The sequence below is a fragment of the Halogeometricum limi genome (assembly GCF_900115785.1).
Lineage (GTDB): Archaea > Halobacteriota > Halobacteria > Halobacteriales > Haloferacaceae > Halogeometricum > Halogeometricum limi.
Window position 1 is genome coordinate 383,385 of sequence record NZ_FOYS01000001.1, and the last position, 41,374, is coordinate 424,758.

47 protein-coding genes and 2 tRNA genes (1 of these 49 running past the window's edge) are annotated in these 41,374 nt (G+C 62.0%); 21 read left to right on the plus strand and 28 right to left on the minus strand.

Annotated elements, in window-relative coordinates; all coding sequences use genetic code 11:
• The 9 genes from BM282_RS18815 to BM282_RS02055 all read right to left on the minus strand — a co-directional run.
• Positions 1–40 carry the 5' end (the start) of an Ig-like domain repeat protein gene (locus BM282_RS18815; protein ID WP_245758268.1) on the minus strand. Its footprint begins 2,672 nt before the window's first position, so only the first 40 of its 2,712 coding nucleotides appear in the window; its start codon is at positions 38–40; its stop codon lies off the left edge, out of view.
• Positions 37–318 carry a hypothetical protein gene (locus tag BM282_RS02020; protein WP_089876300.1) on the minus strand — a complete coding sequence of 94 codons (282 nt, stop codon included), beginning with the start codon at positions 316–318 and terminating at the stop codon, positions 37–39. Before BM282_RS02020 ends, BM282_RS18815 begins: the two co-directional genes overlap by 4 nt.
• Positions 315–569 carry a hypothetical protein gene (locus BM282_RS02025; protein WP_089876302.1) on the minus strand — a complete coding sequence of 85 codons (255 nt, stop codon included), beginning with the start codon at positions 567–569 and terminating at the stop codon, positions 315–317. The genes BM282_RS02020 and BM282_RS02025 overlap by 4 nt, the downstream gene beginning before the upstream one ends.
• Positions 569–3,466 (minus strand): hypothetical protein, encoded by a 2,898-nt coding sequence (locus BM282_RS02030; RefSeq protein WP_139229669.1) that lies wholly within the window; start codon positions 3,464–3,466, stop codon positions 569–571. Before BM282_RS02030 ends, BM282_RS02025 begins: the two co-directional genes overlap by 1 nt.
• Positions 3,467–3,649: 183 nt before the next feature.
• Positions 3,650–4,495: a hypothetical protein gene (locus BM282_RS02035; RefSeq protein WP_089877301.1), complete on the minus strand. Its 846-nt coding sequence runs from the start codon at positions 4,493–4,495 to the stop codon at positions 3,650–3,652.
• A 5-nt stretch (positions 4,496–4,500) separates the two neighbouring features.
• Positions 4,501–5,106 carry a hypothetical protein gene (locus BM282_RS02040; RefSeq protein WP_089876306.1) on the minus strand — a complete coding sequence of 202 codons (606 nt, stop codon included), beginning with the start codon at positions 5,104–5,106 and terminating at the stop codon, positions 4,501–4,503.
• Positions 5,106–5,402: a hypothetical protein gene (locus tag BM282_RS02045; RefSeq protein WP_139229670.1), complete on the minus strand. Its 297-nt coding sequence runs from the start codon at positions 5,400–5,402 to the stop codon at positions 5,106–5,108. Before BM282_RS02045 ends, BM282_RS02040 begins: the two co-directional genes overlap by 1 nt.
• A complete protein-coding gene (locus BM282_RS02050; protein ID WP_089876310.1) occupies positions 5,399–5,833 on the minus strand; it encodes a hypothetical protein in 435 nt (144 codons plus the stop codon). Before BM282_RS02050 ends, BM282_RS02045 begins: the two co-directional genes overlap by 4 nt.
• Before the next feature lie 57 nt (positions 5,834–5,890).
• Positions 5,891–6,406, minus strand: a complete 516-nt coding sequence (locus tag BM282_RS02055; RefSeq protein ID WP_245758269.1) for a hypothetical protein — start codon at positions 6,404–6,406, stop codon at positions 5,891–5,893.
• Positions 6,407–6,621: 215 nt separating this feature from the next.
• Here BM282_RS02055 and BM282_RS02060 point away from each other — a divergent pair, with 215 nt between their 5' ends.
• The 8 genes from BM282_RS02060 (at position 6,622) to BM282_RS02090 (ending at position 12,170) form a co-directional block, all read left to right on the plus strand.
• Positions 6,622–6,855, plus strand: a complete 234-nt coding sequence (locus tag BM282_RS02060; RefSeq protein WP_139229671.1) for a hypothetical protein — start codon at positions 6,622–6,624, stop codon at positions 6,853–6,855.
• A 16-nt stretch (positions 6,856–6,871) separates the two neighbouring features.
• Positions 6,872–7,432, plus strand: a complete 561-nt coding sequence (locus tag BM282_RS02065; protein ID WP_089876313.1) for a hypothetical protein — start codon at positions 6,872–6,874, stop codon at positions 7,430–7,432.
• Positions 7,429–8,391: a zonular occludens toxin domain-containing protein gene (locus BM282_RS02070; protein ID WP_089876316.1), complete on the plus strand. Its 963-nt coding sequence runs from the start codon at positions 7,429–7,431 to the stop codon at positions 8,389–8,391. Before BM282_RS02065 ends, BM282_RS02070 begins: the two co-directional genes overlap by 4 nt.
• A gap of 257 nt (positions 8,392–8,648) precedes the next feature.
• Positions 8,649–9,071 (plus strand): hypothetical protein, encoded by a 423-nt coding sequence (locus BM282_RS02075; RefSeq protein WP_089876318.1) that lies wholly within the window; start codon positions 8,649–8,651, stop codon positions 9,069–9,071.
• Entirely contained in the window at positions 9,068–9,283 is a 216-nt protein-coding gene (locus tag BM282_RS02080) for a hypothetical protein (protein WP_089876319.1), read from the plus strand. The genes BM282_RS02075 and BM282_RS02080 overlap by 4 nt, the downstream gene beginning before the upstream one ends.
• Before the next feature lie 441 nt (positions 9,284–9,724).
• Positions 9,725–10,804, plus strand: a complete 1,080-nt coding sequence (locus tag BM282_RS02085) for a glycosyltransferase family 39 protein (protein ID WP_089876321.1) — start codon at positions 9,725–9,727, stop codon at positions 10,802–10,804.
• 57 nt (positions 10,805–10,861) lie between these two features.
• Positions 10,862–11,089: a hypothetical protein gene (locus BM282_RS18080; RefSeq protein WP_139229673.1), complete on the plus strand. Its 228-nt coding sequence runs from the start codon at positions 10,862–10,864 to the stop codon at positions 11,087–11,089.
• A 538-nt stretch (positions 11,090–11,627) separates the two neighbouring features.
• Positions 11,628–12,170, plus strand: coding sequence for a site-specific integrase (locus BM282_RS02090; RefSeq protein ID WP_245758270.1), 543 nt, complete (start codon positions 11,628–11,630; stop codon positions 12,168–12,170).
• A gap of 66 nt (positions 12,171–12,236) precedes the next feature.
• Here the strand turns inward: BM282_RS02090 and BM282_RS02095 are convergent, their stop codons facing one another.
• Complete coding sequence (locus tag BM282_RS02095; RefSeq protein ID WP_089876325.1) at positions 12,237–13,136, minus strand: hypothetical protein; 900 nt, start codon at positions 13,134–13,136, stop codon at positions 12,237–12,239.
• 217 nt (positions 13,137–13,353) lie between these two features.
• Between BM282_RS02095 and BM282_RS18085 the strand changes: the two genes are divergently transcribed.
• Positions 13,354–13,863 carry a homing endonuclease associated repeat-containing protein gene (locus tag BM282_RS18085; RefSeq protein WP_139229674.1) on the plus strand — a complete coding sequence of 170 codons (510 nt, stop codon included), beginning with the start codon at positions 13,354–13,356 and terminating at the stop codon, positions 13,861–13,863.
• A gap of 218 nt (positions 13,864–14,081) precedes the next feature.
• Here BM282_RS18085 and BM282_RS18090 read toward each other — a convergent pair whose 3' ends face one another.
• The 7 genes from BM282_RS18090 to BM282_RS02125 all read right to left on the minus strand — a co-directional run bounded on the left by BM282_RS18090 (position 14,082) and on the right by BM282_RS02125 (position 25,092).
• Positions 14,082–15,377 (minus strand): hypothetical protein, encoded by a 1,296-nt coding sequence (locus BM282_RS18090; protein ID WP_139229675.1) that lies wholly within the window; start codon positions 15,375–15,377, stop codon positions 14,082–14,084.
• Positions 15,378–15,447: 70 nt separating this feature from the next.
• Positions 15,448–16,752, minus strand: a complete 1,305-nt coding sequence (locus tag BM282_RS02100) for a hypothetical protein (RefSeq protein ID WP_089876327.1) — start codon at positions 16,750–16,752, stop codon at positions 15,448–15,450.
• Between the two features lie 469 nt (positions 16,753–17,221).
• Positions 17,222–19,360: a DUF7845 domain-containing protein gene (locus tag BM282_RS02105; protein ID WP_089877304.1), complete on the minus strand. Its 2,139-nt coding sequence runs from the start codon at positions 19,358–19,360 to the stop codon at positions 17,222–17,224.
• A gap of 69 nt (positions 19,361–19,429) precedes the next feature.
• Positions 19,430–19,502 (minus strand) — tRNA-Pro (locus BM282_RS02110).
• Between the two features lie 50 nt (positions 19,503–19,552).
• Positions 19,553–21,418 (minus strand): SLC13 family permease, encoded by a 1,866-nt coding sequence (locus tag BM282_RS02115; RefSeq protein ID WP_089876329.1) that lies wholly within the window; start codon positions 21,416–21,418, stop codon positions 19,553–19,555.
• A 117-nt stretch (positions 21,419–21,535) separates the two neighbouring features.
• The gene (locus tag BM282_RS02120; RefSeq protein WP_089877306.1) at positions 21,536–23,596 is read right to left on the minus strand and encodes a DEAD/DEAH box helicase; all 2,061 of its coding nucleotides are present in this window, start codon (positions 23,594–23,596) and stop codon (positions 21,536–21,538) included.
• Between the two features lie 125 nt (positions 23,597–23,721).
• Positions 23,722–25,092 carry a cytochrome P450 gene (locus tag BM282_RS02125; RefSeq protein ID WP_089876331.1) on the minus strand — a complete coding sequence of 457 codons (1,371 nt, stop codon included), beginning with the start codon at positions 25,090–25,092 and terminating at the stop codon, positions 23,722–23,724.
• A gap of 95 nt (positions 25,093–25,187) precedes the next feature.
• Here BM282_RS02125 and BM282_RS02130 point away from each other — a divergent pair, with 95 nt between their 5' ends.
• Complete coding sequence (locus BM282_RS02130) at positions 25,188–25,865, plus strand: helix-turn-helix domain-containing protein (protein WP_089876333.1); 678 nt, start codon at positions 25,188–25,190, stop codon at positions 25,863–25,865.
• 48 nt (positions 25,866–25,913) lie between these two features.
• Here BM282_RS02130 and BM282_RS02135 read toward each other — a convergent pair whose 3' ends face one another.
• The gene (locus tag BM282_RS02135; protein ID WP_089876335.1) at positions 25,914–26,294 is read right to left on the minus strand and encodes a cupin domain-containing protein; all 381 of its coding nucleotides are present in this window, start codon (positions 26,292–26,294) and stop codon (positions 25,914–25,916) included.
• 93 nt (positions 26,295–26,387) lie between these two features.
• On the opposite strand from BM282_RS02135, the gene BM282_RS02140 reads away from it, so the two are divergent.
• Positions 26,388–27,563, plus strand: coding sequence for a CBS domain-containing protein (locus tag BM282_RS02140; RefSeq protein WP_089876338.1), 1,176 nt, complete (start codon positions 26,388–26,390; stop codon positions 27,561–27,563).
• 15 nt (positions 27,564–27,578) lie between these two features.
• Here BM282_RS02140 and BM282_RS02145 read toward each other — a convergent pair whose 3' ends face one another.
• Positions 27,579–28,322 (minus strand): competence/damage-inducible protein A, encoded by a 744-nt coding sequence (locus tag BM282_RS02145; RefSeq protein ID WP_089876340.1) that lies wholly within the window; start codon positions 28,320–28,322, stop codon positions 27,579–27,581.
• A 184-nt stretch (positions 28,323–28,506) separates the two neighbouring features.
• On the opposite strand from BM282_RS02145, the gene BM282_RS02150 reads away from it, so the two are divergent.
• The 3 genes from BM282_RS02150 (at position 28,507) to BM282_RS02160 (ending at position 29,929) form a co-directional block, all read left to right on the plus strand.
• Positions 28,507–28,710, plus strand: coding sequence for a hypothetical protein (locus BM282_RS02150; RefSeq protein WP_245758271.1), 204 nt, complete (start codon positions 28,507–28,509; stop codon positions 28,708–28,710).
• A 192-nt stretch (positions 28,711–28,902) separates the two neighbouring features.
• Positions 28,903–29,382, plus strand: coding sequence for a redoxin domain-containing protein (locus BM282_RS02155; RefSeq protein ID WP_089876342.1), 480 nt, complete (start codon positions 28,903–28,905; stop codon positions 29,380–29,382).
• 115 nt (positions 29,383–29,497) lie between these two features.
• Positions 29,498–29,929 carry a GlcG/HbpS family heme-binding protein gene (locus BM282_RS02160; protein ID WP_089876344.1) on the plus strand — a complete coding sequence of 144 codons (432 nt, stop codon included), beginning with the start codon at positions 29,498–29,500 and terminating at the stop codon, positions 29,927–29,929.
• Positions 29,930–30,031: 102 nt separating this feature from the next.
• On the opposite strand, the gene BM282_RS18365 is transcribed toward BM282_RS02160, so the two are convergent.
• Positions 30,032–30,190 carry a hypothetical protein gene (locus BM282_RS18365; RefSeq protein WP_175501335.1) on the minus strand — a complete coding sequence of 53 codons (159 nt, stop codon included), beginning with the start codon at positions 30,188–30,190 and terminating at the stop codon, positions 30,032–30,034.
• Between the two features lie 449 nt (positions 30,191–30,639).
• Positions 30,640–30,712, minus strand: a tRNA-His gene (locus BM282_RS02165).
• A 117-nt stretch (positions 30,713–30,829) separates the two neighbouring features.
• On the opposite strand from BM282_RS02165, the gene BM282_RS02170 reads away from it, so the two are divergent.
• Positions 30,830–31,354 (plus strand): redoxin domain-containing protein, encoded by a 525-nt coding sequence (locus BM282_RS02170; protein ID WP_089876346.1) that lies wholly within the window; start codon positions 30,830–30,832, stop codon positions 31,352–31,354.
• Positions 31,355–31,426: 72 nt separating this feature from the next.
• Complete coding sequence (locus BM282_RS02175) at positions 31,427–31,882, plus strand: DUF5814 domain-containing protein (RefSeq protein ID WP_089876347.1); 456 nt, start codon at positions 31,427–31,429, stop codon at positions 31,880–31,882.
• 36 nt (positions 31,883–31,918) lie between these two features.
• Here the strand turns inward: BM282_RS02175 and BM282_RS02180 are convergent, their stop codons facing one another.
• From BM282_RS02180 to BM282_RS02190, 3 genes are all read right to left on the minus strand, one after another.
• Complete coding sequence (locus BM282_RS02180; RefSeq protein ID WP_089876349.1) at positions 31,919–32,326, minus strand: ribbon-helix-helix protein, CopG family; 408 nt, start codon at positions 32,324–32,326, stop codon at positions 31,919–31,921.
• 84 nt (positions 32,327–32,410) lie between these two features.
• On the minus strand, positions 32,411–33,043 hold the full coding sequence (locus tag BM282_RS02185; RefSeq protein ID WP_089876350.1) for an RPA family protein: 633 nt from the start codon (positions 33,041–33,043) through the stop codon (positions 32,411–32,413).
• Positions 33,044–33,973 carry a replication factor A gene (locus BM282_RS02190; RefSeq protein ID WP_089877310.1) on the minus strand — a complete coding sequence of 310 codons (930 nt, stop codon included), beginning with the start codon at positions 33,971–33,973 and terminating at the stop codon, positions 33,044–33,046.
• 198 nt (positions 33,974–34,171) lie between these two features.
• On the opposite strand from BM282_RS02190, the gene BM282_RS02195 reads away from it, so the two are divergent.
• Both BM282_RS02195 and BM282_RS02200 read left to right on the plus strand, forming a co-directional pair.
• Positions 34,172–34,450 (plus strand): DUF7091 family protein, encoded by a 279-nt coding sequence (locus BM282_RS02195; protein WP_089876353.1) that lies wholly within the window; start codon positions 34,172–34,174, stop codon positions 34,448–34,450.
• Positions 34,444–35,469: a mannose-1-phosphate guanylyltransferase gene (locus tag BM282_RS02200; protein ID WP_089876355.1), complete on the plus strand. Its 1,026-nt coding sequence runs from the start codon at positions 34,444–34,446 to the stop codon at positions 35,467–35,469. Before BM282_RS02195 ends, BM282_RS02200 begins: the two co-directional genes overlap by 7 nt.
• 29 nt (positions 35,470–35,498) lie before the next feature.
• Here BM282_RS02200 and BM282_RS02205 read toward each other — a convergent pair whose 3' ends face one another.
• Together BM282_RS02205 and BM282_RS02210 are read right to left on the minus strand one after the other, a co-directional pair.
• Positions 35,499–36,005, minus strand: coding sequence for a Tfx family DNA-binding protein (locus tag BM282_RS02205; protein ID WP_089876357.1), 507 nt, complete (start codon positions 36,003–36,005; stop codon positions 35,499–35,501).
• A gap of 168 nt (positions 36,006–36,173) precedes the next feature.
• Positions 36,174–36,665 carry a TRAM domain-containing protein gene (locus BM282_RS02210; protein WP_089876359.1) on the minus strand — a complete coding sequence of 164 codons (492 nt, stop codon included), beginning with the start codon at positions 36,663–36,665 and terminating at the stop codon, positions 36,174–36,176.
• Positions 36,666–36,767: 102 nt separating this feature from the next.
• Here BM282_RS02210 and BM282_RS02215 point away from each other — a divergent pair, with 102 nt between their 5' ends.
• Positions 36,768–37,457, plus strand: coding sequence for a hypothetical protein (locus BM282_RS02215; protein WP_089876361.1), 690 nt, complete (start codon positions 36,768–36,770; stop codon positions 37,455–37,457).
• Between the two features lie 24 nt (positions 37,458–37,481).
• Here BM282_RS02215 and BM282_RS02220 read toward each other — a convergent pair whose 3' ends face one another.
• Positions 37,482–38,477, minus strand: a complete 996-nt coding sequence (locus BM282_RS02220) for a radical SAM protein (RefSeq protein ID WP_089876363.1) — start codon at positions 38,475–38,477, stop codon at positions 37,482–37,484.
• A 154-nt stretch (positions 38,478–38,631) separates the two neighbouring features.
• Between BM282_RS02220 and BM282_RS02225 the strand changes: the two genes are divergently transcribed.
• Positions 38,632–39,774: a DUF373 family protein gene (locus tag BM282_RS02225; RefSeq protein WP_089876365.1), complete on the plus strand. Its 1,143-nt coding sequence runs from the start codon at positions 38,632–38,634 to the stop codon at positions 39,772–39,774.
• Between the two features lie 78 nt (positions 39,775–39,852).
• Entirely contained in the window at positions 39,853–40,305 is a 453-nt protein-coding gene (locus BM282_RS02230) for a hypothetical protein (protein ID WP_089876367.1), read from the plus strand.
• Positions 40,306–40,314: 9 nt separating this feature from the next.
• Here the strand turns inward: BM282_RS02230 and BM282_RS02235 are convergent, their stop codons facing one another.
• Positions 40,315–41,157 (minus strand): polyprenyl synthetase family protein, encoded by an 843-nt coding sequence (locus BM282_RS02235; RefSeq protein WP_089876369.1) that lies wholly within the window; start codon positions 41,155–41,157, stop codon positions 40,315–40,317.
• Positions 41,158–41,374 lie beyond the last annotated feature (217 nt).

The following is a 41,374-nucleotide window of genomic DNA, read 5'->3' on the forward strand; positions in this document are numbered from 1 at the left end:
TCGCTACCGCAAGAACAGTAGTTTTCGAGGGCCACCTCATCGCTGCCTCCGGGCGGCCATCTGGGCCACTTGCTGTTTCTCGCGCGTCACCGAGGAGACGACCAGATAGACGAGCAGGTCGATGAAGAAGATCGGAACGAGCAGCGTGTAGGAGACGAACTGAATCTGTTCGAGCGGTTCGGAGACCCACGTGTTCTGGACGTAGGGAAGCGACTCTGCAACCGCGAACGCTTCGGCACCGGCCGTGTTCAGAAAGACAACCAAGCCGACGACCTGGGCGACGCCGATGGCGACGAAGATGACGGTGCGAAGGTTCACGACGGCGACCCTCCGAGCAGGACTCCACGAGAGAGCGCCGTCACGAAGACGCCGACGATGACGATCGAGAGGAACCACGTCACGACTTGCTGAGCGTAGAGGCAGTTCTGTGCGCCCTCGACGACGGTCGGCCACTTCGGGTCACAGGCGACGTCGAGCATGGGATCGGTGAAGGTCTCCAGGACGTCCTGGAGGAGCACCGAGACGAAGGCGACCAGACCGATCTGGAGGTAGGTGAAGAACGTCGCCATCAGCGACCACCGAACTCCTGAGACCAGAGGTCCTCGACGTCGGCGATGCCGGTGCGCCAGGTATTCTGCCAGATGTCGGTGTCCCAGAACTGGTTACGTCGCGTCTGGTCGGACGCGGCTTCGTCGAACCGTTCGCGCTCTCGCTCCTGTTCGCGTTCCCACATCCGCTCGAGTTCGGACTCTCGTTCCTGTTCGACGCGCGCGGCCTCGAAGGTCGGGTCGACTCGCGTCTCGGTCGTGAGTTCGGTGAGTCGCTCCTGCTCCATCTCTTGGAGGCGCTCGAACTCGGCGACCATCTCGACTTCGGGCTGACCGACGCGTTCGAGTTCGGTCGGTCGTCCTCGGGTGCCGACGCGGGTGTCGGTTCGTCCGCGTTCACCGACACGAGTCTCGGCTCTGGCTGTGAGGTCCGTGACCTGGTCGAGTTCGCGCTGGGACTGTTCGAGGAGACTCTCGCGCTGTCGGTCGTCGACAGTGACCTCCGCGCCGGTGGGTTCGCGCTGGTTTCTGAGCGCGCGCATATTCTCCTCGAGGCGCACGCGTTCGGCACGCCGTCGGAGTTCGGCGGCCTCGGCGGCGGGGTCGGTTCGCTCCTGCTTAGCGAGCATCTGCCGGAGGTCGTCTTCGGGGACGCGCTTGAGCGCCTGCGACTGTCGGAAGTTCTCTTCGACAGTCCGACCGAGCGGGTAGTCCCACTCGTTGAGTTCGGGTTCGGTCGCAGGGCGTTCGACACCGCGTCCGATGTCCTGCGTGCTGTCGGCACCGGGTCCAGGCTCGAACGTCCGGCGCTGCTGGAACTCGGGGACGCTGTCGCGAACCTCAGGGCCGTACCGCTCGGCGGTCTCGTACTCGACTTGCTCCTGTGCCTGTCGGGCGAGTTCGGAGCGGTCGTCGCGAGGCGCGTCGATGTCCTCACCACTGACGACGTCGGGTTCGTCGCGAGTCTCGGCTCGTCGAGGACCGCCGAGTTGGAGTTGCGCGCGGTCGTTGTCCGAGCGGACGAACTGTTGGAGTTTCTCGGCCTCGGACTCGGCGAACTTGTTGACGAAGTCGCGTTTGGTGCGGCCGATGGTACGGGAGAGCTTCGAGGTGGCGGCCATCGCGATCTCCTCGTTGTCGATGCGACCACCGGGGACCGCGTCGAGGAACCGCTGCCCGGTCGCGGACCTGGAGGCGACACGAGTGGCGACGGACGAGGCGAGTTCTTCGCCGGGCTGGACGGCGTAGCGGGCCGCCGTTCCGGCCTTCCCGGCCTTAGATGCGGCACCGAGCGCACCGGCAGAGACGGCGAGAGAGCCGACGCCCTGTCCGATGGTGTTCGAGGGCTTCGCCTTGAACCGATCCACGAGCGATACTCCGGCTGCTTCTCCAGCGCCGAGAGTTTGTGTCACGAAATCGCCTCCACGCCCAGCGGCTGCTTCCTCGGCACCGTACTTGACGAACTCGCCGGCCTCGAGGACGCCACCGGCGACGCGGGGGACGTTCCCGAGTTGGACAGCACCAGCGACGATACCGCTCTGGAACTCTTCGGCCTTCGTCCGGCCGTCGGTGCTGGACTCGAGGCGGTTCTGTGCCCACTCGGGAAGGTAGTCGTCGACGGCGTCGTAGGACTCGCGAGTGATGACCTGAGTCGGGCCGTACTTCTCGTTGGCGTCGACGACGCCGTCAGCGAATCGGTCGTAGCCGTCGGCTTGTTCGCTGAGGAACTGTTCGACTTCGTCCTCGTCACCGCCGAGACCGAAGGACCAGTCGACGTCGCCGAAGCGCTCTCGTTCTCGCCGAGCCTCGTCCTCCGAGAGGACTTTCGCGCGGACCTTCCCGTTCTCGACGCCGGTGATCCGGACCATCGAGGGGTCGACGCCGACGTCGCGGGCTATCTTCTGACGCTTCTCCTCACGGATGTCGTCGGGGAGTTGAGAGTCGTTGTCGGTCGCGCCGACGCGTTCGAGAATCTCGTCCTGAGCCATCTGGCCTTCGCGGAGGTACTGCTCTTCTCGGGCGTCGCCGTTGGTGGCGATGCCGCCGCCGCTGACTCGCGGTTCTCGTCGAGAGGAGAGCGTGGTGTCGGCTTGTGACCCGGTGGTTGGTTCTCGACGCTCGTTCGCACGTCGCCGGAACTCTTGGGCAGCGTCCTCGTTGAAGACGAATCGTCGGGTGACGGTGCGGCCGTCGGCGGTCTTGACGGTGGCGACGTAGCCGCCTTCGGTGGCCTCGCGAACGTCGGTGGAGCGGACGTCGCCGTCGACCTCCTCGCGGACGCGCTCGTTGACGAGGTTCATCTCGGCCTGGTCCTGGAGCTTGTCGCGTCCGCTGTCGGTGAGTCGGACGTCGACGTTTCCGGAGTCCTTGATGACGAACTGGTAGTCGTCGCCGTCGAGTTGGTCTCCGTACTGCCGTTCGATGGCTCCGCGCTGCTGGTTGATCTGGTACTGGACGGCGGAGTTGTCGACGTCGAGGTCGCTCCGGTTGACGACTTGTGGGGTGTCTGGTTCGGGCGCGGAGCGACTGTCGGACTGAGTGCCGCTGGGCTGTTGGTTCCTCGAGGGACGACGCCGGGGCCGTCCGGGGTCGTCGGGACTCGATGGACCTCCTTCTGCGAAGGGGTCGTCGGTCTGACGTCCGGGTGGATCGGAGGACTTCGGCTGTGGGTCGGGGGACGGCGAGTTTCCGCCGTTCGAGGACCCGCCGCTGTTCCCGTTCGACGACGACCCTCCGCCGCCTCCACCTCCGGAGGGACGAATCGGGTCGTTGGTCTGCCGTCCGGGCGGGTCTGGCGATGGATCGGAGCCACCGGACGAGGGACTCGAGCCGCCGCCTCCACTGCCACCGGAGGAGCGGTTTCGACTCCCGGAGGACGAGCCACCGCTGCTACTGCTTCCGCCTCCGGAGGGACGCATGGGGTCGTCGGTCTGTCGTCCGGGTGGGTCGGGAGACGGTTCTGGTTCTGGTTCGGGGTCGGGTTGTGGCTTCGGGTCCGACGAGGACTCGTCGTCACTGCTACCGCCTCCGCCGCCTCCGCCCGGAGAGAAGCGCTCACCGGGCATCGTGCTCACCTCCTTTCCGGTGGAGCGTGGAGGGCATCAGAACAGCACCCCGGCGAAGAGCGGGAGACTGATGCCGCCGCCGCTACTGGCTGCGGTTCCGGCGATCTTCGAGGCGATGGCGGGACCGAAGAGACCGAGTGCGGCACCACCGGCGAAGGCGAGGAGCAGGACGACCTGCTCTTTGCGACTCCAGTCGAGTTCGGCAAGCTTCGCACGCGTCGCCTGGAGGTTCATATCCTCCTGCGAGACGTTCGAGCCGAACAGTCGGTAGGCGTCTCGGAAGGAGAGCGCGCGGCCGTCGTAGCCTTCGGTCTCGGCGTCGATGGCGACGTCTTTCCCGGCGCCGTCAGTTCGGAGGTGCTGCTGGTAGTTGCCGCGTCGACGCTGTCCGGCGGCGTAGGCGGCGAGTGGGTCCATGACCTCGGCGCTCTCGGCGAGTGCCCAGACGGTCGGGTACTTCCCGTTGACGAGGCGCGGGGAGGCGAGTTGGTCGGTCTTGTAGGCCTTCCCGTCACCGAGTCGGTATTCGTTCTCGGTGGTTCGCCACTCGGCGGCGCGGGGGATGACCACCCCGTCGCCGTAGATGACGTTGACGATGGTGTCCGCGTCCGTGGTCTTGAGCTTCGTCTTGTAGCCGGCGTCGATGAGTTTGTCACCGAGCGCGCCGCTCTTGGGGACGATGCTGAGGATTTTGTAGATGAAGACGCCGACGAAGACGGCCCAGCCGCGGACGACGGTGGAGCAGAGTGAGGTGAGTGCGTCGCCGGCCCTCTTCGCGTGAGAACCATCGTAGTCCTCGAGGAACTGTTCGAGTCGGCTCGGGTCCTCTGTTTGGTCGGGGTTCGATTCGAGTGGGTCGTTGGTGTTGTCGTCGTTCGTCATGGTGATCACCACGGGAGCAGCGACCGGAGGCCGCCGCTCTTGCTGTTGTTGGACTTGGTGTCGCCGAGTCGCTCGGTGGAGACGTGCATCTCGGTGAGCCCTTCGAAGAAGGTGCCGTCGCCGAGGCTCTGGCGGTCGGTTCGGACGTCGGAGAGGACGGTTCGGATGGCTTCCTTCTCGGCGTCGGACCAGTCGTTTCGGACGCCGGGGAAGGAGTCGCCGTTGATGTCCTGAGCGATTTCGCGGAAGACACCCGAACAGAGGTCGGGGTACTCACGACCGCGGACGATGCGGTCGGCGAGGTTCTCGTTGAGGAGTCGCCGTGACCGGTCGTCGTAGTACTCCTCGTCGTGACTGGCGAGCATCTCGCTCGAGGAGAGGAACGGCTTGAGGACGGCGACGAGTTCGTCGTACTCTTCGGACTCGATGTCGGTTCGAGTGAGTCGGTCGAGGAGTTCTTCGGGCTCCATATCGCGGAGCACGTCGACGGCGGGCCCGTCGGAGACTCCGCGAGAGACCGCTGTTCGTTCGAGGTCCTGATCGGCGCGCTCTGAGAGTTCGGTTTCTTGGAGTTCGCGCTGGGCGTCGGCGGGGTCGCTGCCTCCGAGCATCAGGCTCTCACCCCGTTAGTGGCCGCGCCGCTGACAGCACCGTAGATAGAGATGGCGCTGACGAAGGCGAACGCAAGTGCGACGATCTGGAGGACGGGGCTGCCGATGACCTCGAGGCCGTTGGTGTGCGTGTTGACGGTGACGGACCCACCGCGTAGCGCGAGGACTCCCCAGGAGATGAGACCGAGGAGTGCCCACATGGCTTCGGAGTCGTGGCCTTTGAGAACGGTGGCACAGAGAAGAGAGACGAGGCCGAGGAGTCCGAGTGCGAGTTGGTGGGCGACGAGAAGCGTCACGAGAACCACCCCACCACAGCGAAGGCGGCGACAAGGAGTCCGATCCACGGGAGGGCGGACCCGGTTGCACGCATTCCGTCGTTGACGTCTCGGGTAGTGTCGTCGGGTGCGTCGAACTGGTAGTCGATGTCGACGCTCTCGCCGTCGGGGACGGACGAGTTGTTAAGCCGGACGAGCTCCCCGGTCGATTCGTTGAAACGGTAGTCGACGCCCTCGGTGAGCGTGGAGCCGTTGTGTGTGACTGTGACGTTCGCGCCGAACTCGAAGGCGATGTCGGAGGCGTTGACGAGTTGTCCTGCATCGGAGAGGACGATGGCCTCGTTTTCGCGGTCGAACTCCTCGGCGGCGGTGTTGAAGCCGACGCTGAAGGCGCCGATGGCGATGGCGCCGAGGACGATGACGACTGCGAACGTCGAGATTGATGAACTCATGACTCAGAGTGTGTTGAAACGGTAGGATGGTGATGGCTCGATTCGGGGGGAGGGGAGTTACCGTCCGCCGCCCATGCCGCCCATGCCACCGAAGTAGCTGAGGGCGACGCCCGCGCCGACTGCGATGAGGCCGACACCGATGAGGGTGAAGGCGGTGGAACCGTAGTCAGCGAACGTGTCGAACATCGTGGTCCAGGTGTTGTTATACTCTGGATTCGCGACGATGTCGGTGTTGTAGAGCGAGCCCAGAACGATGAGGGCGACGACGGCGATGATGACGCCCTGTGCGACGACCATAATGGAGCCGCCGACGCGGGCCGTCGTGCTGGCGTTCTCACCGAGATATTCGGTCTTGGGCTCGATTCCCCACTGCTGGGTCTTGCCGAGGGCGTACTCGAGCGCGTGGCCGACTTGGCCGTGCTGGTCGTGGACGAACTCTTCGATGGGGTTCGTGGCTTCGTTCTGTTCGATGGATTCGACTGGTTCAACCTCGAGAGAGGTGTCGTCGATGACGGTTGCACCCGGCCCCAGACGCGCACCCGGAGCGGGATGATCTGCTGTGGTGGCAGACATACTTCGTCCCATGTGACACTACGTATTATATTTCCGGGTTGTTTTTGATGTAATATGTGGCTAACAGGGAGTAGAGGCCATATGACGGACCATATGGTGACCCGATAGTATAATTCAAATAAGACGTTTTGACAGAATGTATGTCAGCAAAGATTGTATCGAGAAGGCGACGGTCGGACCGGGAGGGTGACGCTGTGTCTCGGTCGGTGGTGCAGATGGGACACCGACAGTCGGTGAGCGTGCAGCAACTGATCAGCGAGTCGCTGGGTGACCTGAAGTCGCAGGCGCTGAACTCTGAGAAGCGGACTATCGTGGACTACGGAGGTGGGCTGTACGTGAATCCGACGAAGTGGGGTCTCGACTGGCACGAATTGGAGGCGGGAAGCGACGTGACGGTGATGACGTTCCCGGACGCGATTCTGATCACTCGGGAGGATGGCGATGTCTAAGCAACCGGACGACCCGATGCGGAAGTCGACTCGCGAGAAGATCATCGACGAGGCGCAAGTGGAGTGCCACAGCGCTCGGTCGGACGTCGTCGAGGCGCGGCTGAAACTGAACTCGGTCCCACGACCTGTTCGTGAGGGGTTCCAGAGAACAGTGTTGAGCTACTACGACGCGCTTCGGCCGCTGCGGACGGAGGGTGTCGTGAACTCGTGGTGGGAGTCGGTGACGCTGTCTGAGGACTGGATCGAGGGGATCGTCTTCGAGACGGAGTCCGGCGAGCAGATATCCGTGTCGAGAGAGAAGGCGCGACGAATCCTGAACAACGATGAGCCGTACGAGTTCGTCGGAAGCATGGTTCATCAGGGACTAGATACGCTGGAGTCGCTGGACGATGCGACGGAGGAGACGACCTCGGTCGTCACGGGGATGCGGGGCCGGCGTGAAGAGACGACGACGAGGCCAGTGGTGTTGGAGGCTGGGGTGCTGGTCGACATCTCGCGGGTCCTCGACGAGGCGGCGACGAAACTCGGGTTCGCTCCGGACATCGACCTCCAGGACGCGGAGGCTGGTGTGGTATGAGCCTGACCGAGTCTGTGGAGACGGTCGACGTAACCGAACGGATGGAGGCCCAGACTGCTCCAAAGAATCTGTCGAGCCATCTGGACCAGATGCCGCCGGAGGTGAAGCGGAACCTGATTCTCCGCCGGAAGGTGTGGCCGCGGATGAACGTGTGGAACGAGAACTGGATGTGCTTCATGGCCGGCGAGGCGGGGTCTGGCAAGACCTACGCGGCACTCCGACTCGCGTCGGCACTCGACCCGACGTTCAGCATCGACCGCGTCACCTACAGCGTCGAGGAGTTCCTCAAACTCGCGGACTCTGACCTGCCGGAGGGTGCGATTCTGGTCCTCGAGGAGGCGGGCGTCGCGGCGGGGAATCGCGACTGGTACACCATCGCGAACAAGGTCCTCGACGCGCTGACGCAGACGTGGCGGCACCGGAACTACGGAGCCGTCATGACGGCGCCGGACTTCGACCTCATCGACAACCACGTCCAGCGGCGTTTCCACCATCTCGTGGTCATGGAGGGGAAGAACGAGCAGGCCGGGGTCTCGAAAGCCCGCATCAAGTACATCCAGACGAACCACGAGATCGGGAAGATGTACAAGAAGTATCACCGGATGATCGGTGACGACGGTGTCCTCCGGCGGCACAAGTACATCAAGTTCCGTCTGCCGGACCCGGATATCGTGGAGGCGTACGAATTGACGAAGACGGACTACACGGACGACCTCATCGGCGACCTGTTGGAGCAAATCCAGGCAGAGCAGGCGAAGAACGAGCAGGACGACCTCTCACCGATGGAGGTGGCGAAGGAGATTCTCGACGAGGACCGAGTAGGTGAGTACATCAGCGAGGCGTCTGGTGGCGAGTACTTCGATCGGGACCTGTTGAAGATGGACTGGAACGTGAGCGAATCGCAGTCGAAGCAGATCAAGAAGTTCCTCGTTCGGGAGGCTGGTCTCGATGTTATGTGAGGGAGGGGTCGGAAGACACCCACACACCCCCACCCCCCTGTGTGTTTATAACAAGTTGAGATACGCGACTGGCGGTTCGCCGAGTCGGTCGAATCCGTCGGTCTTCGGCGTTTCATCGCGTGGGCAGCGGACGAGCGCGGCCTGCACGCGGTCTCTGCGAGGTGAGTCTCGTGTGGAGTAACGTCGCAGCGTCGATAGCGAGGATCTCCAGCAGCGTGCTGAGCTTCGGAACTTGGAGTGGGCGACGTCTGCTCTTCGTGCTCTACATCGTCTCGATCTCCGGCTTCGTCATGGGTGCGAATATGGGATACACTGCGACGTCCCTCGAGGAGGCGACGTTGAACGAGCCTGTCGTGGAGGAGATGCGCGTGACTCCCGAGGAGATGAGCGAGCGAGAGTCGCAGCAGGAGCGCGTCGTCGAGAGTCTCCTGCCGTTCGACTTCGACGCGGACGCGGTGCTGCTCGAGGAACCAGACTGGTTAGAGCGAGCGATCCAGACGAAGGTCGCGGCGATAACGAATCAGTTCATCTCGGTGGCCGTTGCAGTCGCGAACGCCGCGGGTGTGTTCTTCTTCAGGAACTCGTGGATTCCGCAGTTCGTTCCGAAGGTGATGATGTACGCCGGGATGGCTTCGGTCCTCGCGTGGCCGGTGATCGAGATGCGGAGGTTCTCCCGATGACGCACGTGAAGCCGACCGGTGAGATGGAGCGTGACGCTGCGGGTGATCGGATGAGTCTTCGATGTCTGCTCGGATTCCACGACCTCGAACCGACCGACCAAATCAACCGTTCGGAGTTTGTCGAACCGGACTTCTACAAGCTACGGTGTACGAGGTGCTCGAACGTCGAGCGCCAGTTCGTCGGCGGAGTCGGTGGTGGTTTCGGTGAGTGATGAATCGCACTCGCGTACTGAACGTCTCGGCGACGCGATTTTCATCATCGGTTTGTTCGCTCTGACGCTGCCGTTTTACGCGGCTCAGGAAATCACGGGGTCGATTCATGACCGGTAGTTTGCTCGGTGCAACTCATCGCGAGATGGCACTCGCGAGGGACTACTACCGTACGGCGCTCGGATGGAAGTACCTCATTGAAAACGGAGCTGTCCTCGACGAACCGAGAACTGAGAGGAGACGCCGATGAGTGCGTTGAGTAGCTGGAGACGAGCTTGCTTGCGGCTTGCGGTGCGCCTCTGCCTCCGAAGCTTTCGACGGATGGATTTTGTCGAAATCCGAGACTTCGACGATGACGGGAAGTGGAGGGACGAGACACGATGAGTCGCTGGAAACGAGTTAGTACGCGCCTCGAGGGAGCCCGAGCCGATGATGGGTTTCTCATGGGTCTCGCCGTCGGCTTAGCGTTCGTTCTCAGAGTCGGGTTCCTGAGTAATCCCTTCTGGGCGGACGAGCGTATCACGCGCTCGTTCATCGAGGGGATGTCGTTCTGGGAGATTCTCTTCGTGCTGCCGACGGTTCAGCCTCACTTCCCGCTGTACTACGCCATCTTGGAGGTGTGGGCTCATGGGGCGGCACTCGTCGACGCGAGACTACTGTCGGTGCTCGCGGGGTCGTTGTTGCCAGCGGTGGTGTTCCTCCTCGGACAGCAGCACTCACGGACCACCGGACTCGTCGCCGCGCTGTTCACGTCTCTCTCCCCAGCGCTGGTCCACAGTTCGTGGTGGCTACGGCCGTACGCGATGTTTGCCCTGGCGACAGCAGTCGCGTGTCTCGCACTCGACCGCGGCCTTCAGACGGAGAGTCGACGTTGGTTCACGACGTTCGTCGTCGCTGCTCTGGTTGGTGTCTATCTCCATCCGTTCGGTCTCATCGCGTTGGGCGTGTGGACCGCCTGGACGGGCGTGAATCGCGCCGTCGATGGGGCTGTCTCGCTCACTCTCGTCTGGATCGGGAGCCTCCCGGCCATCGGTCTGATGCTCGCGAAACTGGTTCTCCCATCGTCGGCGGGCTCGGTCGAGCAGGTCGCACACGTGACGACGGGGCCGAGTCTGGTCCAGGTTCTCGTGACTCCAGTCGCGCTGGTCTTCGGAACTCTCTGGTCCGAGTTCTTACTCGCTATCGGCGCCGTGGTGTTCGGCTTGGTCGTCCTCGGAACCTGGCGTGCTCGAGGAGACCGGTTGGTTCGGTTGTCGCTGCTGTGGATCGGGGCCTCGCTCGTCGGGACGGTGGTGTTGTCCGTGGTTCACCCGATCTACCAGATGAAGTATCTGCTCTGGACAGTCGCTCCCGTCCTGCTTCTCCTGGCGGTCTGTCGATGCGAGTTGGACCAGCGGCTACGGACGGTCTTCGACATCTTGGTTCTGGTCGGTCTGCTCTCGAATCTCTTCGCCCTGGTGACGCGGGGTCTGCTAATGGCGAATGTGGTGTCGCCGGTCTGGAACAGCGTATCTTGGTTCTGACTTCCGAGAATCGGCTATCGTCGGTACTATCCTAACTCGTGAATCTTGTGTTGGGTAATGAAGCAGTTAGTAAGAACATGGCCAGGGAAGGCAGCACGCGATGTGTTTCTTGGTGCAGTTGGGGGCCTCGTAGCAACATCCGGTGGAGATGGTGTATTCGGCATCTCCGTTCCTGCAGGAGATCTCGAAACGCTACTGGTTGCGATTGCTTTTCTCCCTGTTTTACATCTCGCTGAGAGTGTAGCAATCGATTTGTTTGGTTTAGAGGAGGACGACGACTGGTGATTGGTTCCGAGAAGTGGTTATCCACGGAGATAGTTTCTATATCCTGTACCGTATACTACATGTATGGCAAATGAATTCCCTGAATGGGAAACACAGCACGATGGAGACACTGTTCCCGTTCTGAGTAAGATAGAAGAAGGCAGTAGACGGGTCTGCATTGTACAAACAGGAGAAAAAGAGGGTGAGATAATTGCGGAATCAGAAACTGGATTTTTTCGGTTTATGGAAAAATCGAGTTTGATGACAAATCCGACCTTCCTGGAAAGCTGTCGTTCATAGCTAAACAAGAAGGCATCTCTGGAACTGAGGAAATAAACCACACTCATTTCCGAGAATAGTCTATTGTCGTAACCAACTGCTGCTTAAGGACACCGAACCACCCTGATTCTCGGCCTGATTGGCGCCACCAAACTAGCTAAGGTTCCGGAACACGGAGATAACTACGATTACCGGAACCATGCAAACCCGCCCATATCCGTCGAAATCTGGTCGACGACTCTGGCTCTCTCGGGTCGAGCAGCAGTGGCTCCTCGAGTGTGTGGATGAGGACTACCCGCGTCGACGCATCGCTCTCGACCTCGCGCTCACCGGTCTCCGCAGTGACGAGGTTCGGAATGTGGAGCTACGTCATTTCGAGCGCCTTGATGGAACCGAAGACAAGTGGCGGCTCACAATCCCAGACGGCAAGACTGGAACGCGTTCGACGCCGGTTGCTCGAGACCTCCGCGAGCGCGTGAAGTACCTGAAGTCCGCGGCACGACTTCGTGCTGACGAGCCCATCATCGACGTCTCGACTCGGTCGCTCCGAGACTGGATCGGCGAGGCGCGCGAGGAACTCGCTGCTGACCTCGATGATGAGCGGTGGCACGATTTGGGTATGCACGACCTCCGCCGCACCTGGGCGACAGACACGTTCTACTCGCTGGCGTTCGAAGGCGTTCCGATAGCTGAGGAGCTGACGATGGCGTGGGGCGGGTGGGCGATGACTGACTCTGGACGTGAGACGTTCCGACGAAACTACCTTGGCCCTGTCCCGGACCATGTAACATCGCGTGCGATGAATCATCTGAAGACATTCTGATTCTCAACAGATCGGAGTGCTATCTGTGAGTTATGGCTCACTCTACTCGAATCTTGGACTGGTGTCTCACTCGGTCAATCCCTTCTTGTACTCTGTAGCTGCCTCGTAGGCGTCACTGACAGACTTGGCTCGAGCAACACGATGTGTGCCTCCTTTGGCTGCTTCATGAACTGCATTTAGCCGAAGACCGAGTGCGAGCATCAGTCCTACCTTGGCTTTCCAGAGTCCATCTGGACGGTCTCGATACCTGCTCAAACGCAGAAATGCACCTTCGTAAGCCATAGCAACTGCCAGAATGAGCATGAGTATTAACACCCAGATACCCAGAAGAATTGGCCATATTGTTTGAAGAGCGACAAATTCCCAGTTGACTATCTGCTCTGGTGCGGTCAAGCTCAGGATAGTGTGAATCAATATGCTGGATATCAGTATCAGCGAAAACCAAAACCTCATCTTAGTCCATATTTTCTGAGATTCAGTATCTTTCGCGGCAACCGGAGCAACTACAAAGAAAAATATCACCGGTTGTAAGATGAATTCTATCCAAATTGAGAAGCTGGCTAGGTTCAATAGATACTCAACGACTACAGTAGCACCCGCTACTTCGGAGAGGGCTCGCCAGAAGTACCCTGGCTGTTTGATTTCTGTAACTCCGAGTAACAGCGCGATGCCCGTAGTCACGCTCCATACGAGAGTATCTTTGGTCAGTAGAGCGCGCCAGATTCCAAGCCAGTCCATAATTTGGATGAACGCTACAATCCATACGGCGTAGAAGAGAAAAACAATGAGCAGTTTGGTGAATAGAACCCGTCTCAGAATACCTAGAAGGCTGGAGCGCGCATCCGAGATAGAGAGAACGAACACACCGACTATCAGTAACCAAGCCAGCGCAGCCCACTCCCGGTTACTGAGCGTGAAGCCGTGTGCGGCTAACCAGGAAAAGAAGTGTGGAAGCAAATGCTGCATTAGTATTACTCTGCACAGGGTTCAGACAGTATAAATCACGGGAGATATTCACAGTCTGTGCGTAGACGGGCGTTCTCGCACAGGGGATAGAGACTAATGTGGTTGAAATCGGTGTGCCACTAAATCCACTCCTCCTTGTTACATATCACTCTGATTCACGGATGTCGAGATTCCGTGAAGCGGTAAATTGACACTGAAATAGACTGTATCTATTAGCATGGCTGGGAAACCGAAGTATAGTGAGGAGGAACTGCTTGAGGAGATTCATCGTCTAAACGACGAACTTCAGCCAACTCCTCCTCTGAAACGAGATATGGATAAACACGGGAAACACGTGGGTGCCCTCTATACGTACCGATTTGGAAGCTGGAACGAAGCGATTGAGAGGGCAGGTTACACACCGAGAGATCCGATAGACGAGCCAATGGATCGGCCGTCCGAATGTCCCCTCTGTGAAGAAGAGCAAGGCGGCTTAGACTTTCACCACTGGAGGTACGGCGAAAACGAACTCGGATGTTACCTTTGTCGCGAGTGCCATGATGAAGTCCATCGTGGCCAGGGTCGTAGATCGCATTCGAATTGGCTTGTCCACAGCGTTCAGAACCTCGTTAGTACACACTTACAGTACCGAGGTAGTGATTATGAGGCAGATGTAGAACAGATCATGGAGCAGTACAACCTGCCGGACGTTTGCGACTTGGTGGAGATGGGAATTGAGAACGCATGAGGATTCGGATTAACGAGTGTCGTGAGTGTCTGAAGGAAGCGGCGAGAGAAGGCCATAAGTCGAAGGCTCTTGATGTCGTGGCTGAGTATTATTCCCGGATATAGGGTTCCAGACTATGTGACTTCGCGTACGATGGGCTACCTCGATTTCTAAAAAAGTAGCTAATTCGACTTTTTCAAGAAAACGACCTTAGATCCTGGAGGTATGTCTATAAATCCTTATGTGAGTGCCTTTGATAGCCGTTCTCCTATCAAAGATTCTCGTCTCATCGCTGATCTTAGCTGTTGCTCAATATCCGACTCATTGTTTTTGCCTGAGTCAACCAGAATTCTCAGCAGCTCGGAGAACGAATTTTGATCCAACTCTGGTGTAGTAGTCTCTTTCATTCTCGCTATGATGTCTCTGTAAAAGTTTGACTGAGAATAGATCCGCCAGGGTGCCGAGGGCTCCTCTCGATAAAGGTCGCTAAGCAATTCTACTGCCTCGGCCATCATCGTATCTTCGACACAGATGACATCTATGTTCGCGTATTGTCTGTTTGACTGTCTAAAAGTACGGATATCTCTCTGGAAATCAGATTTATTGAATTCATGCGCTATGAATATGTATCCTGCTAAATCCTGTCCAGAACGCTCTGGGCCTGAGAAATAATCTGAATAGTTCTTTACATACCTGTTTGCTTTGTCTTGTTCTTTGAATATCTTGAACTGATTGGAATAGCACTTCGCCTCAACAAGGTAGGCTTGGTCTTTCAAAAAAACATACCCATCAGGCTGATTCTTTCCTCCCCCTTGCAGAGTCATCGCGTGAGGGAAGAGGATATGGAGGAATTCGTTCCCGAGTCTTTCAAACTGCTCGTTGTAATTTCTCCCAAACTTTGATTTCGATTCTTGATGTGCTTTTGATTTATCAACCCTGTGGAGTTTGGTGTACCACGTTGTATCTGTCGCGGATGTTTGCGGGTTTGGTGATAGTGACCGAATTTCAAGATTGTTTCTGTCCGCAAGAACGCGTCCATCATCCAGATACGACAAAAAATCTTCAACCTCGTCCCATATCTCTCCGTCTTCATCAACTAGACTGCTAACTTGACTCCAGCTCACGAACACATCGTTGAAATTTTCATAGATGTGAACTGGGTTATCGAACATAAACAACGGCGAAATATGTAATCGTTGTACACTGGAGGAAGAAGGGACAAGATCGCCCGGAGATATCTGGTCAAGCATACAATCGTCGTACACGATCGAGAATTGTTTGATGGAGTCTCCTAGCGATTCTTCTACTACCTCCGGATACTTCTCACAACTATATTGGATAACTGTCGAGAAATTTCGCAAGTCAATCTCTATACCACATTCACATTGGTCTCTCATACTATCTGTGGTATATCTTTTATCGCACTCTGGGCAGATTACCAATGTTCTCTTTTCAACGAGGTCTTCATCTACTGCTTCCTCGCAAAGAGATTGATGCTTCTCGGAGAGATCGGTTCGGCGAACAACTCCACCCATCAGACTCCGTCTCAGAAGTCGAGTAAGGATCTCAAAATGATCCTCCTCGATCAGCCATTTGGTACTCATGCTACCAGTCTAATTCTTCAGCGATCATATGGAACAACATTCTTCGGACTTCAGGTGGTATTGCTGATTTCCAGATTCGGATAGTATCTTGATCTGCGTTGAGGACGACCGTTACCTTCTCGATCTTGGTGTAGCTACTCTTTCTCTGTATTTGGTCGACTAAGTCTTCTATTTTCGGGACATCGTCTTCGAACGAATAGTCGTCTTCAACCTCAGACGGCTTAATGAGTTCGTAGTTTTGGCCGTCAACTCCAAGCAGGATTTTCGGATGCGATTTTATATATCCCCTCATTCTCAACTGCCGATGCAAATCATCTTGCTGAGTAGGTCGGTCATCGATTGAGTGGAGCGACGTATTAGTGTACTTCCCGTGGAATGTATCGAGAGTACTCATTACCCCAATTCGCTCATTGATTTTGTCGATATCTGAATCGGTGACCGTAATGACATCGTGTCGCTGTTTGCCGAGGCTGACTCCTCCATCTGTAACCATCTCAGATTCGTCACCTGCAAAATGGTACATCAATTTGTCTAGAACCGTTCCTCGGACATCCTTCGACGATTGATCACTCGCATACTCAATGAATCCTGTATCCAGATGAATCCGAACCGCTGTCCGGGACCGTGTCTGAATCGTTGTGTAGTCACTTCGGTTAACGTCAAACTGCGTTATCTCTTCACCGACCTTCCAAAACTCCATGTAGATGTGGTCTTCGTCTTCAAATGAGACTAACCGTGGTTTTGGTTCATATTGCACGTCTCCAATTATTGGGGAAAGAGAATTGACTGCATACCGATAGTGCTCAGGTATTCGGTCATCGCTTTCTACCCCCTGCAAGAATATTTCACGAGCTTCCTGTACTGTATCGGCGTCATCTCTTATCTGCTGGAATATGCCACCCATCTCAGCAATTCTATGGACGCTGGTTGTTCGCTCAGAGAAATTGAAAAAGGATTCATAATACGCCACAGAGTTCAGATCTAATTCATTAGCTAATACTGAGCTTGCATCAGCGAGTGATTCTGAGATGTATCGTGTCTTATCTCCAATTTCGTCCTCAAGCAGGAAGCGCTTCTTTTTGAATACGAGTTGTTGGATAATGTAGGTCTGGAGTATCTCATCTACACTTGCAAGCCAGTCCGCGAATTTTTCTCTGCCCAGGTCCCAGTCTCCGGTTAGAATCTCTTCTCGGAGAGTTTCGTCGGGTATTGAGTCGTCAAGAGATGAATTGACGCTCTGCAAGCCTCTCTTGATAGATCTATAATCAATGGTGTCTGCTAAGTGGTCCGACGATAGTGTCTCCATTATCGGGTTTTTCTCGTTCACCAACAAATAACTTGGTGGAACTATTGACCCCACTGTACAGTTGACTATCAACCTGCGACCATCTGGTGCAATCTAATGAGGACTTTGTATCACAACTTAATCTCTGGCCTTTGAGGTGTTCTCGAAAATCGATAACCGATGTTTCGATTACAGTCCAATTTTTTGCACAGCAAGCCGCGCCGAGTAGGCGCGGCGACCCCTTCGTTTCCGCTGTTTCATCTGGAGTCTGAGCGCAGCGAAGACTCCGGTAATCTGTTGGTGTGAGTCTTTACTCACACCCCTAACGGAGAAGTGGGGGTACCCCCGGCGAAATTCGAAGCCGCCGCTCGTCGGTCTCGACGTCGACGCCGCGAACACCTCACTAAAAAATCAGGAACGGGCCGTAAAAGCGGAAACTGTTACCGGTAGTTGGTAGGTAGAGTAGTGTTGCCACTCACGAGACACCGCGTCAGCCGTACGACGGAGTCACCGAGTAGTTCCTCGGCAGGAGCTTTTTCAGCGCCCTCCAGTCGAGATTGAACCGCGAACCGTCTGCGAGCGTCATCTCGATCTCGAACTCACGGGCGAACCTCGGCATGTCCTCCCCGGCGACCTGGGCCCACTTCATCGCTCCCGCGCGGATGAGGCGCTTCGCATCGTGTCGGTCGCTCGGCCTCCAGCCGAACTCGAGGACGTCGCGGTTCCCACTACCATCGTACTCGTTGACGTCGTCGACGTAGTGATCGAGCCACCGGCTCCACGGATCGTCGTCGCCGAACGTCTCCGCGCGCACCAGGTCGTCGGCCGCTTGCTCGAGCGTGTTCTCTACAACTGCGCGGGCGGACTCGATGTGTTCGACGACACCCTGTGCGATGTGCTTCGAGGCGAGTTCGACGGAGCCGTAGTCATGCTGGACGATACCTCCGAGTCGCTTCATCGACTTGTAGCAGGTACTGATGTGGACGCCGATCCGTTCGGCGAGGTCGGCTGGTGAGACGTGACCGCCGTCGGTGAGGAGTTCATCAACCACGTCGACATCAGTCTCAGTGAGGTTTCCGGCGACAGCAAACCGTCGAACCTCTTCGTCCTGCTGTTGAGCGATTCGCGGCAGAGGGTCGCTGATGAGCTTACGGAATCGGCGACTGCCCGTGACGGAGAAGTAGTCGTCGGCGACGAACACCTGGTGGTCCGGGGTAATCGGGAGGTCGGACCAGCGGAGCAGGTTGAGCAGTCCCTCATCGAGTTCGCGCTCGAGGCGTTCCAGGTCGTCCCAGTAGAGCGTGTCGTCGTATAGGCCGTGCTGGAACGAGACGCCGAGCTTCGGGTTTTCGAGTGCCGTTCCCGCGTTCGCGTCGGGCTTCCGCATGTGGTAGTGCTTGAACTCCTTCGGGAGTTCGTGGCCACCGACCAGGGCGGCTGCGCGCATCGCCCCGATCGTGGCGGTGTGGTAGTGTCCGGCGCACTCGCGATCGTCCCGAACAGTCTTCGAGTATCCCGCCCGCTCGCGACCGAGGAGCAGCGAGATGCGGTGAAGCGTACCGTCAAACGCGTAGACCTTCCCTGTCAGTTCGTTCGCGACGCGCACGTAGTATTCTGCGTCGGTGATGTTCGACGATTCGTGAGTCTGGTCGGGGTGGCAGGCATCCGCATCAATCGAGGTGTACGAGTTCCATCCGAACTCCTTCTGGCGCTCTCGAAGGACGTCAAGTGCGTCGTGGAGCAGGTCGGCGTACTGATCGAACTCGAAGTAGCTTCCTTTGATATCGACGTCGACGCCGAGCAGGTCGTGCGGGTTCGAGATCGGATTATCGTTGATCGACTTCATGTTCGGCCACCGGGGAGATACGTTGAAGAAGGCCCGTTGCCGGTTCTCCTGTCCCGCAGCGGCGTAGCTGTCGTACGCGCTAGGGTAGATGTAGATTAGTAACTCGACCGGATCTTCGAGTCTCCAATCCCACGGACCGAGGTCCGAGTCGTCGTCTGGAGGTGCGATACCGCACTTTTTCGTCTGGAACGCAATCGTCCAGTCCTCGTCATCGAACTCGAGACCCGCCCGAAGCTTTCCGTACTCCTCGAAGTCGTGCATCTTACTCAGGGAAACGAGCCCGAAGTAGGTACTGAGGGCGTTGTCGTACTTGAGATAGGCACTGAACTCGTGAGGCTGTCCGTTGATAAACTGACGAACGTCGAATCCGTCGCCGTTCCGCATCGTACGGGCTCGCGTGCCTCGAATCTCTTTCTCTCGATACTGCTGGTAGTCGTCGCACGAGTAGAGATGATCCTCAGGCTCGTCGCGCGCGGTATGCTCTTCGCCACAGAAGCGACAGGCTGAGACTGGTTCCTTCGAACAGTCGTCGTGCGCCTCGAGGACGGCCTCATCATCGAACGGAACGCGGCACCAGCGACAAGTAGCGAACTTCTGCGAGAGTATCTCTTCTCGCTCGGATTCGTGGTCATGGTCGTCCAGGTCGGCGCCGTCGGTGCCTGCACTGACGCGTAGACTGTCACTCGCGTACTCGACGCTCCGAGTGACGGAGTCCTCGTCGTCAGAGGTGACAGGTTCGGCACCTCCGAGGAAGTCAAGCGGATCGTCGACGTCCTCAGACACGCCGATCACCTCCGCTCGTGGTCGAAGTAGCAGAACCGGCAGAATACGCTGGTTCTTTTAAGGTGGGTATGGGACCGCCCGGATTTGAACCGGGGTCACGGGCACCCAAGGCCCGAAGTATACCAGGCTAACCCACGGTCCCGCGTTTACTCGTCGGTCGGTCCTCCGGTAAAGCGTTTCGTTCGACAGCGACTACGGCGTGAGACCCCATAGCGCGGCGATTCCGAGCGTCGTGACCCCCGCGAACAGCAGTTGCAGCGGGGCCCCCACGCGCAGGTAGTCGGTGAAGCGGTAGCCGCCGGGACCGTAGACGAACAGGTTCGTCTGGTAGCCGACGGGCGTCATGAACGCCGTCGATGCGGCGAAGGTGACGGCGAGGATGAACGCGAACGCCGACGCGCCGAGCGTCTGTGCGGCCTCTACGGCGACGGGAATCATGAGGACGACGCTCGCGTTGTTCGAGACGACGTTCGTGAGAAGCGCCGTGACGAGGTAGAACACCGCGAGGACGCCGAGAAGGGGGAGGAACTCGCCCGTCATCACGACGAACTCCGCCAGCAGGGCGGCCGCCCCCGAGTTCTCCATGGCGATGCCGAGGGGGATGACGCCCGCGAGGAGGAAGATGACGTCCCACTGGACGGCGTCGTACAGTTCGGTCGGTCGGAGACATCTCGTCACGACCATCGCCAGCGCCCCGGCGAGCGCAGAGACGACGATGGGGATGACGTTCAGCGCCGCGAGGCCGACGACGACGGCGACGATGCCGATGGCGACCGGAATCTTCTCCTCGCGGTAGTCGTGCCGCTCTATCTCCTGGGCGACGATGAAATCCCGATTGTTGTCGAGACGCCCGATGCTCTCTGTCGTCGCCTGCACGAGGAGGGTGTCACCCACCCGGAGCGTGATGTTGTCCATCCGTCGGCGGATGAGTTCTCCACCGCGTCGCAGGGCGAGGACGGTGGCGTCGTAGCGCTGTCGGAAACTCGCCGACGCGAGCGACTCGCCGACGAGCGACGACCCCGGTGCGACGACGAGTTCGACGAGGTTCTGTCCCGTCTCGCCCGCTTCGAGTTCCGCTTCGTCGACGGTGACGTTCGGGACGAGGTCCATCCCCTCCACGTCCAGGAGGTCCACGAGCGTGTCGCGGTCGGTTCTGAGCGCGAACACGTCGCCCGCCTGAATCTCCTTCGGGCCGAGCGGTTCCAAGAACACTTCGCCGCCGCGGATGAGTTGGATGAGGTCCACGTCGAAGTCCGTCTCGACGAGCGCGCGCTGGACCTGTTGGCCGACCAGCGGCGAGTCCGCGCGGACGGTCACCTCGGTGAGGTAGTCGCTCATCTCGAACTCCTCGGTCAGGTCGCGTTCGGGCTTGATGCGTTCTGGCGTGAGCCACCGTCCGGCGGTGAGGAGATACACCGTTCCGACGGCGGAGACGATGAGGCCGAGACTCGTGAACTCGAACATCGTGAACGACCGACCGATGAGGCGACCCGAGAGGTCGGAGGCGAGGATGTTCGTCGAGGTGCCGATGAGCGTGAGCATCCCGCCGAACATCGAGGCGTACGAGAGGGGAAGCAAGAGCTTCGAGGGCGAGGTGCCGCCGCGTTCGGCGAGGTCCGTGACCATCGGGAGGAGGATGGCGACGGCGGCGGTGTTGTTGATGAATCCCGAGATGGGGCCGACGACGCCGATGGTCGCGGCCAACTGCCGACTCTCGCTGTCGCCCGTGAACGACGCGATTTTCGCGCCGAGCATCTGGACGATGCCCGTCCGCTGGACGCCCTCGCTCAGGATGAACATCGCCAACACGGTCAGCGTCGCCGTACTGGAGAACCCCGAGAGCGCTTGCCCCGGGTAGTTCTCGGGGTCGAAAAGCGAGAGCGGTTCCGCGAGGAGACCGAACGCGACGAACCACTCCGAGGCGGGTTGGGCGAGCATCAGCGCCACCATCACGCCGAGTGCGGTGACGTCCACGGGAACCGGTTCGGTGGCGAAGAACACCAGCGCCACGAGGATAATCGCGGAGACGACGACGATACTCGGCGTTATCGTTACCACGTAGTCACCCGACGTACCGACGGCGGAAAAGGATATAGGTCCGAGACGGACGCCGTGGCCCGATTTCACGTGTTGCGGACGCGACTCCCGTCGGCTTCCGGTCGTCGCTCGCCCCGGCTACAGGTCGTCGTCCGCGAGTTCCATGTCGGCGACGAGTTCGTACGGACTCATCCCCTGCCGGATGCCGTCCAAGATTCGGAAGGCGTCCTTCGGCGCGAGGAAGTGCCGACAGACCGCTCTCCCCAGCGGCGTCGGCTCGAAACCGTCGATGAACTTCCACTCCAGCAGTTTCCCGACGGCGTGCTTCGTCGGCACGTCGCCGAGCATCCGGTCGTTCAACCGTTTGGCCTTCTTGCCCGCGACGGTGATATTCGCCAGCGTCTCTTCGGCGGCGGCGGACTCGTCGTAGACGGTCATCACGTCCTCCATCTCCCCTTTCAGGAGTTTGAACGCGACTTCGTCTTCGGTCATCTCCATGGAGTTGTGGTAGGAGGCGTCGGCTTCGACGAGGAGGTAGACGGTCCCTTTGTCGTGGTAGTCGGGTCGGCCCGCCCGTCCGAGCATCTGCTCGAACTCCTGTACGGAGAGCCACTCGATACCCATCGCCAACGTGTCGAACACCACTTGCGAGGCGGGGAAGTCGACACCGGCGGCGAGTGCGGCGGTGGTGACGACCGCAGCTAAATCCTGGTTGCCGAACATCCGTTCGACCTTCTTGCGGCGGCGGTAGTCCAGTCCGGCGTGGTACGGCGCGGCGTCGTACTCCAACTTCCTGGAAATCTCGTGACAGCGACGACGAGAGTTGGTGAACACGATGGTCTGGCCGCGATACCCCTTCGAGGACTTCGTGTCGAACTCCCGCCGAACCAGTTTGTTGATGATGTCGGGTTTCTCCTGGCCGCTGGCGAACGTGACGTGTCGTTCGATGGGGACGGGGCGCTCTTCGAACTCGATGAGCGTCGCGCGAAGCTTCTGCGCGAGGGCTTCGGGGTTTCCGACCGTCGCCGAGAGGTAGATGTACTGCGCGCCGTCGTAGTAGTCGCGTCGCTTCTCTCGTTCCTCGCAGTAGTGTTTGAGCCGAGAGATCATCCCGTCCAAGCGGTGCCCGCGTTCGTCCTCTTTGAGCGTGTGCACCTCGTCGATGACGACGGTGCCGATGTCGCCGAGGTCCTTGCCCGTCCGCAGGGCGTGGTCGATACCTTCGTAGGTGCCGACGATGATGTCGGCGTTCGGGTCGAAGCGGTTGCCGTCGTCGTTGATGCGTGACGCGCCGACGCGGATGGTGACGTTCAGATGGTCGCCGTATCGCTCCTCGAAGTCCTCGTGCTTCTGGTTCGCGAGGGCGACCAGCGGAACCAAAAAGAGCATCTTCCCGTCGCCGTTCAGCGCGCGGTTGACGCCCGCCAACTCGCCGACGAGCGTCTTCCCCGTCGCCGTCGCACTCACGACCAGTTGGTCGCGTTCTTCGAACAGTCCGTTCTCGACGGAGAGCGACTGCACCGGCAGGAGGGTGTCGAAGCGGTCTTCGACCATCGACTGGAGCGTCGGATTCAGGTCCAGCGACGAGGTTGGAACCAAATCGACGTCGTCCGTCGTCGCCGAGACAGTGTCGAACTTCGTGAGGTCGGGGTCCAGTCCGCCCTTCAGGAGGTTCGAGATACGGCCGAGGTCTTGCGTCTCCAAGAGGAGCGCTTCGAGGCGCTCTTGGGCCGCTTTCGTCATCGTTCCCGTGCCCGAGAAGTCGAGTTCGCGTTCGAGCTCGCGCCGCGCGCAGTCCGGGCAGATGTGTTCGTTGTCGGCCTTGATGGCCGTGTCTGCGGTTATCGGCGAGTAGCGGCCGTTTGAGGCGCAGTAGCGGCAGGTCCGGACGACGAGGGCGTCGAGTTGGTAGCCGTCCAGCATCTCGCGGAACTCGTCGCGGCGGGCTTTGGAGGTCTGTTGGGAGATGCGGATTCGGTCTGCTCTGCGGGCGAGTTCGACGAACTGACTCGGGTCGCGGGGGTCGTCCGACGACCCGCGTTTGACGCGGAACTTCGCGGGCCGGGGACCGGCGTTCGTCTCTTGCAGTTCGAGCACCGCGCGGAAGACACGCTCGCCGTCCCGTTGGACGACGACGAGGAAGTCGTCGTTCGTCTCGTGGACGAACAGCGTGTCGACGCGGCCGACCTGTTTAGACACGGGCGTTGGTACGAGGACGGGGTATTTCAGGGGTTCGTCTGCGTCCGTCACGTTCGGCTCTCGACGCGGGCCGCTCGCGCCAGCGTCGAGGGTTCCTCGGGACGAGCGGCCGTCCCACGAGCCGCCTACCGACTCCCGTTGGACGCTTCGTCCGCCGACCGCTCGTGGACCCTCGCTCGCACGTCCTCTTTCGGCCGTGACGTGATCGTCGGAACGACCTCCAGATTCCGGTCGGAGACGAGTTCGAGGTGGTGGTCCTGATAGAGGGTCGCGAGGATGAGTCGCGCTTCGAGCATCGCGAACCGGTCGCCGATACACCGGCGCGGCCCGGAGCCGAACGGAAAGTACGCGAGCGGCGGGAGCGACTGTTTGAACTCCTTCGTCCACCGTCCCGGTTCGAACGCCAGCGGGTCGTCGTACCACCGCGCGTCGCGGTGGACGACCCACTGGTCCATGAACACCTTCGCGCCCGCCGGAATCGTGTAGCCGCCGATTTCGTCCGGTGCTTCGGCCTCGCGAACGATACCCGGAACCGGCGGAAAGAGTCGCATGGACTCTTCGACGACCTGCTCGGTGTATTCGAGGTCGGAGAGGTCGCCCATCGTCGGCCGCTCGTCGCCAAGTTCCGAGTCGAGTTCGGCGACCAGTTTCGCCTCTATTTCGGGGTGTTGCGCGAGGAGGTGAATCGTGTACGTCAGCGAAACCGCCGTCGTCTCGTGGCCCGCCGTGAGGAGCGTAATCGCCTCGTCGCGAATCTGTTCGTCCGACAGCGAACTGCCGCCTTCGTCGCGCGCCGCGAGCAACATCGAGACCACGTCGTGTTCGCCGGGGTCTGCACGCTTTCGCTGGATGATGTCGTCGACGACGTCGTCGAGCGTCTCACGGGCGGCTTTCATTCGCCGCCGAGACGGGAGGGGAACGCCCTCCGGCAACAGGTAGTTCGGAAGGCTCGTCGTGGCCGGCAGGAAGTCGTTGACCGCGTTTTCTATCTCCTCGACGTGTTCGTCGATGTCGACGCCGAACAGCGCCTTCGAGACGATTCGGAGGGTCAGCTCCATCATATCCTCGTGAACCCGCCGCGTCTCGCCGTCGCTCCAGCCTTCGAGCATCTCCTCGGTCAGTTCGGTCATCATCTCGGCGTACACCTCGATGCGGTCGGGGTGGAACGCGGGCTGGACGAGGTGGCGGTTCCGCCGCCACGCCTCTCCTTCGCTGTTCAGGATGCCGTTTCCGAGCAACGGGCCGAGCAACCGCTGAAACTGTTCGCCCTTCACGTAGTTGGTGTTGTTGTGGACGAGCACTTGGCCGATGTACTCGGGGTCGTTCAGTTGGTAGGTGTGCCCTCGGTGCGTCTGCCAGTGGACGATGTCGCCGTACTCCTCGGCCACGCGTTCTCTGAACTCCAGTCCGCCGAGTATCGACTGCGGCATCGCCCCGACGACGGGGAGTCCCGTCGGTCCCGGTGGAAACTCGCTAACCGCTGGTTCGTCGCTCATCTACCGAGTTTGGACGCGTTCCGTGCCGTTGAGAATTTATTCTAACATGCTAGGTACGTATATGACCCGCCTCCGTACGCACGGCCGTTCACCGCATGCTCCGATACGCGACGCTCTCGCTCTCCGGCGAAGCACGAGCCCCGATGTTCGACGTGTTCGACGGTTCGTCGGCCGTCTCCCTCGAGTCGACGCGGTATCTCGGGCCTATCGAGGACGGACAACACGTCGGCCTCTCCGACGTCAGGGGGAGTCTCACGGCGGCCAGAGAACTGCTGGCGGCGAACGACGACGTCCTCCAGTACGACGTCGCGGGCACCGACGCACGCGGTATGGTCTACGCGCACTATCGAAGCGCCGACCCGATTACGGACCTGCTCGAAATCCTCTATCGCCGCGATATCGTCCTCGACTGGCCGGTAGACCACCGACAGACCGAACGCGGACCCGTGGTCCAGTTCTCCATCGTCGGAACGGACGAGGGTATCCGCCGAGCGACGGCCGAGATTCCGGACGTGGTCGCCGTCTCGGTCGAGCAGGTCGGTCGTCTGGAACCGCGAGTCGAATCCGACTCCGTGCTGACCGACGGGCAGGCCGCGCTACTCGACCTCGCACTCGAACACGGCTACTACGAGGTGCCGCGCGAGACGACGCAACGAGCGCTCGCCGAACGGGTGGGAGTCGCCCCGGGAACGGTCGCCGACCGACTCCAGCGAATCGAACGGCGTGTGATGACGGCGTACGCCGAGCGGAGCGCCGACTACGCGCCCGAGTGACGCTCCCCTCGTCGCTCACGAAACGACGAAAGGGCCGGACACGGCGAGTTACTCTTCGACCAACTCGATACTGTCGTTCCCATTAGGAACCGCACAGATGAAACTGCCCTCCTCCGCGGACTCGTTTCGGTACCAGTGGACGACGCCGGCGGGAATCAACAGCGAGTCGCCCGCGGACACCTCGTACTCCTCGTCCCCGATGCCGACGGTGTACGTTCCCGAGAGCACGTACTGCTCGTGTTCCACCTCGTTCGTGTGCTTCGGCACCGTCGCCCCGGCGTCTAAGACGAACCGGCGGATGGCGAAGTTCGGTGCGCCGTCCGACGAATCGAGGAGGACGCCCTTCGACATCCCATCGGCGGCACCGACGGACTCGTACTCGATGGACTCGGCGCGTTTCACGACCGACTTGGATTCGGAGTCGCTCATACCCTCCGTCGTTCTCGCGTCGGCCTAAATATTCGCCCACTGCCCCCCGAATCCGAGATTGGACTTATTAACCGGGACCGACTAGACAGTGCCATGCGAGGAATTCGTATCGGTCGTGTCTTCGGTATCCCGATTCAACTCAACCTCACGTTCCTCCTCGTCCTCCCGTTGTTCGCGTGGCTCATCGGTTCCGACGTGGCGCAGCTCGTCGGCGTCATCAACGGACTGTTCGGGTCGGCCATCGACGGGGCGGCGCTGACGGACGGGTCGCTCCAGTGGATACTCGGTTCCGCGGCGGCTATCGGCCTGTTCCTCTGTGTGCTGTTTCACGAGTTCGGCCACTCGCTCGTCGCCATGCGCTACGGCTACGAGATAGAGTCGATAACGCTCTGGCTGTTCGGCGGCGTCGCCAACTTCGTCGAGATGCCCGAGGACTGGAAGCAGGAACTCGTCATCGCCGTGGCGGGTCCGCTCGTCAGCGTCGGGTTGGGCGTCCTCGCGTATCTCGGGTTCGTCGTCCTCCCCACCTCTCTGGACGCGGTGAAGTTCGTCCTCGGCTACCTCGCGCTCACGAACGTCGTCCTCGCCGTGTTCAACATGCTCCCCGGGTTTCCGATGGACGGCGGACGCGTCCTCCGCGCGCTCCTCGCGCGAAAGCGGTCGCACGCCAGAGCGACCCAAATCGCCGCCGAGGTGGGCAAGGGGTTCGCCTTCCTCTTGGGCATCGTCGGCCTGTTCTCGAACCTGTTTCTCATCGCCCTCGCCTTCTTCATCTACATGGGAGCCTCCTCGGAGGCCCAGCAGACGGTGATGAAGGCGGCGTTCGAGGACGTGACCGTCCGCGACATCATGACGCCGCGCGAGAAACTCGACGTGGTGGACGTGCGGACGAGCGTCGCCGAACTGTTAGAGCGGATGTTCACCGAACGCCACACGGGCTACCCGGTGATGCGGCAGGGTCGTCTCGCGGGCATGGTGACGCTGAACGACGCCCGGTCGGTGAACGAAGTCGAACGCGACGCCTACCTCGTCGAGGACGTGATGGCCGACGAACTCGCCACCATCGGTCCCGACGCGGACGCGATGGACGCCATCACGGTGATGCAACAGCAGAACGTCGGGCGTCTCCCCGTCGTCGACGAATCGGGGGAACTCGTCGGCCTCATCTCGCGGTCGGACCTCATCACCGCGCTCAACATCATCCAGTCGCGCGGGTCGCTGTCGTCGATTCGCCGTCCCGACCCGACGGACGTGGTGGAAACGCGGTAGACGACGCTCTCCCCGCTACTCGGACTTCTCTCCCGCTTCGACCAACTCAACGCCGGCGTTCTCGACCAGCCACGACGACGCTTCGGCCAGTTCCGCCTCGTCCGTCGCGGTGAGTTTGATTCGCGTTCGCGTCCCCTCGCGGTTCGGGTAACTGCCGACGCGGACGCCGAAGCGAGACGCCACGCGGGCCAACGGGTCCGCCATCGCGCCCTCCGGTTGCGGCGTGTAGAACGTCTTCGCCGCCACCGTCCCGCCGAAGTCTTCGGCGACGTTCTCGAAGACGGCGCGCATCTCCTCGGGGATTCCGGGGAGGACGTAGACGTTCTCGGCGACGCACCCGGGCGCGAGGCCCTCGGGGTTCGGAATCGGCGTCGCCGCCGCGGGCATGGAGGCGTACCACTCGACGTTCAGGTCGAAGTCGATGTCCGGGCGGCGTTCGAGGATTCGCTCGATGGTCGCCTCCACGTCGGCGGCGGCGACGGGGTTCAGTTCCAACTCGCGGTCCAGTCCGGCGGCGACGCCCGCCATCGTCAGGTCGTCCGGCGTCCCGCCGAGTCCGCCCGTGAGGAGGACGGCGTCGAACGCGGCGGCCCACTCGCGCACCGTCTCGGCGATGACTGACTCCTCGTCGGGGACGGTCAGAACCCGCACGACGTTCACGCCCCGTTCGGTCAGTTCCCGGGCCAACCACGTCGCGTTCGTGTTCTCGATGTCGCCCGCGAGGAGTTCGTTGCCGACGGTCACGATAGCGACGTCCATGTCCGCACCTCGGTTCGCATCGGCATATCGGTACCGTGAGAACGAGGTGCGAACGCGGCACGAACGAAGCGGAACCGAGCGCGAACGAAGCGCGAACGACGTCCGAGGAAGCCGCTCCTTAACTCGAAACCGAAGAAAAGTACAGTCATCCGTAATTAAGTAGTTTGACTACGATTCGTCATTTATGCTGGGTGACTCGCCGTTCGACGACCGAATCGCCGACGTCCACTACGTCGCCTGCCGCGAGTGTGGCCACCTGTTCGAGACCATCGAAGACGACCACCTCACCGGCGACTGTCCGGGGGCGGTGACGACGCAGGTGGAGTACGCTCGTCAGTACCCGGACGCCCCCCTGGCGACGCGAGAATCGGTCGAGAGGTCGGCGTAGCGTCGACTGCACGAAACCCCGTCCGTCTCCGTCCGTCTCGAACCCCTCGCGACGGGCAGTAGTGCCGCCCGTCCGAACGAGCGAGCGTCCGCCACGAGGAGTCGGTGACGCGCGAGATGCGGGCCGAATTTGGGTCAGAGTTCGTGAACATCTCGGACGACACTCAAGTACTCCTCCTCCAACTCGACGGATATGGCCGCGACACTGACGCAGGACGTGCTCGACTTCGAACTCCCGAACGTCGGCACCGGACCCGAGACGTACTCGCCCGCCGACAGCGACGCCGACTACCTCGTTCTCCTCTTACAGCGAGACTACTACTGTCGCCAGTGCCGCCGGCAAGTCCAGAGCGTCAAGCGTCGGTACGACGAGTTCGAGGCGGCGGGGATGGAAGTCGTCTCCGTCCTTCCGAACGACCCCGACAGGGCCGTCGACTGGCAGACGACGTACGAACTGCCGTTTCCGCTCCTGGCGGACCCCAAGAAAGAACTGGCAGACGAGTTCGACCAACCGACGCGCTTCGGCGTCCTCGGCGCGTTGCACGACGTCATCGGCCGACTCCCCGAGGCACTCGTCGTCGACCTGTCGACCGGAGAGATACTGCTGGACCACGCCGGACAGTCCCGAGACGACAGACCGGACGTCGACGAGCTGCTGGCGTGTGCGGCGTGAGTTCGGCCGCGCGCGAGTCGACTCGTTCCCGCCAGAGAGACAGTTGCGATCGTTCTGGTAGTACTTCCTGACAGAGGACGAACATTCTTCGGGCAGCCGCCACAATCGCCGCTGGATGGTCACATCGATACCTCTCGACACGGCGAAAGAACTCGTCGAGGCAGCGGAGGAGCGCGCAGAAGAGATAGAGAACCCGATGGTAATCACCGTCGCAAACGACGAGGGCAACCTCGTCGCACAGCACCGGATGGACGACGCGTGGCTCGCGTCCGTCTCCATCTCGCGGAACAAAGCGTACACGTCCGCGGCGCTGGACACGCCGACGCACGAGTTGGCGGAAGCGTCACAGCCCGGAAACTCGCTGTACGGACTCCAGACCACGGACGAGGGCCGAATCGTCGTCTTCGGTGGCGGCTATCCGCTGCAGCGAGACGGTGACGTCGTCGGCGCTATCGGCGTCTCCGGCGGGGCCGTCGAACAGGACCGCGACGTCGCGGAGGCGGGCCTGGAACGGTGGGAGACGCTCGTCGAAGAAGGCTCGGCGTAGAACCGGACGGACGGTTCAGCGGGCGTCGTCCACGGACGCTGTGGCGGACCCCTCCGGTCGGATGCGGTCGATTGCGGCGCTACTCCCCCCCCGATGCCGCACTCACCGTCGGACCGGTTCCGACACGGTCGACTGAATCCACGCGTTCTCGTTGTCGCCGTCCTGGATGACGGCGACCGTATCGTCGGCAGACTCGTATTCGATGTACCGGTACTCCGCCTCTTCTGTCGGTTCGTCCGTCGGGTTCTTCGGTAGCTTCATTGTCGGTCTCCTTCCCCAGTGCCTTCCGCACGCCTTCGGCGTCTTCGGATATGCGTGTGTCTGACTAACACCTACTGCGTAGATAGATAGCACCGGCCGAGACGCGACGCTATACCCATAGTGTTGCTCGACGCGTCGGCTCCTCACGGAACGAGCGCTCACGGGCGATGAGCTTCGAGAGACGGCCTGCAGTGCGAGAATCGAACCCCACTCGCAACCTCGCTTCGCTCGGTTGCTCCCTGATTCAATTCTCTCGTCACACCGTTCTCCGACGACCGAGGGCATTCCTCGCGACGCTCGCTGACGCGAGCAATCGCTCGGCGAGTGGTCGTCGGAAGGAAGGTCCGGGTGCGAGAATTGAACCCGGTGCGAGACTCACTCCGCTCGTCTCGCGTGGCTCAATTCTCTGTACGGACTTTCGTCTGCTCACGTAGTTCGCAGACAGAAAGGTCCGGGTGCGAGAATTGAACCCGCGTCTCAGCCTCCACAAGGCTGAAGGATAGTCCACTACCCTAACCCGGACACGCATCTACTGGTATCCTCGTGTGACTAAAATACGTTACGACTCCGGTTTCGGACGCGTGCGATGCTCACACACGGCCGAATCGGGTTGATTGTCTCGCCCGCCGTAACTGTGGCATGCTACGCCTCGGAGACGAAGCACCGACGTTCTCGCTCCCCGGCACGGCGGGCGACGACGCCGACGAACACTCGCTGTCGGAGTACACGGACAACGGCTGGCACGTCGTTCTCGTGTTCTATCCGTTCGACTTCCACCCGGCGTGCATCGCCCAGTGGTGCGCGCTCCGCGACGCCGACTGGCTCTCCCTCCTCGACGACACCGTCGTCCTCGGCGTCGGCGGGGACAGCGTCTACGCACACGGGGAGTTCGCACGCGCGTACAACGTCGAGTTCCCGCTCCTCTCGGATTCGGACGGCGACGTCGCGGCGGCGTACGGCGTCCGCGAGGACGAGTTCGAGGGCCACCGCGACGTGCCGGGAATGGCGCTTTTCGTCGTCGACCCGGGGCGACGGATTCGCTTCGCGTGGCGGGGCGGTGCGGCCGACGCGGAACCCGACTTCGACGCCGTCCGGGAGGTGTTGGGCCACTCGGGCGACGGGCGCGGACGGTCGAGCGACGACACCGAGTCGGCGGACGCGTGAGACGCCGCGACACCGACCCCCGGGCGAGAGCGAGACTCTTTTGCCGCCGTAGGGAGGATATACGGGCGAACAGTGGCCATCACGGACAAGATATACCTGAAGAACCACCGCGAAATCGTCTCCCAGTTGGACGTGAACATCCCGAAAGGGGCGTTCAAGGGGGCGACGATGGACGTGCTCTACTCGGGTGAGGGACTCTCGAAGGTGGACGCGGCGACGCGTGACCGCCTGCTCGACTTCGCGAAGGACTTTCTGGACCCCGAGAACCCCGACGACCTGTACACGGGCTACCCCGAACGCCAGTTCGTCACGTACCTCCTCGAACTCCGCGCGCAGGGTCTCGGCCCGGACGCCATCGTCGACGTGATGGGCGACGAGTACATGCTGTACGCCTACCCCGGCGACGTGCTCTCCTTCCTCGACGACGCGGTGCGGACGCTGGAAGCCGTCGAGACGCTCTCGGACGTGGAGGGCGACGCCGAGATGGCGAAGAAAGCAAGAGAGGCGCGGCAGGCGCTCACCGGGTGAGCGCGGGCGTTGGGTCGGAGACGAGAGGCGGTGCGACTAGCCGAGACGGAACGACGGTTCGTCCGCGTCGGCGTCTAAGTCTTCCAGTTGGATGACTTCCTCTTCCTCGTCTTCGACCTGTTCGCGCAGGTAGTTGACGTAGCGTTTGTGTTCTTCGAGTTGTTCGCGGAGGTGGTCCGCTTCGAGTTCGAGACGCTCGTGTTCCCGGATGAAACTCTTCGGGACGCGGACCTTCGGCGGGAACGACTTCTCCTCGTCTGCGCCCATCTGGTCGAGTTCGTGTTCCGGGACGACTTGCACTTGGCCGTCGTGGGCAACGAGGGTGTCCACGTAGTCGCGGAAGACGGCCGACAGCGAGATATCCCGCTCTTCGGCTATCTCCCGAAGCGTCTCGAACGCGTCCTCGTTGACGCGAAACGAGATGGTCTTGTTCTTGTTGCCCATATGTCGTCCGAGAGTTGTCGCTCCCGGCTACTTAATGCTTCGTCAGACGCTCGCACGGGCGAAAAAGTCGGCTCGTGAGTCGGCTTACGTGCTCGGTTCCGGCGAGGCGGTGTCGGCGTCGTCGCCGCCGAGTTCGTCGCCGCCGGACTCGTCTAAGCTCTCCAAGGCGGAGACGGCCATCGACTTGTAGCGGTCGGTCGGCAGGTCGTACTCCTCGCGGGCCATGCGGGCGTACTCGTTGCCCTCGTCGTCGAAGCGTTCGAGACGCTCGACCGTTCGCTGCGCCGTCTCGACGACCCAGCGGTCACGCGTGGCGGCGTCGACGACGCTGATGGACTCCGGTCGGACGGAGACGTTCACCGACCCGTCGTCCGTCTCGTACGTCCGCGGCTTGCCGACGACGGAGACGTACGCGGGCGCTTCGAGGTCGCGGAGCGTGCTCGCGGCCTCTGGCTGGTACTGTCCGGCGTAGACGAAGAACGTCCCCGTCGGGTCGACGATGCGGCCGCGCCAGTACTCGTTGTCCTCGCCCACGTCCTCTTTCTCCGTCAGCGTGCCGACGAAGAAGATGCGGTTGGCCTTCTCTCCGCTCGGGAGCAGGAGGTAGACGGGGGCGCGTTCGTCGTCGGACTCTTTGAACGTGTAACTCGCGTCGTTGAACTCTTCGGCGAACACTCGCCGGGCGACCTCTCGGGTTGGAACTTCTTGGGAACTCATTTAGATCGACCTCGCTTTGATGAGGACCGCTTCGGGGTCCGCTGGTTCGGTCAGGCGTTCGGTGTCGTCGGCCAGCACGTAGCGTCCCAGTTCGGGGCCGGAGACGCGGTAGTACGTGCCGACGAGGTCGGTGCGCATTTCGTCGACGACGACGGTGGTGTCGAGTGCGTCCATCGCCATCTCCTGGGCCTCCTCCAGCGAAATTCCGGTGAGTTCTTCGGTCATCTCGCGACCGAAGATGACCTCGTGGACGGCGTCGCCGTCGTCCAAGACGCCCTTGATGCGCAGGTCGAACTCGCCGTCGACGTTGCCGTGTTCGTTACACCGGCCGTTCTGAAGGACGCGCGTACAGCCCTCCTCGGGGCACCGCTTGATGAGGCCGCTCCCGGACTGGATGTCCACGAGTGCGCCCTCGACGCTGGTGGAGTCGTCGCCCACCTCGATGTCCTCGTCGAGTTCTTCGATGCTGGTCGTCCGGTTGAGTTTCACAGAGAAGTTGCCCTGGTACTCGTCGGTGACGACGTTTCCGAGGCGGTACACCTTGCCCTCCTCCAGTTCGGGGAGTTCGGAGGTGGTGAAGGCGATGAACTTCATCCGCCCGGACTCGTCGCCGACGAGACCCACCTGCGAGACCGACTCGCTTCGGGGTTCCCACAGTTCGACGACTTTCACCGTCACGTCGACCCACTGTTCGTCCTGGTCGATGTCCGCGAGGTGGACCTCGTCGTTCCCGCCGCGGCCGAGTTCGTCGCGTTCGAGGCCCGCCTCGTCGAGGTAGCTGTTGACGACGGAGCGTCGCGCTTCGTCGACGGGGACGCGGTACTCGTCGACGAGGTTCTGGAGTCGGTCCTCGACGTCGTCCGCATCGACGTCCAAGTGGTCTGAAAACTGCTCTGCAATCTCCTCTGCGTGTGTTCGCAGGTCTGACATGGTTTCACTCGCCTCCACCTTGGTTTCCGTTGGGAGGCATACGTCGGTTGGCTCCCGATGGTTAATAAAGTATCGTACATCCCGAAACTGAAAACGGTCCCGTGTGGCTCCCTTCCTCCCGAATTCGGCCGCTTCCACGGTCCCGAATTCGGCCACCAACGGACCTATAGCCTCGGCGTCCCCATCGCTCCGTAACCGATGGACGACCGCCTCGAACGGTTCGTACGTGAGAAGTTCCGCGCCGCCGGCCGGCAGTACGCCCGCGCGAGAGACGCGTACAACGAAGGGAAACGCGGCGCGGACCCGCGCCTCCCGCGGGACGACGAGGGACGGGTTCGTCTCGTCTGCCGTCGCTACGCCGAACGCCGCGCCGTCGGCGTCGACACCGACGGCTATCCGGCGTGCTTCGAGGCCGGTCACCCCGACTGCGAGGGCTGTGCGGAGGACGTCCGAACGGGGGTCGTCGAGACGTGGTAGCCGACCCCGAGCGACCCGTCGTCGCCCTCGTCCTCGCGGGGGGGACCGGCTCTCGACTCTACCCCGCGAGTCGCGCCGACCGGCCGAAGCAGTTCCTCTCGCTTCTCGGCGACGACTCGCTGCTCTCTCGAACGGTCGAACGCGCCCGCGAGTTCGCCGACGACGTCGTCGTCTCCACCCGACCGTCGTTCGCCGACGAGGTTCCCGACCACGCCCCCGACGCCGAGGTGGTGGTCGAACCCGCCGCGAAGGACACCGGTCCGGCACTCGTCTACGCGACGCACCGGATTCGCGAACTCGTGGGCGACTGCGTCGTCGTCGTCCTCCCGAGCGACCACCGGGTCGACGGCGACTTCGCCGACGTGATGCGCCGCGGCGCGCGCGTCGCGAGCGAGACGGACTCGCTCGTCACGTTCGGCGTCGAACCCACCCGTCCCGACACGGGGTACGGCTACATCGAACCCGGCGCGTCGCGCGGCGACTACGCCCCCGTCGCGGCGTTCCACGAGAAACCGGACGCCGAGACGGCCCGGGAGTACGTCGACGCCGGGCACTACTGGAACGCGGGTATCTTCGCGTGGACGCCGGACGCCCTCCTCCGCGCCGCCCGCGACTCGCCGCTCTCGGAACTCGTGACCCGCCTCGGCGCGGGCGTCGACGCCGCCGAGGCGTTCGCGGACGTGCCCGAGGTGAGCATCGACTACGGCGTGATGGAGGGGACCCGAGAGGCCGTCGTCGTCCCCGCCGCGTTCGAGTGGGACGACCTGGGGTCGTGGGACGCGTTCGAACGCGTCGTCGGCCGCGACGAGGACGGCACCGTCGACGTCGGCGACGTGACCGTCAGAACGGTCGACGCCGTGGACAACGTCGTCGCGGGCGACGGCAAACACGTCTCGCTCGTGGGCGTCTCGGACCTCGCCGTCGTGACGTGGGACGACAGGGTGCTCGTCGTCCCGAAAGAACGCGCACAGGACGTTCGGACCCTCGTGAACGAGTTGAAGCGGCGCGGCGAGTTCTGAGGTCCGCGCCGGTCGTCTCTCTTCGCCGTCTATCCGTCGGCGGACCGGCGGACGCGCACGTCGCCGGTGCTCGTCACCCCGACGAGGACGGACTCGCGCACCTCGCGCCCGTGGATGGCGTCCCCGGCGGCGTCGGCGATTATCTTCATGAGGTCCGGCGCGGTGTAGTTCACCTTCACGCCCGCCTCGTCACAGGCGTCGTAGACGAGTTTCGGCACGTCGTACAGGTCCGCGCCCTCCTCCACGGCGACTTGGACCGGCGCGGTCAACGCCTCCGCGAACGCGATGGTCTCCCGCGCTTTCTCGACGTTCCGGCGGGCGCTCGACTCGATACTGGAGACGTTCGCGCGCGACGTCCCGAGGAGGTCGGCGATGGTCGACTGCCGAACGCCGCGTTCGCGGAGTGCCAGCACCTCGGCCTGTCGTCGCGTCAGGACGCTGTCGTCGGGGTCGAACCCCGTCTCCGCGAGGATGCTCGCGACGTCGACGTCGCCCCCGTCGCCTCGCGGGCGTCGCCCGCGGTCCGCGTCGTGCATGGACGGGCGTACGATTGCCGGTCGCAAAAAGCTGTACCGTCGCGGTCGTCCGCTGGCGGAAGACGGAACCGGCGGCCGAAGCGGCGATATGGGGCGCAAGTGCGGCGGGAGAAGAGCGAAGCGAAGGATGTGACTGTCCGTGGCGCGGCGCGGTGGGTGCGGTGCGGTCTAGCTACCCCAGAAGTTGTCTCGACTGCCGAGCGCAGTCGGACGCTTGGGTCCACCCTTTCTGTCGTCGCCGTCGTCGTCGTCGCTGCCGTCGTCGCCGGTGTCTCCGACGCCGCCGACGCCGCCCTCGCCCTCCTCGTTCTCTTCGTCGGGGTCGAGGGGGAGTCGCTCGACTATCTTCTTCGAGCGCGCGTGGTTGGACTTCACCTGGTCGATTCGAACGACGGCCCGTGCCTCGGGGAGGATGCCGTCGATGAGGACGATGAAGCCGTCTTCGGTCCGGCCGACGCCGGCACCGCTCTCGTGGATGTCGTCGACGGTGACGACGACGTCTTCGCCGGGCTTGACCGGTTGCTGTTTCAGGTCGCGGATGGGCTGTTCGTAGCTGTTGCACCACTCCGCTCCCGCGCGGTCACCGTAGTACTGGCACCCCATCCCGTTGATTCGCTCCGAGTACCGTGGACAGTCGTCCGCCAGCGGACAGTCTGACATGACGAAAGCTACTCTATGGCCCGTCTAAACGCTTCCGGGTGCCGTACCGACGCGACGGTCCGCAGACACAACGCTTTCACGCGCTTCTCCCCGAGTGTCGATATGACCCGTCGCGTCCCCGAGTTCGCCCTCGTCACGGGCGTCTTCCTCGGTCTCTCCGCCGTCGTGTTCGGTCTCGTCCTCGGGTGGGGTCTCCTCGCTACCGTCGTCCTCGCGGCCGTCGGAGCGTACCCGTTCGTCGCCTTCGGCCTCCTCCGCGACGACGACCCGGCGGACGTGATTCCGCCGGGCTGGGTGCTCGCCGTCGGGGTAGTGTGGGCCGCACTCGGCGTCGTCGGTGTCCTCCTCGGCGACCCCACGCTCTCGGGAGTCACGCTCGCCGCCTTCGTCGGCCTCCTCCTCGCGCTTCCACCGACGGCGTACGCCGTTCAGTTCGGTGCGGGCGTGAACCCGCTCTCCGGTCGGCAGACGCTCGCCGCCGGTCTGGTCGTCGCCGCGTCGTTGCTCCTCGTCGGACTGTTCTCGGCCCGGACGATACTCGGCGTCGCCGACGCCGTCATCGTCGCCGTCGCGACGGGCCTCTACGCCACCGCTCGCGGGGTCCGACTGGACGCGCGGACGAAGCGGTACGCGGCGGCCATCGGTGGCGTCCTCGGCGTCGGACTCGTCGCCGTCGGCGTCCTCTCCGGGGGTGCGCTCACCGACTGGGTGCTCGTCGGGATGGCCGTCGCGTTCACGCCGAGTCTGTACGTGGTGTTGTCGCGAAGTCGGTCTGCCTCGAGAAACAGGTAGGTCGGTCTGCGACGCGCGTCCGCTTCAGGCCAACGGCGTCCGCTCGACGACGGTTCCGTTCACCGTCGGATACTGCTCGACGATTTCGCCTTTCGGCACGTCGCCGTCCTGAATCATCTCCTCTAACAGCCACCACGCGACTTCGACGTGGTCGGACTTCACCGTGTAGAACTCCTCGGGGACGCCGAGTGCCTGCAAGTCGGCTTCGGTGACCCACGTCTTCCCGTAGACGAGAGTGCCGTCGTCGGTCACCTCGTCGAACGGGCGGCGGATGTTCTTCGCCATCCGCTTCAGGCGGTTGCGATGCTGGGCGGCGTCTTTGAACACCGAGGTACAGAAGTAGACGCGTTCGTGGTCGGCCATCTCCTCTAAGATGGCGTCTTTCGACCCGTCGACGGCGGACATGTGGCCCTCTTGGAGTTCGTACCCCTCCTCCTGCATCCGGCGGTAGTTGCCGTCCGACATCTCGAACTCGTTGACGTTACAGAACTCCGCCGCGCCCTCGTCCAAGAAGTCGAGGAACTCCTGTTCGGCGCGGATGCCCGGAATCTCGAACGCGGGGGTGAGACCCTCCTCGCGGGCGATGTAGAGAATCTCCTCCCATTCGGTGCCGTGCATCTCGCCCCAGAGTTCGTACGGCGGGTGGAAGCGAATCTCGTCCAGTCCGGCCTCGGCGAGGCGGCGCATGTTCTCTCTGCCACCCGTGATGCCCGTGTACAGATGGGTGTGGTGGTCCTCGCCGAACTCGTCTTTGAGGAGTTCGAGGTAGTGACACGTCTTGTCGAGCGCTTCCTGCGGTTCGCCGCCCGTAATCGACGTTCCGAGCGCTTCCATTCGCTTGGCCTCGGCGACGACGTCGTCGTCGGACTCGACCTTCCGTTCGTTGGCGTAGACGTCCGTGACGTTCTTGCGGTTCTCCCCGAGGGGGCAGTAGAAGCAATCGCGCTGGTCGCAGTAGCCGTAGACGAACAGCACCATCTTCCCTCCCATGGCGCACTGCTCACAGCCCTTCGAAATCATTCGTTGAAGTCACGATATACGTCCCACGGGCAAAAACGGTGCGAAACGCGGCTCACGGTTCGTCACGCACCCGCACGCCACCGACGTCGGGGGCGGATTCGCTCGCCGGCGCTTCCCCGAAAACAAATATAGCCCGACGGCATACGGACGCACGATGCTGTTGGTCCTCTGTATCGACCTCGACGACGACCTCGGCCGAAAGACTGGCTTCGAGACGCCAGTCGTCGGTCGGGACAGCGTCGAGGCGGCCGCCGTCGCCCTCGCGACGGCCGACCCGGAGGACTCCGACTCGAACGTCCTGTTTCAGGGCATCCACACGCACGACGAACTCGCCGCCGACGCCGAGGTGGACGAACAGGTCGAAGTCGCCGCCGTCACCGGAACGCAGGGGAGCGACGTGAAGGCCAACCGCGCCATCGGCGAGGAGATAGACCGCGTCCTCGCGGGACTCTCGACGGGCGAGAACGTGAGCGCCATCGTCATCACCGACGGCGCGCAGGACGAGTCCGTCCTCCCCGTCATCCGCTCTCGCGTCCCCATCGACAGCGTCCAACGCGTCGTCGTCCGGCAGGCGCAGGACCTAGAGTCCATCTACTACACGATGAAGCAGGTGCTCGCGGACCCAGAGACGCGCGGGACCATCCTCGTCCCACTCGGCATCTTGCTTCTCATCTATCCGTTCCTCACCATCGCGAGTCTGTTCGAGGTGCCCGGTGCCGTCGTCTTGGGCCTCATCTCCGCGCTCCTCGGCCTCTACACGCTGTTCCGTGGGCTGGGACTGGAGACGGTGGTCGACGACGTGGTGAACCGCGGCCGCGACGTCCTCTACGAGGGCCGGGTCACCCTCATCACCTACGTCGCCGCCCTCGCTCTCATGACCGTCGGCGGGTTCCGCGGCGTCGCCCTCCTGGAGGCGATTCGAGACAGCGCCGGCTCCGACCTCGCGCCACCGCTCATCCTCGCGGTCCTCGTCCACGGCGCCGTCCAGTGGTTCGCCGCCGCGGGAATCACCTCCAGTCTCGGACAGGTGACCGACGAGTACCTCGCGGACCGGTTCAAGTGGCGCTACCTCAACGCGCCGTTCTACGTCGTCGCCATCGCCATCGTCCTCTTCGCCGTCTCGGGCTTTTTCATCAACGTCAACGGCGTCACGGACGTCCCGGGCGTCCGACCGTTCTCGCCCGCCGACATGGCCGTCGGTCTCACCGTCGGCACGCTACTCGGCGTGTTCAGTACGCTGGCGTTCGCCATCGCGGAGTCTCGGTTCCCCACCGGCGCGGAACCGACGCGCGGGTGAGCGACGCTCGCGCGTTCGCCGCGGAACTGTCTGCCGATAGTAACGTTCATCGCCGCGGAGCGCCGTCTTCGAGACCAGATGCCCTCCAGCAGACGCCGACTCCTCGGTACGCTCGCAGCGGTCGGAACCGCCGGCCTCGCCGGATGTAGCGCCCTCGGGTCCGACGCGAACTGTACCTCGACGGTGACCGCGAACGACGACACCGACGTGGACGTACTCCGCGGCGCGACGGTTTCGGACGCCGACGAAACGGTGATTCTCGCGGTTCGCGTCGACGCGTCCGCGGTCGAAGACGGCGCGGCGGACCTCGTTACGGTCTACGACTACACGCGAAAAGAGACGACGATTCCGCTCGCAGACGCGGGCGAACCGGCGGACGACGGCGCGGTTCGCGTCTATCGGACGGCCCTCGGCGAACCGCCTCGACACGGTCGGTATCAGGTCGTCGCCCTCCGCTCCCGCGACTCGGCGTCGTTCGCGCCCGACCCGGTCGATAGGCTCACCCTCGACTTCCACTGCACGACGAACTGAGGAGGAGCGTCAGCGTTCGCGGACGACGACGAACTCCGCGAGGTCGCGCAGATAGCCGAGCGAGTCCGTTTCCCGCAACTCCGCGGCGTCGAGTGCGTCCAGCGCCTGGTCGGACTGGTCTCGTGCGCGTTGGTTCGCCTCCGTCGGCGTCAGTTCGGTCACCTGCACGACCGAGGGGCGGTCCATCTGTTCGTCCTGTCCGGTCGGTTTTCCGAGGGCGTCGGCGTCGGCCGTCGCGTCCAACACGTCGTCGCGTATCTGGAAGGCGACGCCGACGCGTTCTGCGTACTCGCCGAACGCTTCGACGGTGAACGGGTCGGCGTCGGCGGCGACGGCCCCGAGTTCGGCCGCCGCGCGGAACAGCGCTCCCGTCTTCCGGCGGGCGAGTTCCATGTACTCCTGTTCGTTCGACGGGCGAGCGACGATTTCGGTCGCCTCGCCCTCGCCGAGTTCGACCATCGATTCGGCGACGATTTGCATCGCCTGGTCGTTCGCCGAGAGGAGGGCGAACGCTTCGCCGAGGAGGCCGTCGGAGGCGATGATAGCGGGGCCGTAACCGTACTGTGCCCACGCGCTGGGCGTCCCGCGACGGACGTCGGACCGGTCGATGATGTCGTCGATGACGAGCGAGGCGTTGTGGACCAACTCGATGGCGACGGCGAAGTCGACGGCCGTCTCGGCGTCGCCGCCGCAGGCCTCGCAGGCCAGAATCGTCACGGCCGGGCGGACGCGTTTGCCACCCGCGAGCGCGACGTGCCCGAGTTCGTCCGCCAGTTCGGGTGGTTCGACCGCCTCGATGACCGCCGCCAGACGGTCTTCGACCATCGAGACCCGACGCTCCAGATACTCCATTACCCGTGGGTCAGGATGGAGCGACAAAAGAGGTTCCGAAACGGGGCGTTCTCACGCGGTCAGCGCGGCGTGTCCCGCCGACGCTACTGGAACTCGTCGATGAGTTCCGGAACGACCTGCGACCACCTTTTTCCGGACGCTCACGGGTTCGCGTCCGCAAAAATCTGGACCAAAAAAGCCGCTTACTGGAACTCGTCGATGAGTTCCGGAACGACCT

Excerpts from the sequence above, each read along its gene's own strand:
- BM282_RS02100 (WP_089876327.1), bottom strand. The coding sequence starts at position 16,752 with ATGGAGACACTATCGTCGGACCACTTAGCAGACACCATTGATTATAGA.
- BM282_RS02195 (WP_089876353.1), top strand. The coding sequence starts at position 34,172 with ATGGACGACCGCCTCGAACGGTTCGTACGTGAGAAGTTCCGCGCCGCC.
- BM282_RS02055 (WP_245758269.1), bottom strand. The coding sequence starts at position 6,406 with ATGTCTGCCACCACAGCAGATCATCCCGCTCCGGGTGCGCGTCTGGGG.
- BM282_RS02155 (WP_089876342.1), top strand. The coding sequence starts at position 28,903 with ATGGCCGCGACACTGACGCAGGACGTGCTCGACTTCGAACTCCCGAAC.
- BM282_RS02080 (WP_089876319.1), top strand. The coding sequence starts at position 9,068 with ATGACGCACGTGAAGCCGACCGGTGAGATGGAGCGTGACGCTGCGGGT.
- BM282_RS02085 (WP_089876321.1), top strand. The coding sequence starts at position 9,725 with ATGGGTCTCGCCGTCGGCTTAGCGTTCGTTCTCAGAGTCGGGTTCCTG.
- BM282_RS02180 (WP_089876349.1), bottom strand. The coding sequence starts at position 32,326 with ATGGGCAACAAGAACAAGACCATCTCGTTTCGCGTCAACGAGGACGCG.
- BM282_RS02025 (WP_089876302.1), bottom strand. The coding sequence starts at position 569 with ATGGCGACGTTCTTCACCTACCTCCAGATCGGTCTGGTCGCCTTCGTC.
- BM282_RS02140 (WP_089876338.1), top strand. The coding sequence starts at position 26,388 with ATGCGAGGAATTCGTATCGGTCGTGTCTTCGGTATCCCGATTCAACTC.
- BM282_RS02185 (WP_089876350.1), bottom strand. The coding sequence starts at position 33,043 with ATGAGTTCCCAAGAAGTTCCAACCCGAGAGGTCGCCCGGCGAGTGTTC.
- BM282_RS02060 (WP_139229671.1), top strand. The coding sequence starts at position 6,622 with ATGGGACACCGACAGTCGGTGAGCGTGCAGCAACTGATCAGCGAGTCG.
- BM282_RS02040 (WP_089876306.1), bottom strand. The coding sequence starts at position 5,106 with ATGCTCGGAGGCAGCGACCCCGCCGACGCCCAGCGCGAACTCCAAGAA.
- BM282_RS02230 (WP_089876367.1), top strand. The coding sequence starts at position 39,853 with ATGCCCTCCAGCAGACGCCGACTCCTCGGTACGCTCGCAGCGGTCGGA.
- BM282_RS02070 (WP_089876316.1), top strand. The coding sequence starts at position 7,429 with ATGAGCCTGACCGAGTCTGTGGAGACGGTCGACGTAACCGAACGGATG.
- BM282_RS02235 (WP_089876369.1), bottom strand. The coding sequence starts at position 41,157 with ATGGAGTATCTGGAGCGTCGGGTCTCGATGGTCGAAGACCGTCTGGCG.
- BM282_RS02220 (WP_089876363.1), bottom strand. The coding sequence starts at position 38,477 with ATGATTTCGAAGGGCTGTGAGCAGTGCGCCATGGGAGGGAAGATGGTG.
- BM282_RS02210 (WP_089876359.1), bottom strand. The coding sequence starts at position 36,665 with ATGTCAGACTGTCCGCTGGCGGACGACTGTCCACGGTACTCGGAGCGA.
- BM282_RS02050 (WP_089876310.1), bottom strand. The coding sequence starts at position 5,833 with ATGAGTTCATCAATCTCGACGTTCGCAGTCGTCATCGTCCTCGGCGCC.
- BM282_RS02035 (WP_089877301.1), bottom strand. The coding sequence starts at position 4,495 with ATGACGAACGACGACAACACCAACGACCCACTCGAATCGAACCCCGAC.
- BM282_RS18085 (WP_139229674.1), top strand. The coding sequence starts at position 13,354 with ATGGCTGGGAAACCGAAGTATAGTGAGGAGGAACTGCTTGAGGAGATT.
- BM282_RS02130 (WP_089876333.1), top strand. The coding sequence starts at position 25,188 with ATGCTCCGATACGCGACGCTCTCGCTCTCCGGCGAAGCACGAGCCCCG.
- BM282_RS02125 (WP_089876331.1), bottom strand. The coding sequence starts at position 25,092 with ATGAGCGACGAACCAGCGGTTAGCGAGTTTCCACCGGGACCGACGGGA.
- BM282_RS02095 (WP_089876325.1), bottom strand. The coding sequence starts at position 13,136 with ATGCAGCATTTGCTTCCACACTTCTTTTCCTGGTTAGCCGCACACGGC.
- BM282_RS18080 (WP_139229673.1), top strand. The coding sequence starts at position 10,862 with ATGAAGCAGTTAGTAAGAACATGGCCAGGGAAGGCAGCACGCGATGTG.
- BM282_RS02170 (WP_089876346.1), top strand. The coding sequence starts at position 30,830 with ATGCTACGCCTCGGAGACGAAGCACCGACGTTCTCGCTCCCCGGCACG.
- BM282_RS02145 (WP_089876340.1), bottom strand. The coding sequence starts at position 28,322 with ATGGACGTCGCTATCGTGACCGTCGGCAACGAACTCCTCGCGGGCGAC.
- BM282_RS02160 (WP_089876344.1), top strand. The coding sequence starts at position 29,498 with ATGGTCACATCGATACCTCTCGACACGGCGAAAGAACTCGTCGAGGCA.
- BM282_RS02215 (WP_089876361.1), top strand. The coding sequence starts at position 36,768 with ATGACCCGTCGCGTCCCCGAGTTCGCCCTCGTCACGGGCGTCTTCCTC.
- BM282_RS18090 (WP_139229675.1), bottom strand. The coding sequence starts at position 15,377 with ATGGGTGGAGTTGTTCGCCGAACCGATCTCTCCGAGAAGCATCAATCT.
- BM282_RS02135 (WP_089876335.1), bottom strand. The coding sequence starts at position 26,294 with ATGAGCGACTCCGAATCCAAGTCGGTCGTGAAACGCGCCGAGTCCATC.
- BM282_RS02205 (WP_089876357.1), bottom strand. The coding sequence starts at position 36,005 with ATGCACGACGCGGACCGCGGGCGACGCCCGCGAGGCGACGGGGGCGAC.
- BM282_RS02065 (WP_089876313.1), top strand. The coding sequence starts at position 6,872 with ATGCGGAAGTCGACTCGCGAGAAGATCATCGACGAGGCGCAAGTGGAG.
- BM282_RS18365 (WP_175501335.1), bottom strand. The coding sequence starts at position 30,190 with ATGAAGCTACCGAAGAACCCGACGGACGAACCGACAGAAGAGGCGGAG.
- BM282_RS02225 (WP_089876365.1), top strand. The coding sequence starts at position 38,632 with ATGCTGTTGGTCCTCTGTATCGACCTCGACGACGACCTCGGCCGAAAG.
- BM282_RS02190 (WP_089877310.1), bottom strand. The coding sequence starts at position 33,973 with ATGTCAGACCTGCGAACACACGCAGAGGAGATTGCAGAGCAGTTTTCA.
- BM282_RS02150 (WP_245758271.1), top strand. The coding sequence starts at position 28,507 with ATGCTGGGTGACTCGCCGTTCGACGACCGAATCGCCGACGTCCACTAC.
- BM282_RS02030 (WP_139229669.1), bottom strand. The coding sequence starts at position 3,466 with ATGCGTCCCTCCGGAGGCGGAAGCAGTAGCAGCGGTGGCTCGTCCTCC.